Source organism: Peiella sedimenti (assembly GCF_030504955.1).
Taxonomy (GTDB): Bacteria; Pseudomonadota; Alphaproteobacteria; order Caulobacterales; family Caulobacteraceae; genus Brevundimonas; species Brevundimonas sedimenti.
The window spans coordinates 436,899-491,167 of record NZ_JAUKTR010000001.1; the positions used below are offsets into that span (position 1 = coordinate 436,899).

Genomic DNA, 54,269 nt, shown 5'->3' on the forward strand with positions numbered 1-54,269 from the left:
TCGGCGAAATCGATCTGAGAGCCGACCAGGAAGGGCAGGGAGACCGGATCGACCACGGCCCGCTGTCCGTCGCGCTCGATCACCACGTCGTCCGCTTCGGCGCCGTCGATAAGCTCGAAGCGATACTGGAACCCGGAGCAGCCGCCGCCGTCGACCGCCACGCGCAACAGGCGCGGCCGACCGGCCGTATCGGACAGCTTGGCAAGCCTTTGGGCGGCAGGTTCTGAAAGGGTGACGCTCATCTTCCTCCGCTATATGAGGGCGAGCCGGAGCGATGCAACCGGCGGCTGGACGAGACTGGCGCCTTTGGACCCCACCCTTTGCCTGGTGAAACGCGCGGCCCAGGCCGAGCGGCCCGAGTTGAGCCGCGGCCGGCTGCACCCGGAGCCGCCCAGCGCCACCCGCACCCCCTTCGCCCGGGATCGGGACCGCATCATCCACACCACCGCCTTTCGGCGGCTGAAGGGCAAGACCCAGGTCTTCATCGCCCACGAGGGCGATCACTACCGTACGCGCCTGACCCACAGCCTGGAGGTGGCGCAGATCGCCCGGTCGCTGGCGGCGGCCCTGCACCTGGACGCTGATCTGGCGGAGGCGGTGGCGTTGGCGCACGACCTGGGACATCCGCCCTTCGGCCACGCGGGCGAGGACCAGCTTCAGGCGTCCATGGCCCGGTTCGGCGGCTTTGATCACAACGTTCAGACCTTTCGCATCGTCACCAAGCTGGAGCGGCGCTATCCGGACTTCGACGGACTGAACCTGAGCTGGGAGACGGTCGAGGGCGTCATCAAGCACAACGGGCCGGTGGATCACCGTCTAGGCGAGCCGGCCTGGCGCGCCATCGCGGACTATGCGCGGGACTGGGATCTGCGCTGGGATTCCTTTGCATCGCTTGAGGCCCAGGCGGCGGCCGTGGCCGACGACATCGCCTACAACAATCACGACGTGGATGACGGTGTTCAGGCGGGCCTGTTCACGCTGGATGATCTGTCGGGCCTGCCCCTGGTCGGCCCAGCCATCGCTTCGGTGCGGCGAGACTGGCCGGATCTGGACGAGGAGCGGACTCGTTTCGAGGCGGTGCGCCGCCTGATCGGGATGATGATCGAGGACGTCCTGGCCGAGACGCGTCGCCGCGTCGCCGCGAGTGGGGCCGAAACGCCGGAGGATGTACGAAGGGCCGGCCGGCCGCTGATCGCCTTCTCGCGTGAGGTGAACGAGGCGCTGGCGCGGCTGAGGGCCTTCCTGATGGAGCGGATGTACCGCGCGCCTTCGGTCAACCACATGCGGGCCTCGGCCCAGCGGGTGCTGGACGAGATGTTCGAACAGCTGATGGCCGCGCCGGACCGGATGCCGAGCGCCTGGGCCGAACGCGCGGTCGGGGACGAGGCCAGGACCGCGCGGGCCGTGTGCGACTACATCGCCGGCATGACCGACCGCTACGCGCTGGAGGCGCACATGCGGCTATTTGGCCTGTCCCGGCCTGTGGAGATGTGAGCGAAGAGGCGCGCGGAACTCCGGCGGCTTGGGCTAGAATCGAGTCCGCCCCGGAGCGATTCGTTCGGGCTGCGTCTTTGGAGGCCGTCGCATGAGCATGCATGACCCGCGCGATCCGGACCGCGGCGCCTATTCGCCGCCGACCGACGATCCGCTGCCCTTCGACCGCTCTGGCTTTGACGCACGGCGCGGCGACCCCGGCGGGCGGCCCCTGCCTGTGACGCTGATCGCCAGCGCCGCCGTGCTGCTGGTGCTGATCGTGGCGGTGGTCCTGTTCTATCGCGCCGGCGTGCGCAGCGCCGACCAGGCTCCGCCGGTGGTGGGCGAGTCCGAAGGCGCCCTCACCGGCCCCGCGCCGGCCGAGGCCCAGCCGCTGAACCCCGGCGCCGACCTGAACGTCTATGTGGACGAGCCGGGTCAGGAGGGCGAGCCGACCTTCGCCCCGCCGCCCGAGGCGCCTCGCGAACGCCCGGCGCCCCTGACCAGCACGCCCGCTCCGGCGGTGAACGGCCCGGCGCAGCCGACGGACGAACCCGCCGCGCCCCCGACGAACTCGTCTGCGGCGTCGGCCACCCAGCCGCGCCCGGCTGAAGCCGCGCCGGCCCAGACCGCCCCCCGCCCTGCGGCTGGGACCGGATCGGCGTCGGTGCAGATCGGCGCCTTCTCGTCCCAAGCGGTGGCTGACCAGCAGTACGCGGCCGTGGCCGCCGCCTTCCCGCAGTTCGCCCAGGGCCGCACCAAGCGGGTGGAGCGCGTGACCACCTCGTCCGGCTCGACCCTTTATCGCACCACCATGGGCGGCTTCACGCGCGAGGGCGCCGACGCCTTCTGCCAGGCGCTGAGATCGTCGGGCCGCGACTGCCTGGTGCGCTGAGCGGATGCCCACGGCGGCCATCTACGGTCTGGCCGGGACGGCCCTGACGGCGGAGGAGCGCGCCTTCTTCGCGGAGGCCCAGCCGTGGGGCTTCATCCTGTTCAAGCGCAACATCGACCATCCGGATCAGGTGCTGCGCCTGACCGACGATATGCGGATGCTGACGGGGCGGGACGACCTGCCCGTCCTGATCGACCAGGAAGGGGGCCGGGTCCAGCGCATGGGCCCGCCGCACTGGCCGCGCTATCCGTCGGGCCGCGCCTATGGCCGGGCCGCAGTGAATGATCCGCTGGTGCGTCGCGAGCTGACGCGGCTGGGCGCACGGCTGATGGCCGCCGATCTGCGCCGGGTGGGGATCAACGTGGACTGCGTACCGGTGCTGGATGTGCCGATCCCGGGCGCTGACGAGGTGATCGGCGACCGCGCCTATGCGGACGACCCCGAGACCATCGGCGCGCTGGGCCGGGCCGCGGCCGAAGGCCTGCTGGCGGGTGGCGTGCTTCCGGTCATCAAGCACATCCCGGGTCATGGCCGGGCCCTGGCCGACAGTCACAAGACCCTGCCGGTGGTTCATGCCGGGCGCGAGGCGCTTGAGGCGATCGACTTCCCGCCGTTCCGCATGCTGTCGGACATGCCGCTGGGGATGTCGGCCCACGTTGTCTATACGGCCATCGACCCGAAGCATCCGGCCACCCAGTCGAGAAAGGCCGTCCGCCTGATCCGGGAGGAGATCGGCTTCGCGGGTCTATTGATGACCGACGACCTGTCCATGCACGCCCTGACCGGCGATTTCGGCGAGCGGGCCAAGAGGGCCCTGAGGGCCGGCTGCGACCTGCTCCTGCACTGCAACGGCGATATGGCGGAGATGCAGGCCATCGCCGCAGAGGCGCCCAAGCTCAAGGGGGAGGCCAAACGCAGGGCTCAGGCCGCCCTGAGTCGTCTGGTGCGCACGCCCGAACCCATGGACGAGGCCGAAGCGCGCGCGCGCTTCGCCGAGTATTTCTCCGCATGAGCGAGCCCTTCCAGCCCAACCTCGACTTCCAGGCCGCCGAGACGGCGCTGGAGGAGGGCGAGGCCCTGATCGTCGATCTGGAGGGCTTCGAGGGACCGCTGCATGTGCTGTTGGCGTTGGCGCGGACGCAGAAGGTCGACCTGCTCAAGCTGTCGATCACCCGGCTGGCCGAACAGTATCTGGACTTCATCCATCAGGCGCGGGCGCGCAGCTTCTCGCTGGCGGCGGACTATCTCGTAATGGCGTCGTGGCTGGCCTATCTTAAGTCGCGCCTCCTGCTGCCCAAGCCCGAGCGCAAGCGCGAGGAAGAGCCGGCGCCCGAGGCCATGGCGGCGCAGCTGGCGTTCCGGCTGGCCAAGCTGGAGGCCATGCGCAAGGCGGGCGAGACGCTGCTGGCGCGACCGCGCCTGGGCGTCGAGGTGTTCGCGCGGGGCGACCCGGAGGCGCGTGTGGTGATCCCTTCCAACCGCATTTCGACGGGCCTCTATGACCTGATGGCCGCCTATGTGATCCAGCGCCGTCGCGAGGTGGAGCGGCACTACAATCCCGGCCGCCGGGTCGACGCCTTCCCGCTGGAGGAGGCGCGCGACTGGCTGCGGGCGCGGCTGCCGGACCTGCAAAGCTGGACGCCACTGAAGGCGGTGACGCCGGCGATCCCGCGCGAGGACGGGCCGGGGCCCGCCTCCTACACCGCCTCCACCTTTGCGGCGGGGCTTGAGTTGGTGAAGGAGGGGGAGCTGGAGGCGCGCCAGACCGCAGCCTTCGAAGACATCTATCTGCGCCGCCGCCGCGAGCCCCTGCCTCTGGAGCTGAGCCCGTGAGCGCGCTGAATGACACGGTTCGTCAGGTGGAGGCGCTGCTGTTCGCCGCCGCCGGACCGCTGACCGAGGCCGATCTGGCCGAACGCCTGCCCGAGGGCGCTGATGTGGCGGGCGCCGTCGCCGCCCTGCGCTCGCTCTATCAGGATCGAGGCGTCGTGCTCGAACAGGCGGCGGGCGGCTGGCGTTTCCGCACGGCCGAGGACCTGGCCTGGCTGATGGTCGACCAGCGCGAGGAGCCGCGAAAGCTGTCCCGCGCGGCGCTGGAGACCCTGGCCATCATCGCCTATCACCAGCCGGTCACGCGCGCCGAGATCGAGAGCGTGCGCGGCGTGTCCCTCAGCCGGGGGACCCTGGACGCCCTGCTGGAGATGGGACTGGTGCGCCTGCGCGGGCGGCGGCGCACCCCCGGGCGACCGGTGACCTACGCCACCACCGACCAGTTCCTGGAGCACTTCGGCCTGAACCATCTGGCCGATCTGCCGGGTGCGGCCGAAATGAAGGCGGCGGGCCTGCTCGAATTTGCGCCGGGCGCGGGCTTCGAGACGCCCGACCCCAGCCGCCTCCTGGGGCTGGACGACGAAGACCCCATCGACGACGCGGACGCCGAAGCGCCAGACTTCGTCGAGGATTTCACGGGCGAGGGTTAGCCGCCACGCCCCTCCACCGATCTTGCGCGAGATTCCTCGTCACGGGCTGAGACAACCGCGAGGCGCGGCGCTATCGTCCCTGCCCGGCCTGGTTCAGGAGGATGTATCCCGTGGCGGCTTTCACCTTCAAACGACTGATGATTTCAGCAGGGCTCGCGGCCCTGGCCAGCCTGGCGCTGGGCTGCGCCGACAGCGGCGGAGGACCCGAGCGTCGAACGACGCCGCATCTGGGCACGTTCGGCTTCGACACCGCGGGCATGGACCGGAGCGTCCAGCCGGGCGACGACTTCTTCCAGTACGCCAACGGCACCTGGGTCCAGAACACCGAGATCCCCGCGGACCGGTCGAGCATCACCAGCTTCGCCGGCATCGCCCTGAAGGTGAACGACCGCCTACGCGAAATGGTCGAGGCCGCGGCAGAGAACCAGCGGGCCGAAGGCGATGCGAGAAAGATCGGCGACTTCTACGCGGCCTTCATGGACGAGCAGGGCATCGAGCAGCGGGGCCTGGCCCCCGTGCGCGCCGAACTGGACGCCATCAACCGCCTCTCCGACAAGGCCCAACTTTCGCGCTACCTGGGCGGGACCGTGCGGGCGGACGTCGATCTGCTGAACGCCACCGACACCTATACCGACCGCATCTTCGGGCTGTGGATCAGCCAGGACTTCGACGATCCATCGAAGGTCTCGCCCTATCTCGTGGCCGGCGGCCTGGGCCTGCCGAGCCGGGACTTCTACCTCGACTCCTCGGCCCGCATGGCCCAGATGCGCGCCGCCTATCGCCAGCACATCGCGCGCGTCCTGACGCTGGCGGGCGTGCCTGACGCCGAAGCCAAGGCGGGTCGCATCCTGGCCCTGGAGAGCGCCATCGCCTCGGTCCACTGGACCGCCGAGGACACCAACGATCCCCAGAAGGGCAACAACCATTGGGCCAGCGGCGAGTTCGCCCGCCGCGCGCCCGGCATGGACTGGGGCCAGTTCTTCCAGGGCGCGGGCATGGGCTCGCAGGGCGAGTTCGTGGTCTGGCAGCCCAGCGCCCTGTCCGGCATCGCCGGGCTGGTAGGGTCCCAGCCGCTGGAGACCTGGAAGGACTATCTGACCTTCCACGAGCTGGACCGGTCCTCGCCCTTCCTGCCGCGCGCCTTCGCCGACGAGAACTTCGCCTTCTACGGCTCGACCCTGGCCGGGACGCCGCAGCAGGCGCCGCGCTGGCGCCGGGCCCTGAACCAGCTGGACGGCGCCCTCGGCGAGGCCGTCGGCAAGATGTACGTCGAGCGCTGGTTCCCGCCTGAGTCCAAGACCCAGCTGGAAGGTATGGTCGCCAACCTGATCCGCGCCTTTGACGCCCGCATCGACCGGCTGGAGTGGATGTCGCCGGAGACCAAGGCTCAGGCCAAGCGCAAGCTGCACGGCATCAGCGTTCAGATCGGCTATCCCAGCCGCTGGCGCGACTATTCCCAGCTGGAGGTGCGCAGGGATGATCCGCTGGGCAACGCCAAGCGCGCCTCGCTGTTCGAATACCGCCGCAACCTGGCTAAGCTGGGCCAGCCGGTGAACCGCGACGAGTGGTACCTGCTGCCGCATCAGGTCAACGCCCTGAACGTGCCGCTGGAGAACCGGCTGATCTTCCCGGCCGGCATCCTTGAGCCGCCCTTCTTCGACCCGAACGCCGACCCGGCCGTGAACTACGGCGCCATCGGCGGCGTCATCGGCCACGAGATCGTGCACAGCTTCGACTCGATCGGAGCCCTGTTCGACGAGACGGGCCGCCTGAGGAACTGGTGGACGCCGCAGGACTTCGCCCGCTTCGAGCAGGAGGGCCGCCGCCTGGCCGCCCAGTATGACGGCTATCAGGCCTTCCCCGACCTGAACCTGAACGGGACCCTGACGCTGTCGGAGAACATCGCCGACGCGGGCGGACTGAACGCGGCCTACGACGCCTACATCCTGTCTCTGAACGGGGCGGAGCCGCCGGTGTTGGACGGCTTCACCGGACCGCAGCGCGTCTTCCTGGGCTGGGCGCAAAATTACCGCTCCAAGTACCGCGAGCCGACGCTGAGGAACGCCGTCCTGACCGGCGTGCATTCGCCCGGGCCCTGGCGCGCCCAGACGGTGCGCAACGTCGACGCCTGGTACGAGGCCTTCAATGTCCAGCCGGGCCAGCGCCTGTACCTGGCGCCGGAAGACCGCGTGCCGATGTGGTAGCCCTCAGGGGCGGCGCGTCGATCCGCCGTTGGCGCGCCGCCCCGGACTGGCCTATATGGACGGCAACGGATTCAGTTCGGGCGCGCGCGCCCGGTTAGGAGACCATCGTGGGCGGTTTCAGCATCTGGCATTGGCTGATCGTCATCGCCGTCGTGCTTCTGCTGTTCGGCGGCAACAAGCTGTCGAGCATCATGGGCGACGCGGCCAAGGGCATCCGCGCGTTCAAGGACGGGCTCAAGGACGATGAGAACGGTCCCAAGGAGGGAACCAGCTCGCTGCCGCGCACCGACGCGGAAAAGGACAAGCTGAACAGCTGACGCCCCGAGCGCCCGGAGGACTGTAAGCGATGGGCGGCCTTGGCCCCGGTATCGGGGGAATGGAACTCGTCATCCTGGCCATCGTCGCCCTCGTGGTGGTCGGCCCCAAGGACCTGCCCGTCATGCTGCGCAAGGTGGGCCAGGTGGTCGGCCGCGCGCGCAAGATGGCGGCCGAGTTCCGGGCCAGCTTTGACGACATGGCGCGCCAGTCCGAGCTGGACGACCTGAGGAAAGAGGTCGAGGCCCTGCGCCAGAGCCAGATGCAGGCGGTCGACTTCAGCCCCGAGCTGGACGCGGTGAACGCCGGCCTCGACATGACGCCCAAGCCGACCCCGACGCCCGTGGCGGAGCCCCCGGCGCCCGACATCCCGGCGCCTGACGCGCCGCCGCCCGCCAAGCCGCGGCGCGCCAAGAAGGCGGAGGGCTAGGCCATGTCCTTTTCCGCCGACGAACAGGCCGAGATCGAGGCCTCGCGCGCGCCGCTGATGGAACACCTGGTCGAGCTGCGGAAGCGGCTGATCATCGTGATCGTGGCCTTCATCGCCGCCTTCCTGGTCTGCTTCTACTTCGCCGAGCAGCTGTCCCTGTTCCTGCTGCACCCGTTCAAGGTGGCCAACGACATCTTCGGGAGCAGCGAGGACCATTCCGGCGGGCCGCTGGCCCTGCTGACGGCGCTGTTCGAGGCCACGGCCGCGCCGCCCGATCCCAACGCCGACCCGCTGCGGGTCATCTTCACCGCGCCGCTGGAGGCCTTCTTCGCCAAGCTGAAGCTGGCCGGCTTCGGCGCCATCGTGCTGAGCTTCCCGATCATCGCGTTTCAGCTGTACCGCTTCGTCGCGCCGGGGCTCTACCGGCGAGAGCGCAACGCCTTCCTGCCGTTCCTTCTGGCGGCGCCGGTGCTGTTCACGCTTGGCGCGGCGCTAGTCTATTACGTCATGCTGCCCTTCGTGCTGTGGTTCTCCCTGTCGCAGCAGATCACCGGCGCCGGGGTCGAGGTGGAGCTGCTGCCCCGCATCGCCGACTATCTGAATCTGGTCACGGCGCTGATCCTGGCCTTCGGCCTGTGCTTCCAGCTGCCGGTGGTGGTGACCCTGCTGGGCCTGGCCGGCATGGTCAGCTCGCGCGCCCTGGCCAAGGGGCGCCGCTACGCCATCGTCGGCGTCTTCGTGGTGGCGGCCATCGTCACCCCGCCGGACCCCATCAGCCAGATGATGTTGGCCGTGCCCATCATCCTGCTCTACGAAATCTCGATCTGGTGCGTGCGCCTGATCGAGCTGCGGCGCCCGAAAGAGGCCTGACCAGGCGACGATCCGGACTCCAAAAAAACAGTCCGACTCGTCCGAAGCGTCCGATCCGTCCGATAAATCGATGTCAAAGACCCTGCCGTTCAGTTCGCGGCGGCGGCCGCCATCATGCGCCGGGGGAAAGGGGCGTGGACAAGGCGAGCGCTTTGCCTGTGCGATCCGCTAGGCCGGCACGGTTCGGCGCGGCGCAATGGGGGGAAAGGGCGAGGCGCTTGGCCTCTCGGCTCTCGCCCCCTAAACAGGCGCGAATTCCTGAAACGAGACCGGCCATGCACGACATCAAGGCGATCCGCGACAACCCCGAAGCCTTCGTGGCCGGCTGGTCCCGCCGTGGGGTTGAGGATGCGGCCCAGGTTGTCGAGCAGATCCTGAGCCTGGACCGCGAGCTGCGCGCGGCCCAGACAGCGGCCCAGACCGCCCTGGCCGAGCGCAATGCGGCCTCCAAGGCCATCGGCGCGGCCATGGGCCGTAAGGACATGGAAGAGGCCGAGCGGCTGAAGGCCCAGGTGGAGACCCTGAAGGGGGAGATCGCCGCGCAGGAGGCTATCGAGGCCGACAAGGGCCGGGCGCTGCGCGACCTGCTTGCGGGGCTGAAGAACCTGGCCGCCGAGGACGTGCCCGACGGCGAGGACGAAACCGCCAACGCCGAGCAGTCGCGCTGGGGCGAGGCGGGCAAGCTGCCGGCCGGGCGGCTGAACGCGGCCAAGGACCACGCGGACCTGGGCGAGGCGCTGGGCCTGCTCGACTTCGAGGCCGCCGCGCGGATGAGCGGCGCGCGCTTCGCGGTGCTGAAGGGCCAGCTGGCGCGGCTGGAACGGGCCCTGGGCCAGTTCATGCTGGATATGCAAACCGCGACGCCGGAAGGCGTTGATCTGCACGGCTACCTGGAGGTCAATCCGCCCTTCCTGGTCCGCGATGAGGCCATGTTCGGCACGGGACAGCTGCCGAAGTTCGAGGAGGATCTGTTCTTTGCCTCAAGCGGATCTGTTTCGCCCAAGGACATGCCGCTCGATCTCCTAGATTTGCTTAATGGGCGCCACTGGCTCATCCCCACCGCCGAAGTCTCGCTGACCAATCTGGTGCGCGAGCAGATCCTGTCTGAGGACGAGCTGGCCACGCCCATGCGGCTGACGGCCTTGACGCCCTGTTTCCGCGCCGAGGCGGGCTCGGCCGGGCGCGACACGCGCGGCCTGATCCGCCAACACCAGTTCCATAAGGTGGAGCTGGTCTCGATCACGCGGCCCGAAGATTCCGAGGCCGAGCACGAGCGCATGACCGCCTGCGCCGAGGCGGTGCTGAAGCGGCTGGAGCTGCCGTTCCGGCGCATGCTGCTGTGCGCGGGCGACATGGGCTTTTCGGCGCGTAAGACCTTCGACCTGGAGGTCTGGCTGCCCAGCCAGAACACCTATCGCGAGATCAGCAGCTGCTCGAACTGCGGCGACTTCCAGGCCCGGCGCATGGACGCCCGCTTCAAGCGCGCCGGTGAGAAGAAGACTGAGTTCGTCCACACGCTGAACGGCTCAGGGCTCGCCGTCGGGCGCACCCTGGTGGCGGTCATGGAGAACTATCAGGACGAGGGCGGCCGCATCGCCGTGCCTGCGGCCCTGCGGCCCTATATGGGCGGGGTCACCCACATCGGGGGCGCGGAATGAATCCTTCTCCCCTCGGGGGAGAAGGTGTCAGCCGGAGGCTGACGGATGAGGGGGCGCCCTCCGCCCACCTCTCCATCGAAGGGCTTCACGCCTTCGACCTCCCCCTCATCCGGCGCTTGCGCGCCACCTTCTCCCCCGAGGGGAGAAGGACGTGACCGCCGACCTCGTCGTCATCACGGACACGCATCATCTGCGCATCCAGCCGCGCGAGGGCGGCGTGCGCTTCATCGCCATGCGCCACGATCAGGCGGGGCTGGAGGCGGAGGGCGACTTCGCCGATGTGGCGTCGGCGAAGGATCATGCGGCGACGGCCTATGGCGTGGCCGAGGCGGCCTGGAGACCGGCGCCGTTTCCGCCCTTCGCCCTGGTGCGCATAGACGAAACCGACCCGGAAACCTCGATCCGGGGGCTGAGCGGCCATGTGGCCGGCCTGTCCGATCCGGAGCAGGTGGCGGTGTTCATCGACCAGCTTGAGCGCGTCTGGTGCGTGCACCCTGACCATCTGATCGCCACCGGCGGCTTCCTGCCCGAGGATCAGCGGCCGGGCGGGCGTTGAAGCAGTTCGCCCGCCTTCTCCCCCGAGGGGAGAAGGTCTACACGCCTGCTGAATCGATTTAGCAACCGGACCCCATGCGCATCCTTCTGACCAATGACGACGGCATCACGGCCGAGGGGCTGGAGAGCCTGGAGCGCATCGCGCGGACCCTGACCGACGACGTCTGGATCTGCGCGCCCGAGCACGAGCAGTCCGGCGCGGGGCGGGGCCTGACCCTGACCGAGCCTCTGCGGGTCCGCACCCTGGGCGAGAAGCGCTTCGCCGTCACCGGCACGCCCACCGACTGCGTCATCCTGGCCGTCAACGACATCATGGGCGAGGCGAACAAGCCGGACCTGGTGCTGTCGGGGGTGAACCGGGGGCACAACCTGGGCGAGGACGTCACCTATTCCGGCACGGTGGCTGGGGCGTTGCAGGGCATGGCCATGGGCATCCGCTCCATCGCCCTGTCCCAGTCCATGACCCGCTTCCACGACGAGGTGGTGCCCCACTGGGACACGGCCGAGCAGTTCGGGCCGGGCGTCGTGCGCCGTCTGACCGAGGCGGACTGGCCGGACGGGGTGGTGATGAACGTCAACTTCCCGCCCCTGCCGCCCGATCAGGTCAGCGAGGTGGAGGTGACGGTGCAGGGCTTCCGCGACGCGGGCGAGTTGCACGGGGTCAAGCGCACCGACCTGCGCGGCCGGGACTATTACTGGATGGCCTTCCGCGGAAAGCCGCAGGAGCATGCGCCGGGCACCGACCTGCGCGCCGTGGCGGACGGCAAAATATCTGTGACGCCGCTGCACATCGACCTGACGCACCTGCCCACCGTCAGCACGCTGAAGCGCGTCCTGGGCGGCGCCCCACCCAAGGTGTGAGCATGGCCGGGCCGGAGGACATCAACCGGCAGAGGGCGGCGCGCCTGATCCTGGGCCTGCGCCGCCAGGGCGTGACCGACCCGCGCGTGCTGGCGGCCATGGAGAGCATCGACCGCTCGGTCTTCGTGCACCCCCAGTTTCTGGATCAGGCCTGGGATGACGCGGCCCTGCCCATCGACTGCGCCCAGACCATCAGCCAGCCCTACATCGTCGGCCTGATGACCCAGGCCCTGGACGTGCAGCCCCGGCACCGGGTGCTCGAGATCGGCACGGGGTCCGGCTATCAGTGCGCCATCCTGTCGCGGCTGGCGCGCTATGTGTACACGGTCGAGCGGTATCGCAGCCTGCTGAACGAGGCCGAGGCGCGGCTGAAGGCGCTGGACATCCAGAACGTCATCACGCGGCACGGCGACGGGGGCGAGGGCTGGCCGGAGCAGGCGCCCTTTGACCGCATCATGGTCACCGCCGCCTCGCCGCACGAGCCGCACGCCCTGCTGGAGCAGCTGAAGCCGGGCGGCGTGCTGGTGGCGCCGGTGGGCCGCACGGGGGTGCAGGTGCTGCACCGCTATACGGCGCAGCCCGACGGCTCGTTCAAGCGCGAGAGCCTGGGCGAGGTGCGCTTCGTGCCGCTGGTCGAGGGGGTGGCGAAGGAGGGCTGAGGCCGAGCCGAAGTCACATCTCGTTAACCTTGAGGCCATGTTTTCGCGCCCATTAAGGAGTCTTCTGACCGCTTCCGATTCCGTGAGGGGAGAGTTTGGCATGACCCGCCGTGGGGCCCCTGTTTCCAGAGCCGCCGTTTTGTCCGCCAGCGGCCTGGCCCTGATGCTGGCCGCGTGCGGAGGGACTCTTCCGCAGACGCCCCGCTACGCGACGCGGCTGGATCAGCTGCCGCCCACGCCGCCACCCGCCCAGGCCCCGCTGACGGAGGCCGAGCCGGTCTATGAGCCCGAGCCCATTCCCGCTCCGACCGAGGACGTGACAGCCACCGAGCTGGCGCCCCTGCCGCCGGCCCAGCCGCGCGATACGGCCCTGGCCTCCCAGCCCATCGACGCGCCGCCGCCCCCGCCGCCCGCTGACGGCTCGGCCCCCGCCAATGAGGCCCCGGCGAACGAGGCCGAGGACATCACCTCGCGCCTGAACAATGCGCCGGTGACCCAGCCCTTCCCGGTGCGCGAGCCGGCCCGCCCCGCCGCCCCCGCCCAGAGCCAGCCCCTGCCGCCGCCGGGATCGACCTATACGGTGCAGCCGGGCGACACCCTGTCGGGGGTCGGCCGCCGCTTCGGCGTGCGGGTGGCCACCCTGATGACTTTGAACGGCCTTGGCCCGGAGGGCGCCGTGCGCGCCGGTCAGCGGCTGGTCCTGCCCGAGGGCGTGATCGACAACGGCGTCGACCCTTACGCCACCGGCCCCGCGCCGACGCCGCTGGCGACGCCGCCCCAGCGCCCCGTCACACCGCCGCCGCCTGTGCAGCGGCCGGCTCCGCCGCCCGCCCAGACGCCGCCGCCTGTGCAGCGGCCCGCGCCGCAACAGCCGCCGGCTCAGCCCCAGCCTGCTCCGCCGCCCGCCGCAACCGACAGCGCGGACGCGCCGCGCTTCCGCTGGCCGGTCGACCGGGCCGAGGTGGTGGGCCGCTTCGGCCAGACGGGCGTGGGCCTGCGCAACGACGGCATCGTCCTGGCCGCCCAGCCGAACGCCGCGGTCGTGGCCGCGGCGGCGGGCCAGGTGGTCTATGCCGGCAGCGACATTCCGGGCCTGGGCGCCACGGTGGTGATCGATCACGGGGACGGCTGGGGCACGGCCTATCTGCAGCTGGGCTCGGTCACCGTGCGCGAGCGCCAGCAGGTGGCCGCGGGCGAGACGCTTGGCCGCACCGCCGCGGCCGGCTCGAACGGCCGCTCGCAGTTCCAGTTCGAGATCCGGCGGCGCAACTCGCCAACGGATCGCTTCCGCCCCGTCGACCCGCTGCCGCTGCTCCCGGGACGTTAAGGAAAAACGCGCGCGGCGTTTGCAAAAGCGGGGGGCAGCGCCTAGCTTCCGGCCTCGTTTCGCGCGCGGCTGGACCGGCCCTGCGCGCGCCGCAGACTTCACGGGGATTCCATGTTCGCCACCGCCTACGCCCAGACCGCCGGCGCCGCTCCCGCTGAGAGCGGCATGATGGCCATGCTGGTCAACATCGCGCCGCTGCTGCTGCTCGTGGTGTTCGCCTACTTCCTGCTGATCCGCCCTCAGCAGCAGCGCATGAAGAAGCACCAGGCCATGATCGCGGCCATGAAGCGCGGCGACACGGTCGTGCTGAGCAACGGCATGATCGGCAAAATCACGCGTATCGAGGACGCCGAGGCCATGGTCGAGGTCAGCCAGGGCGTAAACGTCCGCGTGGTCCGCTCCATGATCGCCGAGGTGCGCGGCAAGGGCGTCCCGGCCAACGACGCCAAGGCCTGATCCCGTTTCCGTTCCGGCCTGAAGTCAAAGGCGCCTGTCCATGATTCAGCTGTCGCGCTGGAAAATCATCCTCGTCGTCCTAGCCCTGGCCCTGGGGGTCTGGTTCGCTCTGCCGAACGTACTGCCGGCCAATGTGCGTGAGCGCATGCCGGGCTTCATGCCCAGCAACACGATCAATCTGGGTCTCGACCTGCAAGGCGGCTCTTACCTGCTGCTTGAGGTGGACACCGAGGCGCTGGCGACCGAGCGGCTGAACAACATGGTCGAGGAGATCCGCCTGGATTTCCGGCGCGAGCGCATCGGCTTTTCCGGCCTGACGCCTGAAGGCCACGGCGTGGTGGTTCGCCTGCGCGATCCGGCCCAGACCGACGCCGCCGTGCGCGTGCTGAACAACATGGGCGAGTTCGTCGCCCAGACCGGCCAGCGCGACCGCACCGTGCAGCGGGTCGGGCCTGGCGTGATCCGCGTGCAGCTGTCTGAGGACGCCCTTCAGGCCCAGGCCAGCGCCGCGGTGGAGCAGTCCATCGAGATCGTGCGTCGCCGCATCGACTCGCTGGGCGCCAAGGAGCCCTCCATCACCCGCCAGGGCCGCGACCGCATCGTCGTCCAGGCGGCGGGCGAAAGCGATCCGGAGCGTCTGAAGAACGTCATCGGCCAGACCGCACGCCTGACCTTCCAGATGGTGGACGAGCAGAACTCGCTTCAGGCCGCCCTGGCCGGGCAGGTGCCGCCCGACGCCATGGTGGTGCCGACCGACGAGCCCGGCGAGCCCTTCCTGCTGCTGAAGCGCCGGGTGCTGGTCTCTGGCGAGAACCTGACGCGCGCCAATGTCGGCGTCGATCAGATGCAGCGGCCGGCCATCGACTTCCGCTTCGACGGACAGGGCGCGCGCCGCTTCGGCGAGGTCACCGCCGCCAATGTGAACCGCCGCTTCGCCATCGTGCTGGACGGACGCGTGATCTCGGCGCCCACCATCATCAGCCCGATCACCGGCGGCTCAGGCCAGATCACCGGCAACTTCTCGGTCCAGACGGCGTCCGACCTGGTCAATCTGCTCAACGCGGGCGCCTTGCCGGCGCCGCTGACGGTGGAGGAGCAGCGCACCGTGGGGGCCGAGCTGGGCGCCGACGCCGTGCGGGCCGGCCTGATCTCGACGGTGGTGGCCTTCGTGCTGGTGCTGGCCTTCATGGTCCTGTCCTACGGCTTCCTGTTCGGCGGCATCTCGGTCATCGCGCTTCTGGCCAACGGCCTGCTCATCATGGCGGTGATGTCGGTCACGGGCGCGGACCTGACCCTGCCGGGCATCGCCGGCCTGATCCTGACCCTGGCCATGGCGGTGGACGCCAACGTGCTGATCTACGAGCGCATGCGCGACGAGGTCCGCGCCGGGCGACCGCCCATCCTGGCCATGGACGCCGGGTTCGGCCGCGCCATGGTGACCATCATCGACGCCAACCTGACCACCCTGATCGCGGCGTGGATCATGTTCTTCTTCGGCGCGGGCCCGGTGCGCGGCTTCGCCTGGACCCTGACCATCGGCGTCGTCACCTCGGTCTTCACCGCGGTGCTCATCACCCAGATTTTGCTGGCCCTGTGGTTCCGCCTGCGGCGGCCCAAGGCCCTGCCCATCGCGTAAAGGCGGCTCAAGATGCGTTTCTGGCCGATCATCAAACTTCTGCCGCAGAAGACGAACCTGCGCTTCGTCAGCGTCGCCAAGTACATGGCCGTGCTGTCGATCGTCGGCGTCCTGGGCTCGCTGTTCCTGACGCTCTACCCCTTCAAGGGCCCGTGCGGCGGACTGAACTGCGGCGTCGACTTTAAGGGCGGCACCCTGATCGAGCTGTCCTCGCCCCGTCCCATCGACCTGGGCGAGGTGCGCGGCGAGCTGGGCGCCATGAATCTGGGCGACGTACAGGTGCAGCAGTTCGGGGCCCCCACCGACGTGATGGTGCGCTTCGAGACGCCCGAGGGCGTGAACCCGGCCCAGCAGGTCGACCAGGTGAAGAACCGTCTCAGGGGTGTCGTCGGACAGGACACCACCTTCACCCGCACCGAGGTGGTCGGCCCCAAGGTGTCGGGCGAGCTGCTGCGCGGCGGCATCATCGCGCTGGGCATCGCTGTGGCCCTGATGATGCTCTACATCTGGTTTCGCTTTGAGTGGCAGTTCGGCCTGGGCGCCGTGGCGGGCCTGCTGCACGACACCATTCTGGTGTTCGGCTTCTTCGCCCTGTTCAAGCTGGAGTTCACCCTGACCGCCGTGGCGGCGATCCTGACGGTGATCGGCTATTCCATGAACGACACGGTGGTGGTGTTCGACCGCCTGCGCGAGAACCTGCGCAAGTACAAGAAGATGCCGCTGCGCGAAGTCATCGACCTGACCATCAACGAGACCCTGTCGCGCACCATCATCACCGGCGTGACGGCCATCATGGCGCTGGCGGCCCTGGCCATTCTGGGCGGCGAGACGCTGTTCGCCTTCTCGGTTTCGTTGATCTTCGGCATCATCTTCGGCACCTATTCGTCCATCTATGTGGGCGCGCCGATCATCCTGCTTTGGGGGGTCAAGCGCAGCGAAGGCGGCGCGGGGGACGAGCCCGAACCCGTCAAGCTGGGCGCCGCCAGCCGGCCCTGAGACCCGGATCAAAGACCCTAGAGCCCTTCGGTTTTTAGCGGAGCCGTTAGGGCCTATGCTGGCCGCCACCTGATTCTGTGGAGGGGCTATCCATGGCCGGCATTCTTTCGAACTTCCGCAACACCGTGGTGGTCAGCCTCGCGCTGGCCCTGGTGATGATCTACGCCTTCGGCAGCGGGGCCGAGTTTGACGAGCGCTTCTGGCAGGCGCTGTTCCGCTGGCTGCACGTGGTGCTGGGCATCCTGTGGATCGGCCTGCTGTACTACTTCAACTTCGTGCAGATCCGGGTGATGCCCGACATCCCCGCCGAGCTGAAGCCGGCCGTGTCCAAGTACATCGCGCCGGAGGCCCTGTTCTGGTTCCGCTGGTCGGCCCTGCTGACGGTGGTCATGGGCCTGGCCGTGGCCTGGGCGCGCGGGACGGACTACCTGGCCGAGACCCTGACCCTGGGCTTCGCCGGCGGTTACGCCGGCTATGACGGCGGCTACACCCTGATGGGCGTGGGCATGTGGCTGGGGATCATCATGATGATCAACGTCTGGGGCTTCATCTGGCCGAACCAGAAGCGGGCCCTGGGCATCGTCGAGGCCGACGCCGAAACCAAGGCCAAGGCGGCGCGGACGGCCATGCTGTTCAGCCGCACCAACATGCTGCTGTCGCTGCCGATGCTGGTGGCCATGGCCATGTATCAGACGATCGTCGGCTAGCGCCGCACAAGGTCGAGAAGCTAGAGGAGGGGCGTGAGCGATCGCGCCCCTTCTTTCATGTCCGGCCCCCGCGAGCCCGTCGATCTGGACGCCCAGGTCCGGACGGCCGATCCCGACCGCTGGCTGTCCAGCCGCTTCGTCGCCGAGGCTGATCGCCGGGCCGACCTGATCGCGCTTTACGCCTTCGAGGCCGAGCTGGGGGCTATCCCGGCCAAGACGAGCCAGCCGCTGCTGGCCGAGATGCGCTACGCCTGGTGGCGCGAGCACCTGGACGGCGTGTTCTCCGGCGATCCGCGCAAGGGGCATCCGGTGCTTGAGGCGCTGGCCCTGGCCGTGTCGCGGCGTGGACTGGCGCGGGCCCCGTTCGAGACCATGCTCGACGCCTGGATCGATCAGGCGCACGGCCGCGAGGCCGATCCGAGCGTCCTGTATGGCGGTCTGATGGATGAGGCGGCGAAGGCGCTGGGCGCCACGGCGGGGCGTCTGGATGATGGCGCGCGCCTGTGGGGTCTCATCCGAAGCGGCGAGGCCAAGGCCGCGGACGCGCTGCGGCCATCGGTGAACCGGTCCTTGAAGTCGCTGCCCGCCGCCGCCTTTCCGGCGGTGGCGCACCTGGCCCTACGGGATGTGACTGAGCCGGAGGCCGTGAAGCGGCTGCGGCTGATCTGGGCCTCCTTGCGGGGCAGAATCTAGCCGGGCGGCAGGGCGCGCGCCCGCGCCAGGGCCCGAAGCCGGCAGGCCGAGGCGAGGGAGCGCCGGCCGCGCGTCTGGTCGATCTCGATGAGCAGGGCGGCCAGGGGCAGATCGCGCTCGGCGGCCTCATCTTCGATGAGGCTCCAGAACTCGGGCTCCAGGGCCACCGATGTGGCGTGGCCCGACAGGCTGACCGACCGTTTGCGCAATCCGCTCATGCCGCGAGTTTAGACACCTTTGATCGCAAGATGTGAGGGGACCGAAGCAAGCGCGGGTGTTAGGCGGCCGCCATGAAGCTTTCCGCCAACGCCTCCGCCGTGCTCGCCATGCTGGCGTGCAGCGTGATCTGGGGCACCACCTGGTACGCCATCACCCTGCAGCTGGGGGTCGTCGATCCGGTGGCGTCGATCGTCTATCGGTTCGGCCTGGCGGCTGCGATCCTGTTCGCGGGCCTGCTGCTGTTCCGCCAGAAGATACGGCTGACCAAGGCGCAGCACCTGGCGGTGGCGGGGCAGGGGCTGTTCACCTTCGCCATCGACTACGCCTTCGTCTATTGGGCCGAAGAGCGCGTGGCGTCCGCCGTGGTGGCCGTGATCTTCGCGTCCCTGGCCCTGCTGAACCTGATCGCCTTTCGCCTGGCCCTGGGCCGCAAGGCGCCGTGGCTGGCCTGGGGCGGCGCCCTGCTGGGCGTGGCGGGGGTGGCGGTGCTGTCCCGGGCCGAGCTGGCCAACGCCGATTTCGACCGCGAGGCGGCGACGGGCGTGGGCCTGGCCCTGATCGCCGTGGCCGGGGCGGCCATCGGCAACCTGTGCGCCTGGAGAAGCCAGCAGCTGGGGGCGCCGGTCGCGCCCGCCACCGCCTGGGCCATGGCCTATGGGACCGGCATGCTGGCTTTGTACGGCCTGATCACCGGAATCGAGTGGCGCTTCGAGACCAGCTGGTCCTACGTGCTGTCGCTGCTGCACCTGTCGATCCTCGGATCGGTGGTGGCCTTCGTCCTTTACTTCGGGCTGGCGCGATCGCGCGGCTATGCGCTGGCGTCCTACATCTCGGCCCTGACGCCGCCGGTGGCCATGCTGATGTCGGTGGCCTTTGAAGGGGCCAGCTTCGGCCTGCTGGCCCTGTCAGGGCTGGTGCTGGTGCTGGGCGGGCAGCTGCTGCTGGCGCGGGCGCCCAAGACGGCCTAGGCCGGGTCCTCGGGCTTGTCCCGGCGACTGGCGTCCAGCAGGCGGTCGGCGCGTCCCCGCTCCATTTCGGTCGAGGTCTTCTCAGCGCCCGTGCGGCCGTGGGCTGCGCGGTTGACCGCGGCGTCCTTGCGCTTCTGGTTCCGCGCCCGGTCCTTCTTCGCCCGCTTCAGATTGATGATCTCGGCCATGGCCAAGCCTTGCGCCCGCGCCGGGCAAAAGAAAAGGGCCGCGCTCGAAAGCGCGGCCCTCAGCTCGGTCTCTGATCAGGAGATCAGAGTTCGCAGGCGTCGCCGCCACGCTGGGCCGAGACCTCGCAGGTCAGGGCGCGGCCGATGCTGCGACGGTCCTGGGACAGTTCGGCGATAAAGCCGCCGCCCGCGCCGCACTTCACCTCGACGACGTCGCCGTCGTCCGCCGACAGGCCCAGCGCGCGGAATTCGCGCACGTCGCAGGGCTTGTTGTCCGCGGTCATCAGCTGGGTCAGGCGGGCCAGGAGGGCCGCCCGCGGCGTCAGGGTGCAGGCCAGGGTGGCGCTGCGGCCCTCGCCCCGGATGCAGTCCATGACCTCGCCGGGACGCGTGGCGCCGGCCTCAGGCAGGAAGGCGATCACACCCAGTTCGCGGTCGGAGCATTTGAACTCGACCACGGTGCGCTGGTTGCTGTCGCGGCCGATGACGCGGTGATCCTGATAGGCGCAGGTTCCACCGGCCTGGGACAGGCGCTGCGACATCTCGTTGGTGACGGCCGCTTCCACGACGGCCATGTCGGTCAGCGTGCAGCCGCCCATGATGCCGCCCGCCGCCGAACAGTCGATCACCGCCTGATAGGCGTTCTGCAGGTTGGTGCGGATCATGAAGCCCGGCGCGGCGCCGCAGCCCACTTCGTAATAGCGGCGGTCGTCGCTGTCGCTGAAGCCCACGTGGCGGACCTCGTCGATCTCGCAGGTGCGGCCAGTCTGGGCCACCAGATTGCGCGCCCAGGCGACCTGATCGGCCTGGGTGGTCATGGGGCAGGGGCCGCCGGCGGACTGAACCTGAAGGCAGGTCAGCACGCGGCCCGGCTGGGCGGCGCCGGCCTGGGCCTCGATCCAGTAGCCGTCCGAGCCGGCGCAGCTGATCTCCCAGCGGTCCTGGCCATCGGTCGTGCGGCCCACCAACTGGGCTTCGTCCACCGTGCAGTCCGGAGCGGCGACGCGGGCCAGCGGCTGGATGGCCCGGACCATGTCCTGGTTCTGCGGCAGCTGGCAGGTGGGGCCGGCCTGCTGGCCGGCGGCCTCGGCCTGACGAGCGGCGAGGGACAGCACGGGGCAGGGCGTCGCCGTGGCGTTCTCGCCCTGCTCGACGATGATGTAGCCGGGGCCCGCTTCGCAGACCATCTCGTAGAAGGTGGTGGCCCGCCGCACGCCTTCGGCGTCCAGCGCCGAGCCCTGACCGCCCCAACGGCTGGTGAGGGTGGGCGTGCAGGTGGCGATCTGGGCCTTGCCCAGGGCCACCTCGGCGCGGGTGCGGATTTCCTCCGGCTCGGGCGCCTGGGCGCGCCGTTGCGCGGCCGCGGGCAGGGGGGCCAAAACGATCAGGGCGGCGATCGCGGCCCACGTCGTGACCTTGGACTTGGTCTTCATTGCGTTTCCTCTCGAAACCTAGGATTAAGGCCCTAGGCGTTGGGCGCGCCGGGGGCAAGCGCGCCAGGGCGGGCCAGTTGTCGCGCCACCCGAGGATGCGTTCAAGGGACTTGTTTCGATGGGCGAAGAGGTGCGCGTCGAGGTTGCAGACGGCGTTCTGACGCTGACGCTGAACCGTCCGGCCAAGAAGAACGCCATCACCCAGGCTATGTATGCCGACATGGCCGCCGCGCTGGAGACGGCGCGCGGGGAAACGGCCGTGCGCTGCGTGCTGATCCGCGCTGAGGGGGATTCCTTCTGCGCCGGCAACGACATGATGGATTTCGCCATGCAGGCGGCGTCCGGCGCCTCGGCCGCCGACATGGCGGTGTTCCGTTTCCTGAAGGCGCTGGCGGAGTTCGACAAGCCGCTGGTGGCGGCCGTGCAGGGCCGGGCGGTCGGCATCGGCGTCACCCTGCTGCTGCACTGCGATCTGGCGGTGGCGGCCGAGGACGCGCTTCTGTCCACCCCCTTCGTCAATCTGGCCCTGGCGCCCGAGGCGGCGTCGAGCCGCCTGCTGCCCGAGGCGATCGGTCACCGTCGCGCCTTCGAGATGCTGGCGCTGGGGCGGGTCGTGACCGGGCGCGAGGCCGCCGACTGGGGCCTGGTCAACAAGGCCGTGCCGCTTGATCAGCTGCAGTCCGAAGCCGAGGCCTTCGCCCGCGCCTGCGCCGATCGGGCGCCGGGCTCGATCCAGGCGACGAAGCGCCTGATGCGGGACGCCGAGACTCTGTGGGCCCTGATGCAGGCCGAGGGACAGGTCTTCGCGGCCCAGATGGCCGGGCCCGAAGCCAGAGAGGCGTTTCAGGCGTTCATCGAGAAGCGGCCCGCTCGCTTCACCGTCGCCGACTGAGTTCGTTTCCATGCGTAGCCTTGCCCAGGCCGCCACGGCGGCCCTCTGCGTCCTTCCCGAAAACCCTTCTGACGCCCATGCGGTCGACGCCCTGGTCGAGGCGGCGTTCGGTCCCGGCCGCTACGCCAAGACCGCCGAGCGCCTGCGCGAAGGGTCGGAGGCGGTGGCGGGGTTCTGTGCGCATCAGGACGGGCGGCTGGTGGGGACAGTGCGCCTGTGGCCCATCCTGATCGGCGAGACGCACGCCCTGTTCCTGGGACCCATCGCCGTGGCCGGCGATCTGCGCAGCGAGGGCGTGGGGCAGGCCCTGATGCTGGCCGCCCTGGCCTGGGCCGATGAGGCGCGATCGGGCGGGGTGCTGCTGGTGGGGGATACGCCCTATTTCGGCCGTTTCGGCTTTGAGCGGGCCGAGGGCGTGGACATGCCCGGGCCGGTCAATCCGGCGCGTCTGCTGTGGCGCGGAGCGGATCAGCCGAAGGGACGGGTGGCGAGCGCCTAACGCTCCTCCCATTTTCGCTCTAGGGTTCGACCGATGAGTGATCAGCAGCCGAAGGGACTGGAGGGCGTGGCGGCGGCCGGACGGGCCGCGCGCGGCCTGCCGCCGGTGCATCTGTGGAACCCGCCCCACTGCGGCGATATCGACATCGTCATCCGCGCCGACGGCGTGTGGATGCACGAGGGCACGCCCATCGGCAGGGCCGAGCTGGTGCGGCTTTTCTCGACGGTGCTGCGCAAGGACGAGGACGGGATCTATCTGGTCACGCCGGTCGAGAAGCTGAAGATCACCGTTGAGGACAGTCCTTTCCTGGCCGTGCGGGTGGACCGCGAGGGCGAGGATCTGGTCTTCACCACCGATGTGGGCGACCAGGTGCGGGCCGGGCCCGAGAACGGCCTGCGGGTCGAGCTGGGCGAGGGCGACGAGCCCCGGCCCTATCTGCACGTACGGCGAGGTCTGGAGGCGCGACTGACACGGCCGGTCTTCTACGAACTGGTCGAGATGTCGGTGGTGCGAGGCCGGGAGCGCGGGGTCTGGTCGGGCGGGGTCTGGTTCCCGCTGGGGGACGCCGCGTGAGCCCCGACGCCTGGCGTCGCCTGCTGAGCGAGCGGCTGGACCGGCCCGAGACCTGGCGGCCCGACCTGACGGCGCGGCGATCCGATTTCGATCTCAACCCGGACCTGGCGCACATGCGGGGCCGGACGCTGCGGCCCGCCGCCGTTCTGATTCCCCTGGTGGAGCGGCCGTCGGGCGTCATGGCGCTGTTGACCCGGCGCTCGGACGCCTTGCGCAGTCATACCGGCCAGATCGCCTTTCCTGGCGGTCGCTTCGATCCCGGCGAGGGTCCGGTCGAGGCCGCCTTGCGCGAGGCCTGGGAGGAAGTTGGCCTGCCCGCCGAGGCCGTCGAGCCGCTGGGCCTGTCGGATGTGTATGAGACGGGCACCGGCTTTCTGGTGACGCCGGTGGTGGGCTGGCTGGACCCGGCCTTCGAGCCCGTCCCGAACCCGGATGAGGTGGCGGAGACCTTTGAGGCGCCGCTGCCCTGGCTGATGGACGCGGCCAACCATCGGCGCGACTTCTACGAGATCGCCGGCGGCAAGCGCTGGTTCTACGCCATGGAGCACGACGGCCGGAACATCTGGGGCGCCACGGCCGGCATGATCCGGGCGCTATGGCTGCGCCTGTTCGGCGACGAGGCCCGGGAGGCGGGATGAGCGAGCCGGTGCTCCAGGCGGAATGGCTGAACGATCCCGCCTGCGCGGCCGTGTTGGACGCGCTGGAGGCGGAGGGCGGCGCAGGCTGCGTGCGCTTCGTCGGCGGCTGCGTGCGCAACACTCTGATGGGCCTGCCGGTCAGCGATCTGGACCTTGCGACGACGCTGGAACCGCCGCGCGTGATCGCCGCGGTCGAGGGGGCGGGTCTGCGCGCGATCCCGACGGGGGTCGAGCATGGCACGGTGACGGTGATCTCCCGCCACCGCCCGTTTGAAGTCACCACGCTGCGACGGGATGTGGAGACGGACGGCCGCCGCGCGGTCGTGGCCTTCACTCAGGACTGGGCCGAGGATGCACAGCGCCGCGACTTCCGTCTGAACGCCCTCTACGCCGACCGGGCCGGACAGGTGTTCGACCCCACCGGCGGCGGCGTGGCGGACGCCCGCGCGGGCCGCATCGTCTTTGTGGGCGACGCCGAGCAGCGCATCCGGGAGGATTACCTGCGCATCCTGCGCTTCTTCCGCTTCCAGGCCTGGTACGGGCGCGAGGAGGCGGACGCCGTGGGGCTGGAGGCCTGCCGCGCGCTGCGGGGCGGGCTGTCCAGCCTGTCCAAGGAGCGCGTGACGCAGGAGATGCTGAAGCTGTTGGCGGCTCCAGATCCGACGCCCGCCGTCGCCTCAATGGTTGACGCTGGGGTGTGGACGGCCCTTGTGGATAGCCCCGCTAACGTGGCGCGGCTGGAACGTGCGGCACTGGCCTCGCACGAGCCCATCCTGAGGCTGGCGGCCCTGACGGACGAGGCCCACGTGGAGGCGGTGATCGCCGCCCTTCGGCTGTCGAACGCCGAGGCTGATCGTCTTGGGGCCGCGCTCGCGCCGTCGCCGCAGGCGCGCATGGACCTGGATGACCGGACCCTGCGCCGCGAGGTGCATGTGCAGGGACGCCGGGCGTTCCTAGACCGGGCTGTCCTGGCCTGGGCGCAGGGCGAGCAGCCCATCGAGGCGCTGGCGGCCCTGGCCGCCCGCGTGGAGACCGAGCCGGAGCGCCGTTTCCCCGTCACGGGCGAGCATCTGAAGGCGATGGGCCTCGATCCCAGCCCCCGGATGGGCGAGGTGCTGAGGGCCGTCGAAGCCTGGTGGATCGCGCATGATTTCGACGATGAGGGCGCCCGCGCCTTCGCCGCGCAGACGGTTTCGAGTTCTTAAGGCGTGGCGGGTAAGCTTAATCCATGGACATCGCCATCCTGGAGACCGGCCTTCTGCCGCCGGAACTGAGGGACGCATGGCCGGGCGGCTATCCGGCCATGATGCAGGCCCTCCTGGCCGCGCCGTATCGGCGTTTTCACACCTTCAATGTGCAGGAGGCGCCGCCGCCGGACCCGACGCGGTTTGACGCTGTCTGCGTCATGGGCTCGCCCTCGGGCGTCTATGACGGCGATCCCTGGATCGAGCGCCTGATGGACTGGCTGCGCGAGGCGCGCGGCGAAACGGCGCTGGTCGGCGTCTGCTTCGGGCATCAGGTGATGGCGCACGCCTTCGGCGGCCACGTCGAGAAGGCGGCGGTGGGCTGGGGCCTGGGCCGGCACGCCTATGAGATCGCGCACAGGCCCGACTGGATGGCCGACGCGCCGGACCGCATCGCCTCACCCTGCTCGCACCAGGATCAGGTGCTGGTTCAACCGCCGGGCACGCGCGTTCTGGCGCACAGCGCGTTCACGCCCTTCGCGGCGCTGGCCTATGAAGACCACCCGGCCATCAGCTTCCAGTTTCATCCAGAGTTCGAGGCGGACTACGCTCGGGCCTTGGTCGAGGTCAGGCGCTCGCGCGGGGTCGATCCCCGGCTGGTGGACGCGGCGCTGGACAGCCTGGAGCATCCCAACGACCGGCTGATGGTCGGCGAGTGGATCGGCCGCTTTCTGGATCAGTCCGTCTCGGCCTGCACCTTGGCGCCGGCGGCGTACGCGCGGGGCTGAAAGGTCGCCACGGCCATGATCGGCGCCATGGCGTCGGCGACGACGGGCAGGCGTGTGGCGGCGCGCCAGGCGTCCTGATCGTCCCAGACGGCGTAGTTTACGGCGCTCTTGCCATCCAGGCCCCGATGCATGCGACACGAGCGGAAGCCCGGCGCCCTGGCCAGGGCCGTGGCCAGCCGGTCCAGCATGGGCATCAGGGCGTCCAGCTTCTCGGGCGCGACCGTGAAGACGTTGATGACGATGACGGGACTGTCGGACGCGGGCTCGCTCACGGCCATTTCACCACCGGCGGCATAGAGCTGAGGATCGAGGCCACGTTGCCCCCCGTCTTCAAACCGAACAAGGTCCCACGGTCGTATAGCAGATTGAACTCCACATAGCGGCCCCGGCGGATCAGCTGTTCCTCGCGCTCCTGCTCGGTCCAGGGCTCGGCCATGCGGCGGCGCACCAGCTGGGGATAGATGTCGAGGAAGGCCTGACCCACGTCGCGGGTGAAGGCGAAGTCGCGGGCCCAGTCGCCGCTGTCCAGATGGTCATAGAATATGCCGCCGATCCCGCGCGGCTCGTTCCGGTGCGGCAGGAAGAAGTACTCCTCGCACCAAGCGCGGAAGCGCTCGTAGGCGCCGGGCTCATAGCCGTCGCAGGCGCCCTTCATGGCAGCGTGGAAGTCGATGGCGTCGGGAAAGCTCTGCTCGCGCTGGTAGTCCAGCAGCGGCGTCAGGTCGGCCCCGCCCCCGAACCAGGCCCGGGTCGTGGTGATGAAGCGGGTGTTCATATGTACAGCCGGCACGCGCGGACTGACCATATGAGCGATCAGGCTGATGCCGGTCGCGAAGAAGCGCGGGTCCTCCTCCGCGCCGGGGATGCCGCGCGCGAATTCAGGCGCGAAGGTCCCATGCACGGTCGAGACGTGAACGCCCACCTTCTCGAACAGGCGGCCCCGCATCATGGAGGCGACGCCGCCGCCGCCGCCCTCGCGGGTCCAGGGCGTGCGCTCGAACCGGCCGGCCGCGCCCGGATAGAGATCGGCGGGCGCCTCGTCCTCCAGGGCCTCGAAAGCGGCGCAGATGTCGTCGCGCAGGGTCTCGAACCAGCCGCGGGCCAGCTCGCGTTTTTCATCCAGGTCGAGGTCCAGGCTCATGCCGGGGGGCTTAGCGCGACGGGCGCGCCTGCGAAAGGCGGGCGTCTGGTCTAGGATGGTGAAAGCTGGAGGATTCGAGATGATGCGACTGACGACCTGCGCCTCCGTGGCCGCGTTGCTGACGGCCCTGGCTGGGCCCGCCCTGGCCCAGACGGCGCCGCAGAATGAGGCGGCCATCGAGCGGCGGGTGCAGCAGGTGCTGCGCCGCTCGCCCATCATCGACGGGCACAACGACCTGCCCTGGGCCCTGCGCGAGAACCACGGTTCGAACCCGACCGCGGTCGACCTGGCTCAGGATCAGGACGCCGCAACGGACCTGCACACCGACATCACGCGGCTGCGCCGCGGCGGCGTGGGGGGACAATTCTGGTCGGTCTATGTGCCCGCCTCAATGACCCCGCTGGAGGCGGCGCGCGCCACCTTCGAGCAGATCGACCTGACCAAGCGCATGATCGCGGCCTATCCGGGCGACCTGGAGCTGGCCACTACGGCGGCGGACATCCGGCGCATCCAGCGCGACGGCAAGATCGCTTCGCTGCTGGGCATCGAGGGCGGCTACTCCATCGCCGAGTCGATGGGCCTGCTGCGGGAATTCCACCGCTCGGGCGTGCGCTACATGACCCTGACACACAGCACGACCACGGCCTGGGCGGACTCGGCCACCGACGATCCGCGGCATGGGGGACTGACGCCCTTCGGCGAAGAGGTGGTGCGCGAGATGAACCGGCTGGGCATGCTGGTGGACCTCAGCCACGTCTCTGAAAGCACGATGGCCGACGCCCTGAACGTGACCCAGGCGCCGGTGATCTTCTCGCACTCCTCGGCGCGCGCCGTCGCCAACCACAATCGCAACGTGCCCGACGCCATCCTGCGGCGGCTGCCTGAGAACGGAGGGCTGGTGATGGTGACGTTCGTGCCCAGCTTCGTCTCCGAGGCGGTGCGCGCCTGGGGCCTGGCGCGGGATGCGGAGCGCGAGCGGCTGCGGGCCCAAGGCGTGACCGAGGCGGCCCTTGGCGCGGCCATGCAGCCGTGGCTGGAGGCCAACCCCCAACCGAGCGCCACCATCTCGGACGTGGCTGACCACATCGACCATGTGCGTCAGACGGCGGGGGTGGATCATGTGGGCATAGGCGGCGACTTCGACGGGGTGTCGAGCCTGCCGGAGGGCCTCAACGGCGTGGACAAGTACCCCGACCTGCTGGCCGAACTGGTCCGCCGCGGCTGGTCCGACGCCGACCTGGAGAAGCTGACGGGCGGCAACCTGCTGCGCGTGATGCGGGCCTCGGAGGAGGTCGCGGCGCGGCTGTCCTCAGAACCGCCGTCGCTGGCGGCGCGGTCGGGTGAGGGCGGCTAGAACGCCTGGGCGCGCATGCTGGCGAAATCCAGCCGTACGGAGCCGCACGCGCGCACCAGATCCATGCCGGCGCGGCCCTGCGCGTTGGCCCTGTTCTGGCTGAGCACAACCCGCGCGAGGGTGCAGCGGCCGTCGCCCAGCCGGACCGACAGATCGCTGACCGTGGAAACCTGCGTCTCGACCGATCCGGTGACTCCGAAGGAGGTTCGGGTCGCGCCCGCTATTCGCCTCTGTTCCGCCTGGCTGAGCCGCTCCATGGCCAAAGGTTCGTGGAATTCCGTTTCGTTGGAGCCCGTATCCAGATGGAGGTCCAGCTCGCCGCCGCTCTCCAGGGTGATCACCACATCGAAACCGGCGGGATTCCAGGTCATCTGGGCCCCCTGGTCTGGCGGCACGGCGTCCTCGGCAAAGCCCAGACGCAGGTGTGTTCCGCCATCCAGAAAGGCGACGTGCTCGAACGGATAGAGCGCGGTCATGCCCAGGATCGGCGGCAGCGGGCCCATGGACGGGACCGTCAAGGCCGCGTCGGGCAGCACGAAGACGGGTAGGTTCCGCAGCTCCGCCTCGCCGATCCGCAGCCGGTCAATGAGGCCGATGCGGCCCGCGGCCACGCCGGGGGTCGAGCCGCTGATGCTGAGATCGTCGCCCAGGAGCCGAACCCCCAGGTCCGCGGCCTGGCTCTCGGACAGGACGGACACCTCGGCGCCGGTGTCCACGGCCCACGGCATCGATCGGCCGTCCACGGTCACATCGATCAGACCCATGTTGGTCCAGTGGGGCGTCAGGGGAGCATCGACCTGTCCGGTCACGGCCAGCGGCGGCGCGTCAGCCAAGGCGCGCCAGAAGGCGGTCGATTGCAGGGCGCCGGGCGAAGGGGAAGGACTGAGCGCCAGGACCGCCGCACAGGCCAGATGCGCCTCCCGATAGCGGCTGGCGCGGCCGTGGGCTTCGCACAGGTCGGCATAGGCGGCGCGGCGATGCTCGGCGGCCTCGTCTGGATTGTCGGCCAGCCAGGTCTCAACGGCTGTGACGTCCCCGAAGGGCGCCCGGGCCACCCGATCCTCCGGAGTCTCGGCGGGCGCTGGCTGCGCCGCCAGGGCGGCGAGAACGGCGAGCGCCGCCCCTGTCACGCGGCCGTCCAGCCGCCGTCGATGACGAAGGCCTGACCGTTGGCCGAGGCGCCGGCGTCCGAGACCAGATAGGCCAGCATCCCAGACAGTTCGTCGGTGGTGACAAAGCGACGGGTGGGCTGGGCCGCCAGCATGACCTTCTTGATCACGTCGTCGCGGCCCATGCCGCGCGTGCGCATCTGGTCGTTCAGCTGCTTCTCGACGATGGGCGTCCAGACATAGCCGGGGCAGATGGCGTTGCAGGTGACGCCATGCTCGGCGACCTCGAGGGCGACGGTCTTGGTCAGGCCGATGATTCCATGTTTGGCGGCGACGTAGGCGGACTTGTACGGACTGGCGACCAGGCCGTGCACCGAGGCCAGGTTGACGATGCGGCCGCGCCCCTGCGCCTTCATTACCGGGACGGCGGCGCGGATGGCGTAGAAGGCCGCCGACAGGTTGATGGCGATGATGTTTTCCCACTTGTCGGTGGGGAACTTGTCGACGGCTTCCACGTGCTGGATTCCGGCGTTGTTGACCAGGATGTCCAGCCGCCCCAGCTCGTGCCGGGCGAAGGCGACCAGGTCGGCGATCTCGTCGCCCCGGCGCATATCGGCGTTGTGATAGCGGGCGTTGATGCCGTAGCCGCTCTCGATCTCGGCGCGGGCGCGTTCGATCTCGGCCGGGTCGCCCAGGCCGTTCAGCACGACATCGGCGCCGCGAGCGGCCAGCGCGCGGGCGAAGGCCAGGCCGATGCCCGAGGTCGAGCCGGTGATGACCGCCACCTGGCCGCGCAGCTCCTCGGCGTCCGCGGGCCGGGCGTGCGGCGCGCGCTCGGGCAGGGGGCGGGGCGGGGGAGTCTGGCTTTTGCGCAGCCACTGGAACATGGAGAGCCGTCCGGTCGATTCAGGAAAGGGTTTGCGGAGCAAGCCTACAGCCTGGGTCGCGGCTTGGCGAGGCGTCCCACTAAGCCTTCGGCGCAGGCTGGGGCCGCGTGAAGGTCCATTCGTGATCCGAGGACCGGTCGGCTGCAAAGCGATAGCCCGCGGCGTCGAAGCCCTTGAGGTCCTGGGCCCGCTCGACGCGGCGCTCGATGGCCCAGCGCGCCATGAGGCCGCGCGCCTGCTTGGCGAAGAAGGAGAGGACGCGCGCCTCGCCGTCCTTCTCCTCGAGGAAGCGGATTTCGACGACGGGGGCCTTGAGCGCCTTGCGATCGACGGCGCCGAAATACTCCTGGCTGGCCAGATTCACGACGGTCGGGTCCGAATGACCCTCCAGATCGGCGTTCAGCCGATGGGAGATGCGGTCGCCCCAGAAGGCGTAGAGGCTCTTGCCGCGGCGGGTCGGCAGGGCTGTGCCCATCTCGAGCCTGTACGGCTGAATGGCGTCGAGCGGGCGCAGCACGCCGTAGAGGCCCGACAGGATGCGCACGCGATCCTGGGCCCATTCCAGGGCGGGCCGATCCAGTTCGCGCGCCCTCAGCCCCTGATAGACGTCCCCGGCGAAGGCCAGGGCCGCCTGCAGTCCCTCTTCCGACTCGGGGTCGAAGGCGCGGAACCGCTCGCGGTTCAATCGAGTCAGGTCATCGGACAGGTGCATCAGCCGCTTAAGGTCCGGCGCGGTCAGCCGCCGCGTGGTTCTGGCCAGTTGAGCCGTCTGCTCGCGCAGCACGGGCTGGGTCAGGGGCAGGCTTTCGGGCGCGGGCGTGAAGTCCAGACGCTTGGCGGGCGACAGCAGGATGAGCATGGCGCCGAGATAGGGCAGGGCGATGCAAACGGCTAGGCCGTAGCTTTTGCGCCTTGCCGGTTGAAAAAGCGCGAGACGCGCTCTAAGGCCAGCGTGACGCGAGGGCCGGGGGCTTGTCGCGGCCCTTGGCGAGCCCGTCATCCGGCCGTGGTCCACCAACGCCTCGCCTTCAAGTAATCGTCGCCCACGCGACGGCTCAGGAGAACGAACGGTGACTGACGCCCAGGTCGATCCTCACGCGCCCGTCGAGGGTCAGGATCCCAACCGCAGGGACTTCATCCACATCGCCGCGGGCGCGGCCGCCGTCGGCGCCGGCGCTGTGGCGGTCTGGCCCCTGATCAACCAGATGAACCCCTCGGCCGACACCCTGGCCCTGGCCTCCATCGAGTTCGACCTGACCAAGGTCGCCGAAGGCCAGCAGGTGGTGGTCAAGTGGCGCGGCAAGCCGGTCTTCGTGCGCTATCGCACGCCGGCCGAAATCCAGGCCGCCCGCAGCGTCTCCATGGGCGAGCTGAAGGACCCGCAGACCGACGCGGACCGCGTCAAGGACGGCCGTGACCAGTATCTGGTGGTGGTCGGCTCGTGCACGCACCTGGGCTGCGTGCCGACCTTCGGCACCGGCGACTACGGCGGCTGGTTCTGCCCCTGCCACGGCTCGCACTACGACACCTCCGGCCGCATCCGTAAGGGGCCCGCGCCCCTCAACCTGGAAGTGCCCGAGTACGAATACCTGTCTGACACCCGCGTGCGGATCGGCTGAGGCGCAGAGAACCGAAGATGAGCGATCACGAGTCGACCTACGTCCCCAAGACCGCCTTCGAGCGCTGGATGGACAGCCGCCTGCCGATCATCCGGTTCGGCGCGGACTACATGGCGCTGCCGACGCCGAAGAACCTGAACTACTGGTGGACCTTCGGGGCCATCCTGACCTTCTGCCTCATCACGCAGATCGTCACCGGCGTCGTGCTGGCCATGCACTACGTGCCGCACGTGGACCACGCCTTCGGCTCGGTCGAGCGCATCATGCGCGACGTGAACGGCGGGGATCTGATCCGCTACACCCACGCCAACGGCGCCTCGATGTTCTTCCTGGCGATCTACATCCACATGATGCGCGGCCTCTACTACGGCTCGTACAAGGCTCCGCGCGAGATGATCTGGATGCTGGGCGTCGTGATCTTCCTGCTGGTGATGGCGACGGCCTTCCTGGGCTACGTCCTGCCGTGGGGTCAGATGTCCTTCCACGGCGCGGTGGTGATCACCAACCTGATCGGCTCCATCCCCGTGATCGGCGAATCCATCACCACCTGGCTGTGGGGCGGCTTCTCGGTCGACAACCCGACGCTGAACCGCTTCTTCTCGCTGCACTACCTTCTGCCGTTCGTGATCTTCGGCGTGGTGGTGATGCACCTGTGGGCCCTGCACCATGCGGGCCAGAACAACCCCGTCGGCATCCTCATCCCCAAGGAGCGCACGGCCAAGGACACGGTGCCCTTCCATCCGTACTACACGGTCAAGGACGGCTTTGCGCTGCTGGTGTTCCTGATCCTGTTCGCCACCTTCGTGTTCTTCAACCCGAACGCGCTGGGCCACGCGGACAACTACATCCCGGCCAACCCGCTGCAGACCCCGGCGCACATCGTGCCCGAGTGGTACCTGCTGCCCTTCTACGCCATCCTGCGGGCCATCCCGGACAAGTTCGGCGGCGTCATCGCCATGTTCGGGTCGATCGGCGTGCTGTTCATCCTGCCCTGGCTGGACACGTCGAAGGTGCGCTCCATGCGCTACCGGCCGACCATGAAGCTGTTCTTCCTGATCTTCGTGGCGGTGGCCCTGCTGCTGGGCTGGTGCGGCGCGCAACTGCCCGACGCGCCGGTGATCCCCGGCCTGCCGAGCCCGGTTCTGTTTGACGGCGAGCTGAACAGCTACCTGTGGCTCACCCGCCTCCTGACCGCCTACTACTTCGCGTTCTTCCTGATCATCATGCCGATCGTCGGCCTGAAGGAGACGCCGCTGCCGGTTCCGGCCTCCATCGCCGAGCCGGTCCTCGACCACGACGAAAGCAAGGCCTGATCCGATGACGCGTTCCATCGTCCGCATCCTCGCAGGCGCCGGCGCGGCGCTGGGCCTGATGGCCGCCGCGGCGCCCTCGCTGGCCGCATCGGGCGGGGCCGAGCACCCGCGCGACTACAGCTTCAGCTTCGAGGGGCCGTTCGGCACCTTTGATCGGAACCAGCTGCAGCGCGGCTATCGGGTCTACAAGGAGGTCTGCGCCGCCTGTCACGGCATGAACCTGCTGTCGTTCCGCAACCTGGGCCAGCCGGGCGGTCCCTTCTGGGATGAGCGTTGGCCCAACCCGAACGACAACCTGTACGTGAAGGCCATCGCCGCCGAGTTCGAGATCGCCGACATCGATTCCGAAACGGGCGAGGCCATCACCCGCCCCGGCACGCCCGCCGATCGCTTCCCGGAACCCTATCCGAACGCCACGGCCGCTGCGGCGGCCAACGGCGGCGCGGCTCCGCCGGACCTGTCTGTCATGGCCAAGGCGCGCCACGACGGGGCGGACTACATCGCGTCGCTGCTGACCGGCTATCGCCAGGCGCCGGCGGGCCTGCGCATGGCGCCGGGTCAGAACTACAACATCTACATGACGGGCGACATGTCGCCCTTCTGGGAGGGCGATCCCGACCACGTGCCCCCGGGCGGCTTCATCGCCATGCCAAATCCGCTGCAGAATGGCCAGGTGACCTATGATGACGGCACCGAGGCCACTGTCGACCAGATGGCCCAGGACGTGGCCGCCTTCATCGCCTGGGCCTCGGATCCCCGGGCCACTTCGCGCAAGCAAACGGGCCTGGCGGTGCTGATCTACCTGCTGGGTTTCACGGTTCTGACTTGGTTCAGCTACAAGCGCATCTGGCGCGGCGTCGCTCACTAGAGCCCCGGCTCCGACGGTTTAAGGAGGCCCGCTGGAAACAGCGGGCCTTTTTTCTTTGCGCGCGCCATTGCCGAAAAGCACTTTGCATGACAAAGTTGATCCGTACAAAGGGAGGCCGTCATGCACCGCAGGATCTTCGTCGCTGCCGTCATAGCCAGCACCTTGGGCATGGCCTCACCGGGCCTGGGACAAAGCTCGCCGCCCGCAGGCCCTGCGGGATCCCAGGCGCAACGGGACGCGATCGCCGCCCTGAGCTTCATGGACGGAGAGTGGCGAGGGACGGCCACCACCTATGGCCGCGAGGGTCCGGTGACGTTGATCCAGACCGAGCGGGTGGGACCCCTGCTGGGCGGCTCGGTGCGGGTGGTTGAGGGACGCGGCTACGCCGAGGACGGCTCGACCCAGTTCAATGCGTTGGGGATCATCTCGTGGGACGAGCGCGCCGGGGCATACCGGTTCCGGGCCTATGCCCAGGGCTTCAGCGGCGACTATCCGTTCGAGCGCACCGAGAACGGCTTTCGCTGGCGCACGCCAGCGGGGCCCAACGCCGAGATCCGCTATGAGGCCACCATCCAGGACGGCGAATGGCATGAGGTGGGCCACTATGTCGCCGAGGGGCAGCCGCCGCGCCCCTATGTCGAACTACGCCTGCGCCGCGTAGGCGATACCGACTGGCCCGGGGCGGGCGCGGTCGCCACGCGCTAGGTTGCAGCGGCGCCTTGCCCCACCTTAGCCCGACTGGTCGACAGGCGTGGCCGTGACCGTCTAGGGTCTGGCCCTTCGCTTGACCCCTGTTGAGGTTCCCATGCGCCGCTCGACCCTGCTGCTCTCCAGCCTGTCCGCCGCCGTCCTGATCTCGGGGGCCGCCCTGGCCCAGGAGTTCCAGATCAGCGAGGCGCGCATGAACGAGGATACGCGCATCCTCGCCTCGGACGAGTTCGAGGGACGCGGCGTCGCCACGCCCGGCGAACAGCGCACAATCGAATACATCGCCCAACAGTTCGCCGCCGCGGGCCTGCAGCCGGGCGGCGTCGACGGGACCTGGTATCAGCCGGTCACCCTGCGCCGGTTCGAGACCTCCAATGCGTCGGGCGCCCTGTCTGTGGGCGACTGGACCCTGCCGCTGCATCAGGGCGAGGAGGCGGTCTTCTCTACCCGCCGGCCGGCCGAGCATGTGCATCTTGAGGACGCGGAACTGGTCTTCGTCGGTTACGGGATCAACGCGCCTGAGCGGGACTGGAACGACTTCAAGGGCATGGACCTGCGCGGCAAGGTGCTGGTCGTTCTGGTGAACGACGCGGACTTTGAAGAGCCCGAGCTCGACACCTTCGGGGGGCGGGCCATGACCTATTACGGGCGCTGGACCTACAAGTACGAAGAAGCCGCGCGTCAGGGCGCCGCGGGCGTCCTGATCGTGCATGAGACCGCCCCGGCCAGCTATGGCTGGAACACGGTGCGCAACTCGTGGTCCCAGCCCCAGTTCGACATCGTCCGCGCCAATCCTGAAGCCGAGCGCATTCCCCTGGAAGGTTGGATCCAGCTGGACGTCGCCCGCCAGCTGTTCCAGCGCGCGGGGCTGGACTTCGACGCCCTCAAAGCCCAGGCGCGCAGCCGCGACTTCCGTCCGGTGACGCTGGAGGGGGCGCAGCTGGACGCCATGATGGACGTCAGCACCGAAACGGTCGAGACCCGCAACGTGGTGGCGCGGCTGGAGGGTTCGACCCATCCGGAAGAGAGCATCCTCTACATGGCGCACTGGGATCACCTGGGCGTCGGGGAGCCTGACGCGGACGGGGACGCCATCTTCAACGGCGCCGTGGACAACGCCACCGGGATCGCCACCCTGCTCGAGATCGCCCGCGCCTTCGCCGCGGGCCCGCGGCCGGAACGGTCCATCGTCTTCCTGGCGCTGACGGCCGAGGAATCGGGCCTGCTGGGCGCGGAATACTATGGAGCCAACCCGCTGTATCCGCTGGAGACGACGGTGGCGGGCATCAACATGGACGCCATGGGCGTGTGGGGGCCGACCCGCGACCTTAGCGTGATCGGCTGGGGTCAGTCGGACCTGGACCAGCGGCTGGAGCGCCTGGCGGCAAGCCAGGACCGCACCATTTCGCCCGACAGCACGCCCGAGGCCGGCTTCTTCTTCCGGTCAGATCATTTCCCCATGGCCAAGCGCGGCGTCCCGATGGCCTATGCCGGCTCTGGCGACGTGCTGGTGGAGGGTGGACGTGAAGCCGCCGCGGCCGCCAGCGCCGCCTACACGCGCGATCGCTATCATCAGGTCAATGACGAGTGGTCGCCCGACTGGAACCTGGGCGGCATGGCGCAGGACGCCGAGCTGTTCTGGCGCATGGGGCTGGAACTGGCCAACTCGCGCGACTGGCCCCGTTGGGCGGCCACGTCGGAGTTCGGCCCGGCGAGAACGGCCAGCGACGACCGGCGCCGCTGACCGTTCGGAGATTTACTCGTCGGCGGCCTTGCTGACGGCCGTGCCGGCAGCGGCGCCGGCGGCGGCGCCGACGGGTCCGGCCACCACGGCTCCGGCGATGGCGCCGGTGGCCGCGCGCTGTTCGGTGTTATGGCCGCATGCGGCCGCCAGCAGGGCCGTGGCGGCGAGGGCCGTGAGGGTGAGGGGACGGGAGACACGCATTTTGCACCTCGGGGAGGGGTGAAGGATGCGTGTCAAACGGCTCCGCTGGAGGCGGGTTCCAGACCTCAGTTGGAGGTGCGCACCCGCGCGTAGGCGTCATCCACGTCTCGGCAGGCCGAGCTGAGCACGGCGCGCACCTGCGGCCTGCCGGGCGCAGCCGCCAGCTGGGCCTCGCCAAAGGCGCGGCCGCGTTCGACCGCGGGACGCACCAGCGCAGCGGCGTCTCCGCGCGAAATCCCGCGATCTTGCATCAGCTGGGCCAGAGCGGCGTTGGCCTGACGCGTGCCGTCGGCCTCGAAGGCGTCAGCTCCGGCCTGGTCGTTTTCGTAGTACCGCTCATTGGACAACGCGCCGAAGACGCCTGCGCATTCGCCGAGCATCACCCAGAAGGCCTTACCGTCGCTGTTCTCGATAAGGGCCGATCCCCCGCGCGTGGGGTGATTGTAGGTGAGGTCCTGAGCCTGGACGGAGCCGGCGAGCGCCAGAACGGCCAAAGAGCTGATGAGAAGACGCATGACAGAAAGTTCCTGCAGGAAGCCCCAGGGACGTTGTGCCGCGTAGAACGGGCTGCGCAAGGGAGAATCGGCGCCCGGCGACGATTCCCGCGGCGGCCCGACTGCGCGCCGTTCAACCCACTGATTCCAGCGACGGACGACATGGGCCTGTGCCGACAAGGGGTGCGAGCGGCGGCCGCCGACGTTGCGAATCGGCCCCATTGGCGCCACATTGTTCGCCATAACGGCCAGCCTTCCGGCAGCGCAGATGCGCCGGAACTCGACCAGAGCCTTCTTCCTCCGCTCTGGAACCGACGTTTGGGGGCGCATCCTGCCCTCGCCGCAGAGGACGATCTCGTTTTGACTTCCCCCACGCTCACGCGGTCGCGCGCGCGCGCCCTGGTTGGCGCCTCGGCCTTCGGGTCGCTGGTCGGACTGGCTATCGGCTGCGCTTATCTGGGCGGCGCCGTCGCCCGCGCGACCTCCGTGCGCGAGCAAGCCGCACGCATCGAGCAGGTCATGTCCCAGGGGGGCGGCGACCAGGCTCTGACCCAGGCGGTGGGCGGTCTGGACTCCAGCGCCCTCGCCATCGCGCGCCGGCACGATCCCTATACGGTGGCGGGCGCGGCTGAACGCGACCGTCAGGCCGCCCTGATCGCGGCCCGGCTGGAGAGACGAGGATCACCCTCCCAGAGCCAGGCCGCGGGCCTTCGTCCCATTCCAATTTCGGCCGCCCCAGCCTTCAGAATGCAGGGCGCGCTGGACGCCTCTCGCGATCTCGAGTGCCTGACCCAGGCCGTCTATTACGAAGCGCGGGGTGAAGGCGCGTCGGGCATGCAGGCCGTGGCCCAGGTCATTCTAAATCGTGTCCGCCACCCGGCCTTCCCGCGCACCGTCTGCGGCGTCGTCTACCAGGGCTCGGGCCGCCGCACCGGCTGTCAGTTCAGCTTCACCTGCGACGGGTCCATGCGGGGCCGCGTACAGCCCGCAGCGTGGAGCCGCGCACGCCAGGTCGCCAGTAGGGCTCTGTCGGGGGCGGTTTACGCCCAGGTGGGCAACGCCACCCATTTCCACACCACGGCGGTGTCTCCCGCTTGGCGCCACCAGCTGGTGCGCGTGAACCAGGTGGGCGCCCACGTCTTCTACCGCTTCGGCGGCGGACGCCGTTCGGGCGGCAGCTATCTCTATCAGCCGGACCTGTCCGCGCCGCAACAGCCGCGCACCCTGCAGGCGGGGCTGGACGGCGGTGTGGTCCAGGCCGCGTCGGAGCGAGTGGCCTACACCATCCTCCACGGCGCTGCAGAGGCCGTGAACGCGGCCCAAGGCCAAACCTCCAGCCAGGCCCCGAGCCAGGGCGAGGGCGCGCCGGCGGCCCAGCCGCAGCAGGCTCAGGCCGCGCCGGCGCCGTCCGTCACGCAGCCGCGCCCTGCCGCGCCCACCGTCACGCCCGCCTCCACCCAGGCTTCGCCGGCGCGCGCCGAGGCCCAGCCTGCCTGAGGCTGGTCAGCGGTCCTGGGTCCGCCGCTGCGGCGTCAGGTTCTGACTGATGTTGCCGAAGCGGCCCTGCTGGTCCTTGTTGACGTCTGCATCGCCCGGCTGGCCCGACTGGGCGTTGATCTTCAGGTCGCGGCGGTCCTGATCCTCGCCTGACACATCGACCTGCTTCTCGCCGAAGGATTGCTGTTCGGGGGGAATGGGCGGGGCCTTGGACATGGGACGCTCCTTTCGTGGGCTCGGAAAGGCAACACCGGGGACGGCCTCGGGTTCCGGCGCATGGCTTGCAGCCTTCGGTCCCGGACGTCCCAGAGTGGGGCGGCCCAGGAGCCCGCCATGTCGAACCCCGCACCGCCGCTCGCCCCGACCTCCGCGCGAGGCCAGGGACTGGATGCGTTGCGGTTCGTCGCGGCGGCCTTCGTGGTGCTTTACCATCTGGGGCCGACAGCGCCCGTTCCGCTGTCCCAGATCTGGCCGGTCATGGATCGCGGCTGGTTGGCCACCAACTTCTTTCTGCTGCTGTCCGGCTATGTGCTGGGCCGGGCCTATGGGCCGAGGCTGGACGGTCAGCCCGTACGACCCTGGCGCTTCGTCTCGAAGCGCCTGCAGCGGATATGGCCGGCCCAGGCCGCAGTGCTGGCGGGCCTGCTGGCGCTGGTCCTTGCGGCGGCCCTGATCGGCCAGGCGCCCGATCACCCCGAGCGGTTCACGGCGCTGGGGTTCGTCTCGCAACTGACCTTGACCCAGGCCTGGGGCTTCGGCGGCGAGGGCTGGAACGAGCCCAGCTGGACCCTGTCGGCGCTGCTGGTCTGTTATCTGGCCTTTCCACTGCTCTGGCGCGTCAGCCGCCGCCTGAGCGGAGGCCTGTCGGCCGCCCTGCTGGCCCCGCTGATGATCGGCGCCGCCGCCGCGCTCAGCGTCGGCCTTCTCGATCATTCCCTTTACGACCTGCCCTCGGGGATGGGTGTGCTGCGCGCCCTGCCTCTGTTCGCGGCGGGGGTGCTGACCGCTCGCTTCGCCGAAGGTCTGAGGCTGAGCCGCGCGTCCGCCTTCGCCCTGGCGGTGACCGGGCTGGGAAGCGCAGCGGTTCTTCAGGCGACGCCGGACAGCGAGGGCGCCGCCCTGGCCAGCATGGGGGCCATCCTGCTCGGCGTGGTCGGGCTGGACCTGTTCCGCTTCAGGCCCAGCCTTGGTCTCCGCCGGGCGGCCGACCTGTCGTTCGCCCTGTTCATCACCCATACCCTGACGGGCGCGGTGTGGAGTTCGCTGACCGAACAGCTGCCCGATTCGCTGTCTGAGAGCCCTGTCATGGCATGGAGCCTGTGGGCGGCGGGCCTGCCCCTGGCCCTGGCGGCGGCCTGGCTGTTCGACCGGGTTTTCGACCAGCCGGTGCAGCGCTGGCTCAGCGAGCGAAGGCCCCCGGAGAGCCGGGCCTGGATCGCCCGTCTCCGCGCGCGCAGGACCGCTCAGACGCCGTCCGACACCCCCTGGCCGGCGGCCTGAACCGCCGCATCTGGGCGCGGTCGCGAACTGTTCTCAACGCTGGACCTTTGCGGCCATTGCGGCTATGGCGAGCGCGCGCATCGCGCCGTCGACCTGGGCCGCCAGAAGCCTGGGCGCGCGCCGCCGGTCCCTCCGTGTAAGGACCAGGCCGCAACTGCCCGCAGTGTGACCTGGGCCTTGCAAAGGCCCGCACGACCGGATGCCTGGGAAGGCCTCCGGCGATGAGCGTTTTCCAGGAGAGCGTCTTGAGCGACCAAGCTTCCATTCCCGGCCTTCGCCCCGCCCCGACCCGCCACGCGCGCCTGATCGCCTGGGTCGAGGACATGGCCGCCCTGACCAAGCCCGCGGCGGTGCATTGGTGCGACGGCTCGGAAGCCGAGTTCCAGAAACTGGCCGACCTGATGGTCGAGCAGGGCACGCTGAAGCGCCTGAACCCTGAGAAGCGCCCGAACTCCTTCTACGCCGCCTCGGACCCCAAGGACGTGGCCCGGGTCGAGAGCCGCACCTTCATCTGCACGCCCGACAAGGCCGACGCCGGCCCGACCAACAACTGGGCTGAGCCCGGCGAGATGCGCGAGCGCCTGAACGGCCTGTTCGACGGCTGCATGAAGGGCCGGACCATGTATGTGGTGCCCTTCTGCATGGGCCCGGTGGGCTCGGAAATCAGCGCGCTGGGCGTCGAGATCACCGACAGTCCCTATGTGGCGGCCTCCATGCGCACCATGACCCGCATGGGCAAGGCGGCGCTGGACGCCCTGGGCGAGGACGGCTTCTTCGTGCCGGCCATGCACACCCTGGGCGCGCCGCTGGAGCCGGGCCAGAAGGACGTGCCGTGGCCCTGCAACGAGGAGAAGTGGATCGTCCACTTCCCCGAAAGCCGCGAGATCTGGTCGTACGGCTCGGGCTATGGCGGCAACGCCCTGCTGGGCAAGAAGTGCTACGCCCTGCGCATCGCCTCGATCATGGCCCGCGATGAGGGCTGGCTGGCCGAGCACATGCTGATCCTGAAGCTGACCTCGCCGCAGAACGAGGTCCACTACGTGGCCGCCGCCTTCCCGAGCGCCTGCGGCAAGACCAACCTGGCCATGCTGCAGCCGACGCTGGAGGGCTGGAAGGCCGAGACGGTGGGCGACGACATCGCCTGGATGCGCTTCGGCCAGGACGGTCGCCTCTACGCCATCAACCCGGAGGCCGGGTTCTTCGGCGTGGCGCCGGGAACCAGCCGCAACACCAACAAGAACGCGCTGGAGACCCTGCGCGAGAACACCATCTTCACGAACGTCGCCCTGACTGAGGACGGCGACGTGTGGTGGGAAGGCCTGTCCAAGGAGCCCCCGGCGAACCTGACCAACTGGAAGGGTCAGCCGCACGATCCGGCCTCGGGCGAACCGGCCGCCCACCCGAACGCGCGCTTCGCCGCGCCGGCGGGCCAGTGCCCGACCATCGCGGACGAGTGGGAAGATCCCAAGGGCGTGCCGATCAGCGCCATCCTGTTCGGCGGGCGCCGCGCCAGCGCCGTGCCGCTGGCCACCGAGGCCTTCGACTGGGAGCATGGCGTGTTCCTGGGCTCGACCGTGGCCTCGGAGGGCACCGCCGCCGCCGAGAACAAGGTGGGCGAGCTGCGCCGCGATCCCTTCGCCATGCTGCCCTTCTGCGGGTACAACATGGCCGACTACTTCGGTCACTGGCTGAAGATCGGCGCCCAGGCCCCCGACGCCGCCAAGCTGCCGCGCATGTACTTCGTCAACTGGTTCCGCAAGGACGAGACCGGCAGGTTCGTGTGGCCGGGCTTCGGCGAGAACGCTCGCGTGCTGAAGTGGATCGTGGAGCGGCTGGAAGGCCGCGCCGAGGCCGAGGACACGCCCATCGGCCGCGTTCCGACGCGGGAGGCGCTGGATCTGGATGGCCTCGAGCTGACGGAAGCCAACCTCGACACCCTGCTGGACGTGGACGTGGACGTCTGGGCCGAAGAGGCCGCTCTGATTCCGGCCTTCTACGAGAAGTTCGGCGAGCGCCTGCCCCAGGCCCTGTGGGCCCAGCACGCGGCCCTGACCAAGCGGCTTGAGCAGGCTCAGGGCCAGCCCCTGATGGCCGCCCAGGCCTGATCCCATGAGCGGCTCCGCCGGGCTCGCCGCCGACGTGGCGGTGGTGGGCGCCGGCGCGCTTGGCGCCGCGACCGCCGCTGAGCTGGCGGCCATGGGCGCGCGGGTGCTGCTGATCGACCGGCCCGGTTCGCCCAACGCCTCATCGGTGGCCGCGGGGATGCTTGCGCCTGCCTTCGAGAGCGTGCTCGAGGAGGCGACCCCGGAACGGGCGGCCCTGCTGAAGGGCGCGCGCGACCTGTGGCCGGAACTGGCGGCGCGCACCGGCGTGGAACTGATCCGTGACGGCGCAGCCTGGGCGGGTCCGGAACCCCGCAAGATGGCCGAGCGGCTGCGGACCTTGGGCTTCAAGGCTCGGCTGAAGGACGGCAAGGCCTTCACCTCCGATGACTGGCGGCTGGTTCCCTCGCAGGCCCTGGCGGCTTTGATCGATGCGCCCGGCGTGCGCTATCGCCGAGCCCAGGTTGAAGGACTGGAGCGCTCCGGCGATGGGTGGGAACTGGCCTGCGCCGACGGCGAGCCCTCACGGGCCGCACGCGTGGTGGTCGCCACGGGCGTTCACAAGACGATGGAGGGGCCGCGGGCGCTGAAACGCACCCTGGCGCGAGTGTCGCTGATCAAGGGACAGATCGCGAGGGTCCGCGTGACCCCGCCGCCCTGCGTCCTTAGGGGCGAGGGGGTCTATGTCGTCCCTGACGGAACCGGCGTGCTGGTGGGCGCCACCATGGAGCCGGGCCAGCGTGATCTGTTGGTGGACGAGCGTGTGATCACCGAGTTGATCCGTAGGGCGTCGGTCCTGTGGCCGCCCCTGGCCACCGCGCGGGCCCAGTGGGCGCGGGCGGGCGTACGCGGGGCGACGCCGGACGGCCTGCCCCTGGCGGGTGAGATCGAGGACGGATTGTTCGCCGCGCTGGCGCCCCGCCGCAACGGCTGGCTGCTGGCGGCCATGATCGCCAGGATCACGACCGCCAGCCTGTCAGGGCGAAAGCCCGACGAAGACGCCCTTCGCTTCAGCCCGAGCCGCTTCTAGCCTTCGCCGGCGTTGAAACGGATAGGGATGGTCACCGCCGCCCCTTCGACCGCGACGCCGTCGACCGTGCGCGGACTCATGCGGAAGTAGCGCGACAGCTGCACCGCCGCCCGACCGAAGCCATAGCCTTGCGGCGTTTCCTCCGTCACCGAACAGCCTGTGACTGAGCCCGTCGCCGTCACCGTGCAGCGCAGGGTCGCCGCGCCGGCGACGCCGTTGTCGATGGCCCGGGCGGGATAGTGCCGCTCCATCTGCCGCGCCGAGGGCTGCTGGATCCAACGCGGATTGGTGATGACCCCCGGGGACGCCGCCGGGCCGCTGCTCGTGGCCGTGGTGCTGGTCGCGGTCCCGCCAGGCGTCTCGGCCGGCGTGGTGGAGATCACCGGCCCGGTGTCGGTCGGTCCTGTCGTTTCCACCGGCGGGAACGGCGCTGTGGGCGTGTCGACAGGGATCGGCCTGTCGGGGTTGTGAATCGGCGTCGGCGCCCGGGGGGTCTCCGGCAGAGGTTGAGGTTTCGGCGCCAGCCTGATCATGGTGATCGGCGGCATCTCGGGGCCCGTTTGGGCGATAGGTTCATCCAGTTGAAAACGCTGGTGGTAGAGGGCCAGGCCCCCGGCCACGTGCAGGCCCACCGACACGCCGATGGCGATCCACGCTCCGCGCGAAAGCCGCCGTCTGGGGCCGCCGCCGTATTCGATAGGGGAGACAATGCCGGGTCCCCCGGCGACTTTCATCATCATTGGCCGCGCCTTCCTCTATTGCCCGCGACCTTTGCGGTCGTCGGTTCAGGCCCGACCCCAGCTTCCCTAGGGGCAATGGTGGCGCTCGCCTTGGGGCGGAATTCGGGCGACCGGCTTCAGGGGTCGTTAACCATGTTCCCGGACCTTCCGGCCCATGAGCGTGGGATCGATCGGTCAGGGCGGAGGGGTCGAGGCGATCATCCGCCGCGCGGCCGGCGCGACCGGGGTCGACTTCGATTTCCTCATGCGGACAGCGCGCCGCGAGAGCGCGCTGAACCCTCGCGCCCAGGCCCGCACGTCGTCGGCGGCGGGACTGTTCCAGTTCATCGAGCAGACCTGGCTGGCGACCGTGAAGCGGCATGGGGCGCGGCACGGCTATGGCCAGTACGCCAACGCCATCAGCCAGGGCTCGGACGGACGCTGGCGGGTGGATCCCGGCGCGCGACGCGCGGTGCTGGACCTCCGGTTCGACCCGACCGCAGCCTCGGTCATGGCCGGTGAGCTGGCCTCGGATCACGCGGCCTATCTGCGGGGACGGATCGGTCGGGAGCCCACGGCGGGCGACCTTTACGCGGCGCACTTTCTGGGACCGGCGGGGTCGGCGCGGCTGATCCAGGCGGTGGACAGCCGCCCCGGCATGAGCGCGGCGGCTCTGTTCCCCGAGGCGGCGGGCGCGAACCGCCCGATCTTCTTTCGAGGAGGACGCCCCGCCACCGTGGCGGAGGTGTACGCCAATCTGACCCGCAATCAGGGCGCGGCGCCCGCCGCGGCGCCTAGCGAGCCCGCGGCTCCGCCCATGTCGGAGCGGGACGCAGCGATCGCGGAGCGGCTGGATCGGCTGCGGCAGGATTCGGAGCTGATCCAGGCCCTGTTGGGCGATCAGGCGGGCGCCGGATCATCCCTGTTCACGGCCCAGCTGCTCGGCGCCTTCGGCCCTGGTCGCGACGATCGGGCCTAGGCGGCTTCGGTCTTGGGCGCAGGCGCCCGGCGACCGCGCTCGGCGGCGTCGGCCACGGCGCGGGCCACGGCCGTCACGCTGACGGGCTTGCGCAGGACCGCATCGGCGCCTGCGGCCAGCATCTCGGCGGCCTCCTCGGCGTCGCCCCCGGTCACGGCGATGACGGGCAGCTCGGCGGCGGACGTCTCCAGCTTGCGCAGAATCTTGAGCGCGGTCAGGCCATCCATGCCGGGCATTCGGCCGTCCAGCATGACCAGGTCGATCTCGCCCAGGTTCAGCAGGTCGAGCGCGCGGCGCCCGTCCTGGGCGTGCAGCACGCGGTGGCCCAGCTGCTCCAGCACAGCGCGCAGCATGGCCGCGTTCAGGCTGTCGTCCTCGGCCACGAGAATGCGCAGGGCGCGGGTTTGGGCCGGCGCCGTGTCAGAGCGCGGGGGAGCCTCAGCCTCGGCGTCCCAGGGCAGGTCCAGCCAGAAACGCGAGCCGACGCCCGGGGCGCTGTCCGCGCCCAGCCGGCCGCCCATGAGCTGGGCCAGACGCCACGACAGCGACAGGCCGAGCCCGGCCCCCGGCACGCCCGCGCCGGTGCGTTCGATGCGACGGAAGGGCTCGAAGGCCTTGGCCAGTTCGTCCTCGCTCAGGCCGGGGCCGGTGTCGGCCACCTCGAAGCGGATGAAGTCGCCCTCGATCAGGCGCACCCGCAGCTCGACGCGTCCGCGAACGGTGTACTTGATGGCGTTGCCGATGAGGTTGTTGAGGATCTGACGCACCCGCGCGCCGTCGCCGATGGCGGCGCCCTTGAGCGGCGGGATCGCGTCGTCCACCTGGGCGGAGAGCTCAAGGCCGCGCGCGACCGCCTGGGGCCGCTGCAGCAGGGCCAGATCCTCGGCCAGCCGGCGCACCTCGATGGGGCGCGGGGTGAGGGTCAGCGAGCCTGTCTCGGCGATCTCCGAATCGAGGGTGGCGTCCAGCACCTCGACCAGATCGCGCGAAGCGTGAAGGGCCGCCTTGAGCTGATCCCGCGAGGGCGCGCCGCGCGATCCGGCCCCCAGGGCGCCGGCCAGCACGTGGGCGACGCCCGACAGGCCGTTCCTGATCTCGTGCGAGAGGGTGGCGACGATGTCAGACTTGGACTTGGCCAGGCGGCGGCTCTCGGCCAGGGCCGCTTCGCGGTCGCTGATCAGATCCTCGCGCTCCATCGCCATGGCGAAGTGCTCGCGCAGATGCCGATTGAGGATCATGGCCAGGGCCAGGGCGAGGGACAGGCCGCTAAGGATCAGGGTCGCCGTGCCGCTGGTCTCCGGGCGCTGGGCCAGAAAGATCACCGGGCCCGCCGCCGCCACCGGGCCCGCGGTCAGGAGGGCCGGCAGCAAAGGCGAGGAGAAGAAGATCACGCCGACGGCCGCCCCGGCGCTGAGCACCAGCAGCACCTCGGCCAAGGGGCCGGCGCCGACGGCGAAATAGGCGGTCTGCAGCACCGACAGCGCCCAAAGCAGGGACGCGGCCACGTGAACCGCGACAGCCAGGCGGCCCGACGGCGGGTCGTCGGTCCGGCGCTTCCTCCAGTCGAGGATGGCGTAGAAGACGGCCCAGTTGAACCCGTAGACGCCCAGGCAGACCGACACCCAAAGGGCGTTCGGAGCATAGGCCGCCACCGCCACGAACACCGGCAGGCAGATGCCGAAGAAGCCGAGCGCATAGGGCAGCAGCTGAATCTGCGCCTCCATGGCCAGGCGCGCGGTGGCGCGGCTGTCAGGCTTGTTGAGCAGCGCTTGGGCCAGGCTGGGGGCGGCGTCGGACATACCCCATATTGCGGGCGTCTAGGTTGCCGCCCGGTTACGATGTTCCGGGAAAAGAAGGTAAAGATTCGTTAGCCGTGTTGGGGCGATGCTGGCGGCATGAGCATCGCCCGCGCCCGCCTGACCGACGCCGATATCCGCCGCCTGGTCAAGAGCGACGACGAGGACGAGCGCGCCGCGGCCGCCCACAAGCTGTGCCGCCGCATCGACCGGGCCGAGCTGGGCGAGGAAGAGCGGGCCGCGGCCCAGAAGATTCTGCGTGTGCTGGCCGAGGACGCCGCCGAGATGGTGCGGCGCGCCCTGGCCGTGACGCTGAAGTGCTCTGACCTGCTGCCCCGTGACGTGGCCCTGCGCCTGGCGCGCGACGTCGACGCCGTGGCCCTGCCGGTCATCGCCTTTTCGCCGGTCTTCACGGACGAAGACCTGCTGGATCTGGTCCGTAGCGGGGCCGAGGCCCGCCAGGTTGCCGTGGCCGGGCGCCCGCGCGTCTCGCGGGATGTGGCCACCGGCATCGCCGACATGGCCTGCGCCGCCGCTGTGCGGACCCTATGCGCCAACGACAACGCCGACCTGTCCGAGCCGGCCATGGGGCGGGCGCTGGACCGCTTCGCTGATCGGTCTGAGATCGTTTCGGCCATGGCCTACCGCCAGGTGCTGCCGGTCTCGATCACGGAGCGTCTGGTGGAGCTGGCTTCGGAGGCGGTTCGCGAACACCTGGTGACCCGCCACGCCTTGGCGCCCGAGACCGCTATCCGCCTGGCCACGGCCGCCCGCGAACGCGCGACGGTCGACCTGATCGACCAGGCCGCCGCCGCCCAGGACCTGGCCAAGTTCTGCGCCAGCCTGAGCGCGCGCAAGGCGCTGAGCGCCTCGCTGCTGCTGAGGGCTCTGGCGCGCGGCTGCATGCCCTTTGTGGAGCACGGCCTGGCCGAGCTGTCGGGCGTGGCGCACCACCGGGCCTGGCTGATGGTGCACGACGCCGGACCCCTGGGCCTCAGGGCCATCTACGACCGGGCCGGCCTGCCGCCGCGCCTGTTCGCCGCCTTCCGCGCGGGCGTGGACACCTGGCGCGACCTGCACGCCGAGGCGGGCGCCTCGCTGGACCGCGAGCAGTTCCAGGAGCGGATGCTCGAGCGCTACCTGACTTCGGCGGTCGGCGGATCGCGCGAGGACGTGGCCTACCTGCTCGAGCGACTGGATCGCCCTGCGGACATCCTGGCCACGCGCGTCAGCGCCGCCTGATCCTCCGCACCCAGGGACCTTGGACTGCTCACGCCGGTGAAGGCGATGAGGTTGGCCAGGGCAACGCGATCCAGTCCGTCCGAGCGGGCGTCGCAGTCGGCTGCCAGAACCGACAGAATAGCGCCCATCTCATCGAGGCTCTGGGGATGTCGAGTCAGTATCACCGCCTCTGCGTCAGCAAAGGCGTCCCAGGCCCTGGCGGGCACGGCTTGACCGGCATAGCGGCGCCAGAAATGCACCGCCTCATCGAAGGTCATTGCCTTCATTGAAAAATCTCCGGGCCTTGTGGGCGAGGCGCGTTTCCACGGCGCCGGCCACACAGGCCGCCATAAGGAAGACCCAAAGCGCGCGGCGAAGCCCGACCGCCGTCCAGAGGTCGTACGCCACAGCGCCCACGGCGTAGGTGAGGGACGAGGTGATCTGGACGCCTGCGGCGCCCAGGAGCCACCAGCGGTCGCCGATCACCGCCATCGTCATGAGAAAGGCCGACAGGGCCACAGATACAATCGCCAGCGCCCAGCGCGTCTGCCCGATGATCAGGTCCTGGAGGAAAAACGGCGCCAGAACATTCAGGACGAGCACAGCCGCCGTCAGCCGCTCAAGACGCCCGCCCTTCCAAGCGAGAAGGGCCAGCGCGCCGATCGTGATGGGCCACAGGATCGCCTGGATCGGGGACATGCTTGGCAGGCCGTCCCTAGCCGTCTGACCGCTGCAAACCGGCAGGGGCGCCGCCTTTCGGGACCGTCTCGGGATGGATCATCTTGCGCAACGCGTCTTCCTTCGCGAACCAGCTTCTTTACCGTTTTCAGCGGAGACCCGAGCCGGCGAAGGACTGGACCAGATCAAAGCTGGTTCTCAGCACCGCCAGCATCACGAGCGTCGAGATCATGGCCAAAAAGGCAAAGGCCGCCATGACGGTTCGGTCGGACACACCGCACGCCCGGGCGATATGTTTGTTCGGCAGGCCCTGCACGGCCATCGCGACGAACTCCAACTCGCGCGGCGTCAGCCGGCGCCGCTCGTCGTTACTCAACCTGCTTGGCATGCCGACCTCCGACCGACATGGATCGGGTGGAATCGCAAGCTTGGCAATAGTTTACGGGCGTTAACTGAGCCATCGGCCGGCAAAGGCGAGTCCGCCGACGAGGTTTTGGGCAGAGTCAGGCTCGTCGAGGGCCTCAACCCATCCGCAAGGGTTTTCTGACAGCCTGCTTCGGCCCGGAACTTGCTTGGCCGCCAAGTCAGGACGCCGGCGTCAGGAGGCGAGACGGATGATCGTGCGACTGAAGTATGTGCTGGGGGCCTTGGCCGGCCTGTGGCTGATGGGTCTGGCTGGAGAGGCCGCGGCCCAGTGCGGGCCGGTGTGTCCGCCGCCGCCGCCACCCTGCTGCGAGCCTCCACCCCCGCCGCCTCCGCCCCCTCCGCCGCCGCCCAACTGCTGCCATCGGCCGCCTCCGCCGCCCTGTTGCTTCGGCGGCGGCAACATCAACATCAATGTCAATGTGAACGCCAACGCGGCGGCCACGGCGCGCGCCGGTGCGGCCGCAGGCGGCGTGGTGGTCGTTGGCGGTGGCGGCGGCGCCTACTTCAATGTGGATCAGCCCTATCCCACCACCATCACCGGCCTGAACGTTCAGGGCGCGGCGGCCGCCGCGGCGGCCGTGGTGCGTGTCCCCTACGAAGAGCGACGCCGCACGACCAAGCGGGTGGCCATCCAGGCGGTCTGCATCGACGACCGCAACATTCCGCATCCGGCGGCCCAGGTGCGTCCGGACCGGGACATCCACGACGACTATGAGGGCGAAATCTATCGCTGCATCGCCGGATCGCGCCTTCAGGTGACGATCGTGGAGTGGCGCGAGAACTTCAGTTTCGACGGCGGCGAACTGCTGGCCTGCGAGAAGGGTCAGGCTCTGTGGCACGGCCGCGGCGGCCTTCTGGAATGCCGCATTCAGCGAGCCGAACGCGACTGTAATGAACGCTCGTTGCTGCGCCGCTACGGGGCGGGCATCAAGATCCTGACCCTGGTGCGCGAAGAGATCGTGACGAGTTATCGCGAAGAGGTCACGGCCGAAGCGCGGGCCGAGGCCAGCGCCGTCTCGGGCGCCCTGATGCTGGACGGCGGCGTGGGCGGCCGGGTGCACTAAGTCCCGCGACGCGACAGAAAAGAAGAAGGCCCCGGAGCGGACTCCGGGGCCTTTTCGATTCAGGGGCCTTTTCGATAAAGCGCCTCTCGCTGCGCCTACTCGCCGCCGGCCGCCCCGGCCGCCGGCACGGCCTGGGCTCGCCAGGCCCGGTCCGCGCGCAGGTAGCGCTGGGCCACCGCCTGGATGTCGGCGGGGGTCAGGGCCTCAAGCTCGGCCTGGGCGTTCAGGATCGACGGGAGGGTGCGCGGATCAGACTGGACGTCGTCCAGCTGACCGACCCAGTAGCCGTTCTGGTTTCGCTGACGCAGCAGGTTCTCGATGCGCGGACGGCGCGCGCGCTCCAGCTCGTCGGCGGTGATCGGGGTCTCCACCAGGGAGGCCGCGATGCGGTCCACGTCGCCGAAGAAGCCCTCCAGACGCTCGGGCGGAACCTGGATGCTGGCCGAGACGTAACCGTAGCCCGGGAATTCCCACGAAGCGGTGGTGCCGACATTGGGCGAGTAGGTCACGGCCTGACCTTCACGCAGTTCCTCGATCAGGCGCAGACGCATGACATCGCCGAGCACCTGGATGGCCCGCGATTCGCGCGTGTCAGACCCGTAGTCGGTGGTCGGCCAGGCGACAAAGCCCAGCGCCTGGTCGGCGCGCCCGCCGTGGGTGAAGGTGACGGGCTGGGCCGCACCTTGCGGGAAGCTGACCTGATCGGCTCCAGCGGGGATGGCCGGCAGCTGTCCGCGCGCGGGCAGCGCGCCGAAGGTGGAGGCGACGGCCGCAATGGCGTCCTCCACGGTGACGTCGCCGACGATGGTGATCTCGACTGGACCGTTGGACATCTGAGGCTCGAGCGCGCCGCGAATGTCGGACATCTGCGTCGCCGCGATCTGCTCGGCATTGGGCAGGGCCCAGCGCTGATCGCCGCCGCGCAGCAGGTGGCCGGCCTCCAGGGCGAAAACGCCGGCGGGGGTGGCCCGCAGCTGGTCCAGCTGCTGCGTCAGCAACGACTGGCTGCGCGCCAGAGGCTCGGGACGCCAGCCCGGATCGGTCACGTAGGCCGCCATCACCTGCATCTGGGTGAGGAGGTCCTCAGGCCGGGTCGAGCCGCTGAGACGATAGGCGTCGTCGGTCTGGGCGAACTGCAGGCCGTAAAGCTTGCCGGTCAGGGCCTGCTCGACCTGGTCCTGGGTCATGCGGCCGAGGCCGCCTTCGCCCAGCACGAAGGGCGCGGCCCAGGTCGGCGGCACGCGATCCGTAGGCAGGCCCTGGTAACCTTGGCCCAGGCGCAGGGCGACCAGCACCTGGTTGTCGGTGAAGTCGGTCGGCTTGACGGTCAGGCGTACGCCATTGGCGAAGCGGATCGCCGTGGCGCCCACGCCGTCCAGCTCGGTGCGCTCGGCGACCTGGCCGGGCTGGCCGAAGTCCGTATAGGCCCAGTCGACAGCCGCCTGCGCCTCGCCGGCCGCCACAGGGCGCTCGCGAGCCTCCTGATAGGCTTCCAGAACGGCGGCCTCTCCGCCCTCGACGGGCTGCGGCGAGTTGAGGAAGACGAGCGGGCCGTTGCCGGTGAAGGCCGCGGCGAGCGCCGCGTTGACCGCCTCGGGGGTCACCGTGGCGGCCACGCTCTCGAAGAGTTCGAGGTCCGCCTGGGGCGCGGTGAAGACCTGCTGTTCTTCGAGGGAGCCCACCAGGCCGTTCGCCAGGGCCGTGGAGGGACGGGTGCCCGCGCGGGCGGCGGCGGCGCGCAGCGCTTCGTGGAATTCGGACACCTCGCGGGCCAGTTCATCGGCGCGCACGCCGTACTGAACGATGCGGCGCTGCTCCTCGTCGAGGGCGGCCAGGGCGCTCGCCCACTGACCGGGCTGGATGGTGGCCGACAGGCTGGTGAGCTCGGCCGATTCGAAGAGATCCTGTTCGCCCGCTCCGGCGCCGATGAAGGGCGGCTCAGCGCCGCGAGCCAGCGCGCCCAGCCGTCGGTTCAGGACCGCGAAGCCCAATTGGGTCACCAGATCCTGCGAGCGTTTGGCAGCCGTGTCAGGGCTCCAGTCCAGGGGGCGGCTCCAGAAGATCTGGACGTTGGATGAGGCGCCGGGCTCGGAGAAGATGCGGGCCTCGATCTGGCGGGGCTGAAGCGCGCCGAGGTCCGGCTCTGGACCGGCGGGCCCCACCGCTTCCCAGCTGGAGAAGGTGGAGCGGATCTTGGCTTCCATGGCGTCCACGTCGAAGTCGCCCACGGCGATCAAGGTGGCGCGCTCGGGCCGGTAGTACCCTCTGTAGAAATCGACGAACTTCTGGCGGTCGGCCGTGCGCAGCGACTCGGTGGTGCCGATGGGCAGGCGCTGGGTGACCAGCTGGCCCGGGACGACAAAGTCGATCAAGGCGATGAGGCCGCGCAGGCCCGGCGTGGCGCGCGTGCGCTCTTCTGACAGGATGATGCCGCGCTCGCGGTCGATGGCGTCGGCGTCGAGCAGAGCCTCGCCCATCATCTCGCGCATGACGCGCAAGGAGGTGTCGACGGTCTCGTCGTTCGTGCGCGGCAGGTCCAGCTGATAGGTGGTGGACTCGAAGCCCGTGACCGCATTGGTGTCCGCGCCGAACTGCAGGCCCAGGCGCTCGAGGATGGGCAGCAGCTGGCCCTCGGGGATGCCGGTGGTGCCGTTGAAGACCATGTGCTCCATGAAGTGCGCCAGGCCGCGCTGGTCATCGCGCTCCATCAGCGAGCCGGCGTCCACGCGCAGGCGCAGCACGCCCTGATTGGGCGGCGTCTCGTTGTGCATGATGGCGTAGCGCATGCCGTTCGGCAGCCGGCCGAAGCGCACGGCCGGGTCGGGCGCCAGATCGCTGCGCTCATGCGGAAGGACGTTCTGGAAAGGCCGCAGCGACGAGGCGGCGGGCGCCGGCGCCTGCTGCAAAGCCGCCAGCGCGGGGCTTGCGGTGAGCAGGGCGAGGGCCGAGGCGGCCGCCAGCATGCGGTTCTTGATCATAGATTTATCTCCCGACAGGCCGCGCAAACTGACCGCGCGGGCAGGGGCGCGCAAGCGCGGCGGTATGAACCTTACGGCTTCTTAATGTCGGCGGATCAGTGCCCCGAGGGGCGCGAAACGTAGAAGCTGGCCGAGTTTCCGGTCGCCGTGGAGCCCGCGATGATGGATCGGGCGGAGCCGTTCACCGTGGAGGAGGCGTAGGCCGAGACGCCTGACTGGTTGGTCTGGACGTTGGTCGCATAGAGCTGGCCCGCACAGGTCGAGCAGGCATAGCCGATGACCGAGTTGCCGATGGCCGTGGCCGAGGCGCCGCCATCGTAGCCGTCCTGTCCCGTAAAGCCGGCGATGACCTCCACGCCGCCGTTGTTCAGTTGCTCCACGTCGATGACGGCCAGCACGTCGTTATTGCCGACCTGGAGCGCGTTGCCGACGCCGTAGGCGACGGCGGTGGCGGCGCCGAAGTCGTAGGCCGAGACCTCGGCCTGGGAGCGGACATAGGCGTCATTATTTTGGTCGGCCGTAACATAGACCGAGCCGCCCTGGTTGGTGATGGCGGCGTTGTTGCCCATGGCGGTGGCCGAGCCCTGGAGATCCCAGGCGTTGCCGGCGGCGACGAAGGTGGAGGCCTGGGTGCGCGCGCCGGTCATGGTCTGGGCGATCACCCATTCCTGGCTGCCGACCGTGCCGGTGGCGTTCAGGTTGTTGGAGGCGGCGCTGGCCCCCACGGTGAGCGTCGCCGGCGCGTACTGGATGACGGCGCCTGCGGTGGCTTGGGTCAGGGAGTCGCTAGTCTGAGTGATGCTGCCGACGGCGCGGCCCGTCTCGACGGCCAGGCCGACGTGGTTGGTCATGGCGGTGGCGTTGATGGAGCCGCCCTCCAGCATGCGACCGGTGGCGGCGTTGGCCTGCACATCGGCGGTGACTTCGACGGTCCCGGCCGTCTGGGTGATGTCGGCGCTCAGATCGCCCCCGTAGGCGGCGGCCTCGACCACGTTGCCGCTGGCGCTGGCGGCCAGGTTGACCGGCCCCGCCGCCTCGCCCGCCAGGTCGAGGGTCATGGAGGCGCGGACGTCCCCCTGAAGGTCCTGGGTCGAGGTGACCCCGGCGTCGTCGTCCTCAACCGCGCCGAAGAAATGGTTGCCGGTGGCCGTAGAGGAAGCGGTGATCTGCTCTTCGGTGGTGACGACCGTCAGCTCGTGGGTCGACAGCACGTCGCCCAGCTGGATCTGGCCGTTCAGGACCTG

The 54,269-nt window shown here is 69.7% G+C and carries 57 protein-coding genes and 1 pseudogene (2 of these 58 cut by a window edge); 39 read left to right on the forward strand and 19 right to left on the reverse strand.

Features of this window, described 5'->3' with window-relative positions; translation table 11 throughout:
- On the reverse strand, positions 1 to 242 hold the 5' portion of the coding sequence (gene erpA / locus Q0812_RS02200; protein WP_302108663.1) for an iron-sulfur cluster insertion protein ErpA. Its footprint begins 82 nt before the window's first position; the window shows 242 of its 324 coding nt (coding positions 1–242); it begins with the start codon at positions 240 to 242; the stop codon falls past the left edge of the window.
- A gap of 85 nt (positions 243 to 327) precedes the next feature.
- Here erpA and Q0812_RS02205 point away from each other — a divergent pair, with 85 nt between their 5' ends.
- The 19 genes and pseudogenes from Q0812_RS02205 to Q0812_RS02295 all read left to right on the forward strand — a co-directional run bounded on the left by Q0812_RS02205 (position 328) and on the right by Q0812_RS02295 (position 18,215).
- A complete protein-coding gene (locus Q0812_RS02205) occupies positions 328 to 1,494 on the forward strand; it encodes a deoxyguanosinetriphosphate triphosphohydrolase (RefSeq protein WP_302108664.1) in 1,167 nt (388 codons plus the stop codon).
- A 91-nt stretch (positions 1,495 to 1,585) separates the two neighbouring features.
- Entirely contained in the window at positions 1,586 to 2,368 is a 783-nt protein-coding gene (locus tag Q0812_RS02210; RefSeq protein ID WP_302108665.1) for an SPOR domain-containing protein, read from the forward strand.
- A 4-nt stretch (positions 2,369 to 2,372) separates the two neighbouring features.
- The gene (gene nagZ, locus Q0812_RS02215; RefSeq protein ID WP_302108666.1) at positions 2,373 to 3,380 is read left to right on the forward strand and encodes a beta-N-acetylhexosaminidase; all 1,008 of its coding nucleotides are present in this window, start codon (positions 2,373 to 2,375) and stop codon (positions 3,378 to 3,380) included.
- Positions 3,377 to 4,201, forward strand: coding sequence for a segregation and condensation protein A (locus Q0812_RS02220; RefSeq protein ID WP_302108667.1), 825 nt, complete (start codon positions 3,377 to 3,379; stop codon positions 4,199 to 4,201). The genes nagZ and Q0812_RS02220 overlap by 4 nt, the downstream gene beginning before the upstream one ends.
- Positions 4,198 to 4,848 carry an SMC-Scp complex subunit ScpB gene (gene scpB, locus Q0812_RS02225; protein ID WP_302108668.1) on the forward strand — a complete coding sequence of 217 codons (651 nt, stop codon included), beginning with the start codon at positions 4,198 to 4,200 and terminating at the stop codon, positions 4,846 to 4,848. Before Q0812_RS02220 ends, scpB begins: the two co-directional genes overlap by 4 nt.
- A 110-nt stretch (positions 4,849 to 4,958) precedes the next feature.
- On the forward strand, positions 4,959 to 7,052 hold the full coding sequence (locus Q0812_RS02230) for a M13 family metallopeptidase (protein ID WP_302108669.1): 2,094 nt from the start codon (positions 4,959 to 4,961) through the stop codon (positions 7,050 to 7,052).
- Positions 7,053 to 7,159: 107 nt separating this feature from the next.
- On the forward strand, positions 7,160 to 7,369 hold the full coding sequence (locus Q0812_RS02235) for a twin-arginine translocase TatA/TatE family subunit (RefSeq protein WP_302108670.1): 210 nt from the start codon (positions 7,160 to 7,162) through the stop codon (positions 7,367 to 7,369).
- Positions 7,370 to 7,398: 29 nt separating this feature from the next.
- Positions 7,399 to 7,686 (forward strand): annotated as a pseudogene (gene tatB / locus Q0812_RS02240) (Sec-independent protein translocase protein TatB); the annotation flags it as partial.
- A 114-nt stretch (positions 7,687 to 7,800) separates the two neighbouring features.
- Positions 7,801 to 8,667 carry a twin-arginine translocase subunit TatC gene (tatC, locus tag Q0812_RS02245; RefSeq protein WP_302108671.1) on the forward strand — a complete coding sequence of 289 codons (867 nt, stop codon included), beginning with the start codon at positions 7,801 to 7,803 and terminating at the stop codon, positions 8,665 to 8,667.
- 275 nt (positions 8,668 to 8,942) lie between these two features.
- Positions 8,943 to 10,325, forward strand: a complete 1,383-nt coding sequence (serS, locus tag Q0812_RS02250; protein WP_302108672.1) for a serine--tRNA ligase — start codon at positions 8,943 to 8,945, stop codon at positions 10,323 to 10,325.
- A 151-nt stretch (positions 10,326 to 10,476) separates the two neighbouring features.
- Positions 10,477 to 10,881: a hypothetical protein gene (locus Q0812_RS02255; protein WP_302108673.1), complete on the forward strand. Its 405-nt coding sequence runs from the start codon at positions 10,477 to 10,479 to the stop codon at positions 10,879 to 10,881.
- Positions 10,882 to 10,955: 74 nt separating this feature from the next.
- The gene (gene surE / locus Q0812_RS02260; protein ID WP_302108674.1) at positions 10,956 to 11,741 is read left to right on the forward strand and encodes a 5'/3'-nucleotidase SurE; all 786 of its coding nucleotides are present in this window, start codon (positions 10,956 to 10,958) and stop codon (positions 11,739 to 11,741) included.
- Between the two features lie 2 nt (positions 11,742 to 11,743).
- Complete coding sequence (locus Q0812_RS02265; protein ID WP_302108675.1) at positions 11,744 to 12,400, forward strand: protein-L-isoaspartate(D-aspartate) O-methyltransferase; 657 nt, start codon at positions 11,744 to 11,746, stop codon at positions 12,398 to 12,400.
- A 100-nt stretch (positions 12,401 to 12,500) separates the two neighbouring features.
- Positions 12,501 to 13,727, forward strand: coding sequence for a peptidoglycan DD-metalloendopeptidase family protein (locus tag Q0812_RS02270; protein WP_302108676.1), 1,227 nt, complete (start codon positions 12,501 to 12,503; stop codon positions 13,725 to 13,727).
- 111 nt (positions 13,728 to 13,838) lie between these two features.
- Positions 13,839 to 14,183, forward strand: a complete 345-nt coding sequence (yajC, locus tag Q0812_RS02275) for a preprotein translocase subunit YajC (RefSeq protein ID WP_302108677.1) — start codon at positions 13,839 to 13,841, stop codon at positions 14,181 to 14,183.
- A gap of 40 nt (positions 14,184 to 14,223) precedes the next feature.
- Entirely contained in the window at positions 14,224 to 15,819 is a 1,596-nt protein-coding gene (secD, locus tag Q0812_RS02280) for a protein translocase subunit SecD (RefSeq protein WP_302108678.1), read from the forward strand.
- Between the two features lie 12 nt (positions 15,820 to 15,831).
- Positions 15,832 to 16,815 carry a protein translocase subunit SecF gene (gene secF / locus Q0812_RS02285; RefSeq protein ID WP_302108679.1) on the forward strand — a complete coding sequence of 328 codons (984 nt, stop codon included), beginning with the start codon at positions 15,832 to 15,834 and terminating at the stop codon, positions 16,813 to 16,815.
- A gap of 92 nt (positions 16,816 to 16,907) precedes the next feature.
- Entirely contained in the window at positions 16,908 to 17,522 is a 615-nt protein-coding gene (locus tag Q0812_RS02290; RefSeq protein ID WP_302108680.1) for a urate hydroxylase PuuD, read from the forward strand.
- Between the two features lie 57 nt (positions 17,523 to 17,579).
- Positions 17,580 to 18,215 carry a squalene/phytoene synthase family protein gene (locus Q0812_RS02295; protein ID WP_302108681.1) on the forward strand — a complete coding sequence of 212 codons (636 nt, stop codon included), beginning with the start codon at positions 17,580 to 17,582 and terminating at the stop codon, positions 18,213 to 18,215.
- On the opposite strand, the gene Q0812_RS02300 is transcribed toward Q0812_RS02295, so the two are convergent.
- Entirely contained in the window at positions 18,212 to 18,433 is a 222-nt protein-coding gene (locus Q0812_RS02300; protein ID WP_302108682.1) for a ribbon-helix-helix domain-containing protein, read from the reverse strand. The two genes, Q0812_RS02295 and Q0812_RS02300, sit on opposite strands and share 4 nt — an antisense overlap.
- 72 nt (positions 18,434 to 18,505) lie before the next feature.
- Between Q0812_RS02300 and Q0812_RS02305 the strand changes: the two genes are divergently transcribed.
- Entirely contained in the window at positions 18,506 to 19,402 is an 897-nt protein-coding gene (locus Q0812_RS02305; protein ID WP_302108683.1) for a DMT family transporter, read from the forward strand.
- Here Q0812_RS02305 and Q0812_RS02310 read toward each other — a convergent pair.
- A complete protein-coding gene (locus Q0812_RS02310) occupies positions 19,399 to 19,590 on the reverse strand; it encodes a DUF4169 family protein (protein WP_302108684.1) in 192 nt (63 codons plus the stop codon). The two genes, Q0812_RS02305 and Q0812_RS02310, sit on opposite strands and share 4 nt — an antisense overlap.
- 83 nt (positions 19,591 to 19,673) lie before the next feature.
- Positions 19,674 to 21,023, reverse strand: coding sequence for a hypothetical protein (locus Q0812_RS02315; RefSeq protein ID WP_302108685.1), 1,350 nt, complete (start codon positions 21,021 to 21,023; stop codon positions 19,674 to 19,676).
- A gap of 118 nt (positions 21,024 to 21,141) precedes the next feature.
- Here Q0812_RS02315 and Q0812_RS02320 point away from each other — a divergent pair, with 118 nt between their 5' ends.
- The 6 genes from Q0812_RS02320 to Q0812_RS02345 are packed head-to-tail and all read left to right on the forward strand — an operon-like array spanning position 21,142 to position 25,597.
- On the forward strand, positions 21,142 to 21,915 hold the full coding sequence (locus Q0812_RS02320) for an enoyl-CoA hydratase (protein ID WP_302108686.1): 774 nt from the start codon (positions 21,142 to 21,144) through the stop codon (positions 21,913 to 21,915).
- Positions 21,916 to 21,925: 10 nt separating this feature from the next.
- Positions 21,926 to 22,414, forward strand: a complete 489-nt coding sequence (locus Q0812_RS02325) for a GNAT family N-acetyltransferase (protein WP_302108687.1) — start codon at positions 21,926 to 21,928, stop codon at positions 22,412 to 22,414.
- Between the two features lie 33 nt (positions 22,415 to 22,447).
- Complete coding sequence (locus tag Q0812_RS02330; protein WP_302108688.1) at positions 22,448 to 22,987, forward strand: DUF1285 domain-containing protein; 540 nt, start codon at positions 22,448 to 22,450, stop codon at positions 22,985 to 22,987.
- The gene (locus tag Q0812_RS02335) at positions 22,984 to 23,625 is read left to right on the forward strand and encodes an NUDIX hydrolase (RefSeq protein WP_302108689.1); all 642 of its coding nucleotides are present in this window, start codon (positions 22,984 to 22,986) and stop codon (positions 23,623 to 23,625) included. The genes Q0812_RS02330 and Q0812_RS02335 overlap by 4 nt, the downstream gene beginning before the upstream one ends.
- Positions 23,622 to 24,830: a CCA tRNA nucleotidyltransferase gene (locus tag Q0812_RS02340; RefSeq protein WP_302108690.1), complete on the forward strand. Its 1,209-nt coding sequence runs from the start codon at positions 23,622 to 23,624 to the stop codon at positions 24,828 to 24,830. Before Q0812_RS02335 ends, Q0812_RS02340 begins: the two co-directional genes overlap by 4 nt.
- Positions 24,831 to 24,853: 23 nt before the next feature.
- Complete coding sequence (locus Q0812_RS02345; RefSeq protein WP_302108691.1) at positions 24,854 to 25,597, forward strand: glutamine amidotransferase-related protein; 744 nt, start codon at positions 24,854 to 24,856, stop codon at positions 25,595 to 25,597.
- Here the strand turns inward: Q0812_RS02345 and Q0812_RS02350 are convergent.
- Positions 25,546 to 25,869, reverse strand: coding sequence for an antibiotic biosynthesis monooxygenase family protein (locus Q0812_RS02350; protein WP_302108692.1), 324 nt, complete (start codon positions 25,867 to 25,869; stop codon positions 25,546 to 25,548). The genes Q0812_RS02345 and Q0812_RS02350 overlap by 52 nt on opposite strands.
- Positions 25,866 to 26,738, reverse strand: coding sequence for an oxygen-dependent coproporphyrinogen oxidase (gene hemF, locus Q0812_RS02355; protein WP_302108693.1), 873 nt, complete (start codon positions 26,736 to 26,738; stop codon positions 25,866 to 25,868). Before hemF ends, Q0812_RS02350 begins: the two co-directional genes overlap by 4 nt.
- 79 nt (positions 26,739 to 26,817) lie before the next feature.
- Here hemF and Q0812_RS02360 point away from each other — a divergent pair, with 79 nt between their 5' ends.
- Positions 26,818 to 28,092 (forward strand): dipeptidase, encoded by a 1,275-nt coding sequence (locus Q0812_RS02360; RefSeq protein WP_302108694.1) that lies wholly within the window; start codon positions 26,818 to 26,820, stop codon positions 28,090 to 28,092.
- On the opposite strand, the gene Q0812_RS02365 is transcribed toward Q0812_RS02360, so the two are convergent.
- From Q0812_RS02365 to yaaA, 3 genes are read right to left on the reverse strand one after another with little or no spacing between them, the layout of a single operon-like run.
- Positions 28,089 to 29,222 (reverse strand): retropepsin-like aspartic protease family protein, encoded by a 1,134-nt coding sequence (locus Q0812_RS02365; protein WP_302108695.1) that lies wholly within the window; start codon positions 29,220 to 29,222, stop codon positions 28,089 to 28,091. The genes Q0812_RS02360 and Q0812_RS02365 overlap by 4 nt on opposite strands.
- Complete coding sequence (locus Q0812_RS02370) at positions 29,219 to 30,130, reverse strand: 3-hydroxybutyrate dehydrogenase (RefSeq protein WP_302108696.1); 912 nt, start codon at positions 30,128 to 30,130, stop codon at positions 29,219 to 29,221. Before Q0812_RS02370 ends, Q0812_RS02365 begins: the two co-directional genes overlap by 4 nt.
- A 37-nt stretch (positions 30,131 to 30,167) precedes the next feature.
- Entirely contained in the window at positions 30,168 to 30,947 is a 780-nt protein-coding gene (gene yaaA / locus Q0812_RS02375) for a peroxide stress protein YaaA (RefSeq protein ID WP_302108697.1), read from the reverse strand.
- Between the two features lie 211 nt (positions 30,948 to 31,158).
- Here yaaA and petA point away from each other — a divergent pair, with 211 nt between their 5' ends.
- The 5 genes from petA to Q0812_RS02400 all read left to right on the forward strand — a co-directional run bounded on the left by petA (position 31,159) and on the right by Q0812_RS02400 (position 36,340).
- The gene (gene petA / locus Q0812_RS02380; RefSeq protein ID WP_302108698.1) at positions 31,159 to 31,707 is read left to right on the forward strand and encodes a ubiquinol-cytochrome c reductase iron-sulfur subunit; all 549 of its coding nucleotides are present in this window, start codon (positions 31,159 to 31,161) and stop codon (positions 31,705 to 31,707) included.
- Positions 31,708 to 31,724: 17 nt separating this feature from the next.
- Positions 31,725 to 33,020 carry a cytochrome b gene (locus tag Q0812_RS02385; protein WP_302108699.1) on the forward strand — a complete coding sequence of 432 codons (1,296 nt, stop codon included), beginning with the start codon at positions 31,725 to 31,727 and terminating at the stop codon, positions 33,018 to 33,020.
- A gap of 4 nt (positions 33,021 to 33,024) precedes the next feature.
- Positions 33,025 to 33,888, forward strand: a complete 864-nt coding sequence (locus Q0812_RS02390) for a cytochrome c1 (RefSeq protein WP_302108700.1) — start codon at positions 33,025 to 33,027, stop codon at positions 33,886 to 33,888.
- Positions 33,889 to 34,008: 120 nt separating this feature from the next.
- Entirely contained in the window at positions 34,009 to 34,593 is a 585-nt protein-coding gene (locus Q0812_RS02395; RefSeq protein WP_302108701.1) for a DUF1579 domain-containing protein, read from the forward strand.
- A gap of 100 nt (positions 34,594 to 34,693) precedes the next feature.
- Complete coding sequence (locus Q0812_RS02400) at positions 34,694 to 36,340, forward strand: M28 family metallopeptidase (protein ID WP_302108702.1); 1,647 nt, start codon at positions 34,694 to 34,696, stop codon at positions 36,338 to 36,340.
- Positions 36,341 to 36,352: 12 nt separating this feature from the next.
- On the opposite strand, the gene Q0812_RS02405 is transcribed toward Q0812_RS02400, so the two are convergent.
- A complete protein-coding gene (locus Q0812_RS02405; RefSeq protein WP_302108703.1) occupies positions 36,353 to 36,541 on the reverse strand; it encodes a hypothetical protein in 189 nt (62 codons plus the stop codon).
- A gap of 65 nt (positions 36,542 to 36,606) precedes the next feature.
- Complete coding sequence (locus Q0812_RS02410; RefSeq protein ID WP_302108704.1) at positions 36,607 to 37,056, reverse strand: hypothetical protein; 450 nt, start codon at positions 37,054 to 37,056, stop codon at positions 36,607 to 36,609.
- A gap of 339 nt (positions 37,057 to 37,395) precedes the next feature.
- Between Q0812_RS02410 and Q0812_RS02415 the strand changes: the two genes are divergently transcribed.
- A complete protein-coding gene (locus Q0812_RS02415; RefSeq protein ID WP_302108705.1) occupies positions 37,396 to 38,532 on the forward strand; it encodes a cell wall hydrolase in 1,137 nt (378 codons plus the stop codon).
- A gap of 6 nt (positions 38,533 to 38,538) precedes the next feature.
- On the opposite strand, the gene Q0812_RS02420 is transcribed toward Q0812_RS02415, so the two are convergent.
- Positions 38,539 to 38,748: a hypothetical protein gene (locus Q0812_RS02420; RefSeq protein ID WP_302108706.1), complete on the reverse strand. Its 210-nt coding sequence runs from the start codon at positions 38,746 to 38,748 to the stop codon at positions 38,539 to 38,541.
- Positions 38,749 to 38,865: 117 nt separating this feature from the next.
- On the opposite strand from Q0812_RS02420, the gene Q0812_RS02425 reads away from it, so the two are divergent.
- From Q0812_RS02425 to Q0812_RS02435, 3 genes are all read left to right on the forward strand, one after another.
- Positions 38,866 to 40,032 carry an acyltransferase family protein gene (locus Q0812_RS02425; RefSeq protein WP_302108707.1) on the forward strand — a complete coding sequence of 389 codons (1,167 nt, stop codon included), beginning with the start codon at positions 38,866 to 38,868 and terminating at the stop codon, positions 40,030 to 40,032.
- 245 nt (positions 40,033 to 40,277) lie between these two features.
- Positions 40,278 to 42,137 carry a phosphoenolpyruvate carboxykinase (GTP) gene (locus Q0812_RS02430; protein WP_302108708.1) on the forward strand — a complete coding sequence of 620 codons (1,860 nt, stop codon included), beginning with the start codon at positions 40,278 to 40,280 and terminating at the stop codon, positions 42,135 to 42,137.
- A 4-nt stretch (positions 42,138 to 42,141) separates the two neighbouring features.
- Positions 42,142 to 43,164 carry an NAD(P)/FAD-dependent oxidoreductase gene (locus tag Q0812_RS02435; RefSeq protein WP_302108709.1) on the forward strand — a complete coding sequence of 341 codons (1,023 nt, stop codon included), beginning with the start codon at positions 42,142 to 42,144 and terminating at the stop codon, positions 43,162 to 43,164.
- Here the strand turns inward: Q0812_RS02435 and Q0812_RS02440 are convergent.
- The gene (locus Q0812_RS02440) at positions 43,161 to 43,904 is read right to left on the reverse strand and encodes a TonB family protein (RefSeq protein ID WP_302108710.1); all 744 of its coding nucleotides are present in this window, start codon (positions 43,902 to 43,904) and stop codon (positions 43,161 to 43,163) included. The genes Q0812_RS02435 and Q0812_RS02440 overlap by 4 nt on opposite strands.
- 154 nt (positions 43,905 to 44,058) lie before the next feature.
- Between Q0812_RS02440 and Q0812_RS02445 the strand changes: the two genes are divergently transcribed.
- Entirely contained in the window at positions 44,059 to 44,862 is an 804-nt protein-coding gene (locus tag Q0812_RS02445) for a transglycosylase SLT domain-containing protein (RefSeq protein ID WP_302108711.1), read from the forward strand.
- On the opposite strand, the gene Q0812_RS02450 is transcribed toward Q0812_RS02445, so the two are convergent.
- Positions 44,859 to 46,661, reverse strand: coding sequence for an ATP-binding response regulator (locus Q0812_RS02450; protein ID WP_302108712.1), 1,803 nt, complete (start codon positions 46,659 to 46,661; stop codon positions 44,859 to 44,861). The genes Q0812_RS02445 and Q0812_RS02450 overlap by 4 nt on opposite strands.
- Before the next feature lie 96 nt (positions 46,662 to 46,757).
- Between Q0812_RS02450 and spbR the strand changes: the two genes are divergently transcribed.
- On the forward strand, positions 46,758 to 47,900 hold the full coding sequence (gene spbR, locus Q0812_RS02455; protein WP_302108713.1) for a SpbR family protein: 1,143 nt from the start codon (positions 46,758 to 46,760) through the stop codon (positions 47,898 to 47,900).
- Here the strand turns inward: spbR and Q0812_RS02460 are convergent.
- From Q0812_RS02460 to Q0812_RS02470, 3 genes are all read right to left on the reverse strand, one after another.
- Entirely contained in the window at positions 47,837 to 48,166 is a 330-nt protein-coding gene (locus Q0812_RS02460) for a hypothetical protein (RefSeq protein ID WP_302108714.1), read from the reverse strand. The genes spbR and Q0812_RS02460 overlap by 64 nt on opposite strands.
- Positions 48,144 to 48,578: a hypothetical protein gene (locus Q0812_RS02465; protein ID WP_302108715.1), complete on the reverse strand. Its 435-nt coding sequence runs from the start codon at positions 48,576 to 48,578 to the stop codon at positions 48,144 to 48,146. The genes Q0812_RS02460 and Q0812_RS02465 overlap by 23 nt, the downstream gene beginning before the upstream one ends.
- 127 nt (positions 48,579 to 48,705) lie before the next feature.
- On the reverse strand, positions 48,706 to 48,933 hold the full coding sequence (locus Q0812_RS02470) for a LuxR C-terminal-related transcriptional regulator (RefSeq protein WP_302108716.1): 228 nt from the start codon (positions 48,931 to 48,933) through the stop codon (positions 48,706 to 48,708).
- 238 nt (positions 48,934 to 49,171) lie between these two features.
- On the opposite strand from Q0812_RS02470, the gene Q0812_RS02475 reads away from it, so the two are divergent.
- Entirely contained in the window at positions 49,172 to 50,047 is an 876-nt protein-coding gene (locus tag Q0812_RS02475) for a hypothetical protein (RefSeq protein WP_302108717.1), read from the forward strand.
- A 95-nt stretch (positions 50,048 to 50,142) separates the two neighbouring features.
- Here Q0812_RS02475 and Q0812_RS02480 read toward each other — a convergent pair whose 3' ends face one another.
- A complete protein-coding gene (locus Q0812_RS02480; protein WP_302108718.1) occupies positions 50,143 to 53,025 on the reverse strand; it encodes a M16 family metallopeptidase in 2,883 nt (960 codons plus the stop codon).
- Positions 53,026 to 53,120: 95 nt separating this feature from the next.
- Positions 53,121 to 54,269, reverse strand: the 3' portion of a protein-coding gene (hfaD, locus tag Q0812_RS02485) for a holdfast anchor protein HfaD (protein WP_302108719.1). It continues 90 nt past the right edge of the window; 1,149 of the gene's 1,239 nt are visible here — the last part of the coding sequence; the start codon falls outside the window, past its right edge; its stop codon occupies positions 53,121 to 53,123.

What these genes read in the sequence shown, in the direction of transcription:
- Q0812_RS02390 (WP_302108700.1), top strand. Translation starts at nt 33,025, where the DNA reads ATGACGCGTTCCATCGTCCGCATCCTCGCAGGCGCCGGCGCGGCGCTG.
- Q0812_RS02325 (WP_302108687.1), top strand. Translation starts at nt 21,926, where the DNA reads ATGCGTAGCCTTGCCCAGGCCGCCACGGCGGCCCTCTGCGTCCTTCCC.
- yajC (WP_302108677.1), top strand. Translation starts at nt 13,839, where the DNA reads ATGTTCGCCACCGCCTACGCCCAGACCGCCGGCGCCGCTCCCGCTGAG.
- nagZ (WP_302108666.1), top strand. Translation starts at nt 2,373, where the DNA reads ATGCCCACGGCGGCCATCTACGGTCTGGCCGGGACGGCCCTGACGGCG.
- Q0812_RS02460 (WP_302108714.1), bottom strand. Translation starts at nt 48,166, where the DNA reads ATGAAGGCAATGACCTTCGATGAGGCGGTGCATTTCTGGCGCCGCTAT.
- secD (WP_302108678.1), top strand. Translation starts at nt 14,224, where the DNA reads ATGATTCAGCTGTCGCGCTGGAAAATCATCCTCGTCGTCCTAGCCCTG.
- Q0812_RS02320 (WP_302108686.1), top strand. Translation starts at nt 21,142, where the DNA reads ATGGGCGAAGAGGTGCGCGTCGAGGTTGCAGACGGCGTTCTGACGCTG.
- Q0812_RS02315 (WP_302108685.1), bottom strand. Translation starts at nt 21,023, where the DNA reads ATGAAGACCAAGTCCAAGGTCACGACGTGGGCCGCGATCGCCGCCCTG.
- Q0812_RS02345 (WP_302108691.1), top strand. Translation starts at nt 24,854, where the DNA reads ATGGACATCGCCATCCTGGAGACCGGCCTTCTGCCGCCGGAACTGAGG.
- Q0812_RS02435 (WP_302108709.1), top strand. Translation starts at nt 42,142, where the DNA reads ATGAGCGGCTCCGCCGGGCTCGCCGCCGACGTGGCGGTGGTGGGCGCC.
- spbR (WP_302108713.1), top strand. Translation starts at nt 46,758, where the DNA reads ATGAGCATCGCCCGCGCCCGCCTGACCGACGCCGATATCCGCCGCCTG.
- Q0812_RS02445 (WP_302108711.1), top strand. Translation starts at nt 44,059, where the DNA reads ATGAGCGTGGGATCGATCGGTCAGGGCGGAGGGGTCGAGGCGATCATC.
- serS (WP_302108672.1), top strand. Translation starts at nt 8,943, where the DNA reads ATGCACGACATCAAGGCGATCCGCGACAACCCCGAAGCCTTCGTGGCC.
- Q0812_RS02385 (WP_302108699.1), top strand. Translation starts at nt 31,725, where the DNA reads ATGAGCGATCACGAGTCGACCTACGTCCCCAAGACCGCCTTCGAGCGC.
- Q0812_RS02330 (WP_302108688.1), top strand. Translation starts at nt 22,448, where the DNA reads ATGAGTGATCAGCAGCCGAAGGGACTGGAGGGCGTGGCGGCGGCCGGA.
- yaaA (WP_302108697.1), bottom strand. Translation starts at nt 30,947, where the DNA reads ATGCTCATCCTGCTGTCGCCCGCCAAGCGTCTGGACTTCACGCCCGCG.
- Q0812_RS02305 (WP_302108683.1), top strand. Translation starts at nt 18,506, where the DNA reads ATGAAGCTTTCCGCCAACGCCTCCGCCGTGCTCGCCATGCTGGCGTGC.
- Q0812_RS02220 (WP_302108667.1), top strand. Translation starts at nt 3,377, where the DNA reads ATGAGCGAGCCCTTCCAGCCCAACCTCGACTTCCAGGCCGCCGAGACG.
- Q0812_RS02310 (WP_302108684.1), bottom strand. Translation starts at nt 19,590, where the DNA reads ATGGCCGAGATCATCAATCTGAAGCGGGCGAAGAAGGACCGGGCGCGG.
- Q0812_RS02480 (WP_302108718.1), bottom strand. Translation starts at nt 53,025, where the DNA reads ATGATCAAGAACCGCATGCTGGCGGCCGCCTCGGCCCTCGCCCTGCTC.
- Q0812_RS02475 (WP_302108717.1), top strand. Translation starts at nt 49,172, where the DNA reads ATGATCGTGCGACTGAAGTATGTGCTGGGGGCCTTGGCCGGCCTGTGG.
- Q0812_RS02360 (WP_302108694.1), top strand. Translation starts at nt 26,818, where the DNA reads ATGATGCGACTGACGACCTGCGCCTCCGTGGCCGCGTTGCTGACGGCC.
- Q0812_RS02295 (WP_302108681.1), top strand. Translation starts at nt 17,580, where the DNA reads ATGTCCGGCCCCCGCGAGCCCGTCGATCTGGACGCCCAGGTCCGGACG.
- surE (WP_302108674.1), top strand. Translation starts at nt 10,956, where the DNA reads ATGCGCATCCTTCTGACCAATGACGACGGCATCACGGCCGAGGGGCTG.
- tatC (WP_302108671.1), top strand. Translation starts at nt 7,801, where the DNA reads ATGTCCTTTTCCGCCGACGAACAGGCCGAGATCGAGGCCTCGCGCGCG.
- Q0812_RS02300 (WP_302108682.1), bottom strand. Translation starts at nt 18,433, where the DNA reads ATGAGCGGATTGCGCAAACGGTCGGTCAGCCTGTCGGGCCACGCCACA.
- Q0812_RS02270 (WP_302108676.1), top strand. Translation starts at nt 12,501, where the DNA reads ATGACCCGCCGTGGGGCCCCTGTTTCCAGAGCCGCCGTTTTGTCCGCC.
- Q0812_RS02465 (WP_302108715.1), bottom strand. Translation starts at nt 48,578, where the DNA reads ATGTCCCCGATCCAGGCGATCCTGTGGCCCATCACGATCGGCGCGCTG.
- Q0812_RS02420 (WP_302108706.1), bottom strand. Translation starts at nt 38,748, where the DNA reads ATGTCCAAGGCCCCGCCCATTCCCCCCGAACAGCAATCCTTCGGCGAG.
- Q0812_RS02450 (WP_302108712.1), bottom strand. Translation starts at nt 46,661, where the DNA reads ATGTCCGACGCCGCCCCCAGCCTGGCCCAAGCGCTGCTCAACAAGCCT.
- hemF (WP_302108693.1), bottom strand. Translation starts at nt 26,738, where the DNA reads ATGAGCCTGGACCTCGACCTGGATGAAAAACGCGAGCTGGCCCGCGGC.
- Q0812_RS02210 (WP_302108665.1), top strand. Translation starts at nt 1,586, where the DNA reads ATGAGCATGCATGACCCGCGCGATCCGGACCGCGGCGCCTATTCGCCG.
- Q0812_RS02440 (WP_302108710.1), bottom strand. Translation starts at nt 43,904, where the DNA reads ATGATGATGAAAGTCGCCGGGGGACCCGGCATTGTCTCCCCTATCGAA.
- Q0812_RS02410 (WP_302108704.1), bottom strand. Translation starts at nt 37,056, where the DNA reads ATGCGTCTTCTCATCAGCTCTTTGGCCGTTCTGGCGCTCGCCGGCTCC.
- Q0812_RS02340 (WP_302108690.1), top strand. Translation starts at nt 23,622, where the DNA reads ATGAGCGAGCCGGTGCTCCAGGCGGAATGGCTGAACGATCCCGCCTGC.
- Q0812_RS02405 (WP_302108703.1), bottom strand. Translation starts at nt 36,541, where the DNA reads ATGCGTGTCTCCCGTCCCCTCACCCTCACGGCCCTCGCCGCCACGGCC.
- Q0812_RS02400 (WP_302108702.1), top strand. Translation starts at nt 34,694, where the DNA reads ATGCGCCGCTCGACCCTGCTGCTCTCCAGCCTGTCCGCCGCCGTCCTG.
- Q0812_RS02290 (WP_302108680.1), top strand. Translation starts at nt 16,908, where the DNA reads ATGGCCGGCATTCTTTCGAACTTCCGCAACACCGTGGTGGTCAGCCTC.
- Q0812_RS02425 (WP_302108707.1), top strand. Translation starts at nt 38,866, where the DNA reads ATGTCGAACCCCGCACCGCCGCTCGCCCCGACCTCCGCGCGAGGCCAG.
- Q0812_RS02265 (WP_302108675.1), top strand. Translation starts at nt 11,744, where the DNA reads ATGGCCGGGCCGGAGGACATCAACCGGCAGAGGGCGGCGCGCCTGATC.
- Q0812_RS02395 (WP_302108701.1), top strand. Translation starts at nt 34,009, where the DNA reads ATGCACCGCAGGATCTTCGTCGCTGCCGTCATAGCCAGCACCTTGGGC.
- secF (WP_302108679.1), top strand. Translation starts at nt 15,832, where the DNA reads ATGCGTTTCTGGCCGATCATCAAACTTCTGCCGCAGAAGACGAACCTG.